This window comes from uncultured Tateyamaria sp., from assembly GCF_947497045.1.
Classification (GTDB): Bacteria; Pseudomonadota; Alphaproteobacteria; order Rhodobacterales; family Rhodobacteraceae; genus Tateyamaria.
Genome location: NZ_CANMEU010000016.1, coordinates 1 through 53,899, shown reverse-complemented (window position 1 = coordinate 53,899; position 53,899 = coordinate 1). Strand labels below are relative to the sequence as shown.

The window sequence follows — 53,899 nt, the reverse complement described above, 5'->3', positions numbered from 1 at the left end:
TCCAAGGGTTACGATGAGCGAAAGACACTCCCTTAGCAAAACAATGCTGTCTGTCTCAAAGGCCGTGACGGGTTACACTGCAAGCCTATGGCGTGACCGGTGAGCTGGACGCCGTTCTGATCGGAGTATTCCGCGACATGGAAGAGTATCAGTCGCTCTGTGACCGACTGCCTTCAGCGCAAATACTGGGGCAAACCTGGCCTCGAAATCGCTTTGAGTCATTAAATTCCTCCTCAAGAGCTTGCGCTGAATACTGGATTATATGTTTACCAGTTTTCGCTGTTTTTGGTTCTTGACGCGGCCGCAGACGAGCCTTTGTCAGACCTCCAACAGAGAAGGTAGCTAGGCAAACAATTCCCACGATTCATAGTATACTTCATAGACGGAATCGTAAAGACCCGAGAAGCCGTTTGCATGGAAGAGCAATCGGATAAGTTACTCAGTTCATTTGCATTTGTGGTACGTAGACGCCGGACCCAGCTTGGGCTAACTCAAGAAGAACTGGCCCATAGGGCTGGTGTTTCGATGCGTTACATCTCTCTGCTGGAAACGCAAAAGCATCAACCGACACTTGATAAGATAAACGGGCTCAGCATAGGACTTGAGACGACGATGACAGCGCTTGTCTCAGAAATCGAAGAACTGCTTCGAGAAACCTAGCCCATTGAATTAATGTTATTTTTTTGACTCGCCTCGACCCATAGGTTTTTAGGGAGTGGCCGTTTCGTGACCCAAAAGGTCATGTCGGGTGACGCGTTTCAACAACACCAACGATCAGCACTGCTATCCACATTTGGAAAACCCGCAGGATGCGCAGGTCATGCATCCCTCAACCATCCGTAACTCATAGCTGCCACAAGACGAACACGCCTTGCCGCGCGGTGCATCAAGGCCGACGACCTCGGCCTTTGGGTCGGATTTCAACCCCATGCCCTCGCCCGCGATAAACCCGGTCGCGATCATGTGCTGTTCGATCACGCGCCCGATCGCGGCCAGGATCGAAGGGATATACTTGCCCTGCATCCAGGCCCCGCCGCGCGGATCAAACACGGCTTTCAATTCCTCGACCACGAAACTGACGTCGCCACCGCGCCGGAACACTGCGGAAATCATGCGAGTCAGCGCCACAGTCCAGGCAAAATGCTCCATGTTCTTGGAGTTGATGAACACCTCGAACGGGCGACGATGCCCGCCGATCACCAGATCGTTGATGGTGATGTAAAGCGCGTGTTCGCTGTCGGGCCACTTGACCTTGTAGGTGCTGCCCTCAAGCGCGTTGGGGCGATCCAGCGGTTCAGCCATATAGATCACGTCGCCATGGGGTTGCATCGGCTCGTCGTCGCCATCGGCCATGACAGGCGTTTGGGCGGGCTTTTCTTCGGCCACGCTCAGCACCGAGCCCGTCACCGCATTGGGCCTATAGGTCGTGCAGCCTTTGCACCCTGTGTCCCAGGCCTGCATGTAGACGTCTTTGAACGCATCAAAGTCGATGTCTTCGGGGCAGTTGATGGTTTTCGAGATGCTCGAGTCGACCCATTTCTGCGCCGCCGCCTGCATCTTGACATGATCGGCGGGCGACAGGGTCTGGGCATTGACAAAATAGTCGGGCAGTTCCGCGTCACCCTTGAGGTCGCGCCACATCTGTACGGCGTAGTCCACGACCTCTTCCTCGGTGCGCGAGCCGTCCTTTTGCAGCACTTTGCGGGTGTAGGCATAGGCAAAGACCGGCTCGATCCCGCTGGACACATTACCAGCATATAGCGAAATGGTCCCCGTTGGCGCGATCGAGGTCAGCAGCGCATTGCGGATGCCGTGTTCGGCAATGGCGTCACGCACATCATCGTCCATGGCCTGCATGGTGCCGCTCGCCAGATATCCTGCGGCGTCAAACAAGGGAAACGCGCCCTTTTCCCGTGCCAAATCAACCGACGCCAGATATGCGGCGCGAGCAATCGCTTTCAGCCAACGTTCGGTCTGACGCGCCGCCTCGTCGGATCCATAGCGCAAACCGACCATCAACAGCGCATCGGCCAACCCCGTGACACCAAGGCCGATCCGGCGTTTGGCGGCCGCCTCGCGGGCCTGCGCCTCAAGCGGGAATTTCGACGCATCCACCACATTGTCCATCATGCGCACAGCCGTCTGGACCAGTCCCGCAAGGCCATCCGCATCCAGCGCGGCACCTGTCTCAAACGGGTTGCTCACCAACCGCGCCAGGTTGATCGAGCCAAGCAGGCAAGCCCCGTAAGGCGGCAAAGGTTGTTCGCCGCAAGGGTTCGTCGCCGCAATCGTTTCGCAATAGTTCAGGTTATTGGCCGCGTTGATCCGGTCGATGAAGATCACACCCGGCTCAGCGTAATCATAGGTCGACTGCATGATCCCGTCCCACAGATCGCGAGCCTGCACGGTTTTGTAGACCACACCGTCAAACAGCAGATCCCACGACCCGTTCGCCTTCACCGCCTCCATGAACGCATCGGTGATCAGGACCGAAACGTTGAACATGCGCAGCCGGGCCGCGTCAGACTTGGCGGTAATGAAATCCTCAATATCGGGGTGATCGCAGCGCATTGTGGCCATCATCGCGCCGCGACGCGACCCTGCGGACATGATGGTGCGGCACATCGCATCCCACACATCCATGAACGACAAGGGTCCGGACGCATCCGCCGCCACGCCTTTGACCCCTGCCCCTTTGGGCCGAATGGTCGAGAAATCATAGCCGATGCCACCACCCTGCTGCATGGTCAGTGCGGCCTCTTTCAACATCTCGAAGATGCCACCCATACTGTCGGGGATCGTGCCCATGACAAAGCAGTTGAACAAGGTGACGGACCGGGCCGTGCCCGCACCTGCGGTGATCCGACCCGCAGGCAGAAATTTGAAATCTTCCAGCGCGGCGTAAAACGTGTCTTCCCACGCCGCCGGGTCGCTTTCGACCTGCGCGAGATCACGGGCAACGCGCCGCCAGCTGTCTTCGACTGTCGTGTCAATCGGGGTACCGTCCGCCTCCTTAAAGCGATACTTCATGTCCCAAATCTGTTCGGCGATCGGTGCGGCAAAGCGTGTCATGGAAGCATCCCCGTTGGTCACAGCCGAATCTTTCGGCTGCCTTGGCAGGCAGCCAGCCTATCGCGGTGGGCGGGAAAATGCCACGGTAAATCCCTGCGACAAACACTACTCATTGCAGAAACGACACAGGACACTACAATATGAAGTGTGGCTTGGGGACGACTCTGTGGATAACTTTATCAACCTGATCAAACTGTCCGTCGGCAGCGAAACCTATGAGGACATCCTTGCGTGGCAGTCCTCAAAACGGGCGCAGACCAAGGATGGGTTGCCTCGACACGTAACGCGCATGTGGCCAAAACGCGAGGCTGAAATCCTGAATGGCGGTTCGATCTATTGGGTGATCAAGGGCGTACTGACCTGTCGTCAGCGCATCCTGCGCCTGGACGAAGTGATCGGCAGCGACGGCATTCGACGCTGCGCCATCGTGTCCGACCCTGACCTGATCCGCGTACAAACCGCCCTCAAGCGCCCCTTCCAAGGCTGGCGTTACCTCAAACCTGCGGATACGCCCCCCGACTTGCCAAAGGGGCGCAGCGCCGAAGACCCCCTGCCCACCGAGTTGAACCGTGCCCTTGCTGAAATCGGGGTGTTGTAGAACTCCGCACCCCTCGCAGCGCCTTGACAGCCTCACGAGCAAAACCCACTCATGGTCATCTATCTTGTCATAAGGACCTTTGCAGTGACCTATTCCGCCCCCCCTTCACCCTTTTTTCGCGCGGCTATCGTGTCCGCCGCTCTTTCAATTCCGACGTTTGCCGCGTCCGGCCCATTGCTTAGCAATGGCGACGTCGTTGTTGCAAAGTTCAGTAGCGGGACGCTGAAGGGCAAGACCTTTCGCCTCAAATACAACGAAAGCAAAAACGTCCTGAAGGACCGCCCAGTTACAGATCACTCGGCCAGCCTGCTATCAATCAAAACACCCGGAGGCTGGTGTAATTTTGAGGCCACAGGGCGGGCCGAGTGCCACAACGGTGTTGGCACTTGGAAGAAACGCTGAGCCGGCATTTTCAAGCTTCAGTGCAGACGTTCAATAAGGTCAAAAAGCGTTGAGCGATCCGCATCCGCAAGCGGGGCCACTCGACTGCGCCAGAGCGTCGCCTGACTGGCCAGGATCAACCCATCTGACAGCACCTTGAGGTGGTTGGCGCTCAGCGTCTCTCCGCTGGACGTGATATCGGCAATCGCCTCGGCAGTTTCGTTTGCGACCGTGCCTTCGGTTGCGCCCTGGCTGTCGACAAGCGCGTAGTCCGCGACCCCTGCATCGCGCAGGAACTCGCGGACAAGCCTGTGATATTTCGTGGCAATGCGTAGTCGAAACCCGTGCCGCGCCCTGAACATCGCCGCAACCGCATCCAGATCATCGGTCAAGTCCACATCAACCCACGCGGTCGGCACCGCCAGCACCAGATCGGCGTGACCAAAGCCCATTTCGACAACCGGTTCGACCTGTTGTTCCCACAGCGGCAACTTGTCCTGAACAAGGTCCGTGCCCGTGACACCCAGATGGATACGCCCCGCCGCCAGCTCCCGGGGGATTTCACCAGCGGACAACAGCACCAGCGCCACACCGTCGATCCCGGCCACGGCCCCCGCGTATTCGCGATCCGAGCCCGTGCGCGTCAGGGTCACGCCGCGTCTGGCAAACCAGTCAAAGGTTTTGTCCATCAGCCGCCCCTTGGACGGCACACCCAGTTTGATCGTCATGGGGCACCCTCCAACTCGACCATCAGACCGGGGCGCAAAACAGCGCCGACCGCGGGGATTTCATCGCCGCCCCCAAGGCGCCGTGTCAGGGCGTCATAGCGACCACCGCTCGCAATCGGGGGCAGATCAGGGCGGCCATCCGCATAAAACGCAAAGACAAAGCCGTCATAATATTCCATCAGCGTGCGCCCATGGCTGGCCTCGAAGGCCAACGCATCCACATCAATGCCCCGCGCGCGCAACGCCTCTGCGCGGGCCGAAAAGCGGCGTACCGCAGGCTTGATCGCGGGCAGGTCAACGCTCAGGTCATTCAACTGTTGCAAGGCAAAGGGGACCGTTTCGCGCACGGCCAGCAACGCCTCAAGGCCTTCGAGCTCCTGCGCGCCAATGGGCGGCTCAACTGCATCCGCGCGCAACGCGGCAACGCGCGCATCGATTTCGGACTGCGTGCGCAATCCGGTGAGGGGTGCGGTGCTTGTGACGTCACCCGCGATCAATGCGGCACGGCTTTCAGGGACAGGAACGCGCCCGCCAAACCGATCCAGCAGCGCACGAAATCGGCGAGGTCGCCAAATGTGGCGGCGCAGGGCCGCCTTGCGACGGTCCGAGGTTTGCAAGCCATCCACAGCCGCCATCAATATCCCGATGTCCCCGGTCACCGGGTGCAACGGCAGATGGGTCAAAGCACTGGCAATCAACGTAAAAACCTCAGCATCCGCGGCTGGAGGATCCGCTCGGTCAAAGACCTCATAGCCGACCTGCCAATACTCATTGGCCCGCTCTGCGTCATCTTCCTGACGGCGAAACACCTCGCCCGCATAGGTGTAGCGGGCCGGCTCCGCGCCATCCGCCATGTGCATCTGCACGACCGGAACCGTAAAGTCAGGGCGCAGCATCTGTTCGCCGCGCAAGGCATCAGAGGTCACATAGGCACGGGCGCGGATATCCTCGCCGTAAAGGTCCAAGAGCAGCTCTGCGGGTTGCAAAACGGGCGGCTCGACCACGCGCGCGCCCGCCGCTTCGAACTCAGCACGCAAAGCCAATGCACGGGCGCGGGGCGTGCTCATCCCTCAAGGATCTCACGTACTTTGGCGAGCATTTGCGCGCGAGGCACTTCGAACTGGCTGGGCCGATCCTTCCACTCGTCATGGGTGGCGGTTTCGGCAATCTTTGCGCCCAGAACGAGGTCCTTGATCTGGACGACCCCGCGCTCTTTCTCGTCGCCGCCTTCGATGATGGCGACGGGCGACCCACGTTTGTCGGCGTATTTCAACTGGTTGCCGAAGTTCTTGGGGTTGCCCAGATAGACTTCGCCCCGGATGCCAGCCTCGCGCAGTTCAGCCACCATCGCCTGATAGTCGGCCATGCGGTCGCGATCCATGACGGTCACGACGACCGGTCCCGGCGCTGCGGTGCCAATGCGATTTGTCGCCCGCAAGGCCGCCAACAGGCGGTCCACACCGATGGAGACACCCGTGGCGGGCACCTCCTGACCGGTGAAGCGTTTGACGAGGTCGTCATAGCGACCGCCCCCCGCCACCGATCCGAAATTGCGCGGGCGGCCCTTGTCGTCGGTGACCTCAAAGGTCAGTTCGGCCTCGTAAACGGGACCGGTGTAGTAGCCGAGGCCGCGGACGACCGAGGGGTCGATCTCGACCCGATCCGATCCATACCCCGCCGCGTCCAACAATCCAGCAATCTCTTCAAGTTCATCAACGCCTGTGGCCCCAATGTCCGAGCCTTGAACCAAGTCTCGCAGACGCGCGATGGTTTCGACGCCCGTCTCTCTTTTGGCCTGCATAAAGCCCATGACGACTTCGGCCTGGGGATCGCCAAGACCGGCCCCTTCCGTGAAATCCCCGCTCTCGTCCTTGCGGCCCGCACCCAACAGCGCCCGCACGCCATCCGGACCAAGCCGGTCCAGCTTGTCGATCGCACGCAGTACGATGCCGCGCTCGGCCTCTTTGTCGTCGCCGGAAAGGCCCGCAACCTCCATGACGCCGTTCAACACTTTGCGGTTGTTGATGCGGATCACGTAGTCGCCGCGTGGAATGCCGACGGCCTCAAGCGTATCGGACAGCATCGCGCAAATCTCGGCATCCGCGGCCATGCTGGCCGTGCCCACCGTATCCGCATCGCACTGATAAAACTGGCGAAACCGACCCGGCCCCGGCTTTTCGTTGCGCCACACTGGACCCATGGTGAAACGACGATAGGGTGTAGGCAAATCATTGCGGTGCTGGGCATATACGCGCGCCAAAGGGGCGGTCATGTCATAGCGCAGGGCCAGCCAATCGCCGTCCTCTTCCTGCCATGCAAAGACACCCTCGTTCGGGCGATCCACGTCGGGCAGGAACTTGCCCAGTGCCTCGACCGTCTCGACTGCGCTGCTTTCGAAGGCGTCAAAGCCATAGCGATGATAGACATCGGCGATGGCGCGCAGCATTTCGTTGCGGTCGCGCACATCCGTGCCAAAGTAGTCTGCAAACCCCTTGGGCGTCTGCGCCTTGGGGCGGGGGGTCTTTTTGGGCTTGGCCATGATGCCACTCCGATAGGGATCGCGCGGGCCATATCGCAGGTGGCCAAAGGGGGCAAGGCGTGCTTGGGTTGCGCACGCGCCCAGATTGGCGCAAATGAGGGGGTATGGACACACGGATCGAACGACTTGAAGAGCAGATTGCGCACCTGACACGGACCGTGGAGGACCTGTCAGATGTGGTTGCACGGCAGGAAACGGAACTCGCCATTCTGACACGGCGCGCGCAAATGTTGATGGCACGCGAGGCCGAGCGCGAGGCGCAGGGCGGTGGCGGCATCGTGGTCGGGGATGAGAGACCACCGCATTACTGAGATGGCTGCTGCGGGCATCAGGCCGCTCAGGGCCGTTTGAGCGATTTTGCCAATATCGCGCCATCGTGCAGCAGCATATCCGCCCAACGCGCATTCTCTCCGAAATTCTCGTAGGCGCTTACGAACACCGTGGTCCGGTCCAGCCGTGAAATACGCGCACCACAAGGTTTGCTGCGCCCGACATTGCACACTTTGCCCTTCACTTTTTCATAAGCCTGATCCGTCGTCGAATAGGGGTACTCCTTGGCGGGCAGTCCATAGCGGAGTTGCTCGTGAAATTCCGGCGCACCAAACAGTGCAAGCGACGCTGTAAACTGACGTGGGCAGTTGTCGGCGAACCCTGTGACGTAGAACGTGCGCGGCCTCGCACCATCCGGAACCGTATCGAATAGTTTGTATCCTCGCCCCTTGCGCGCCCCCTGGTCCACAAGTGTGCCGAGTTGGGCGGGCTTTGCCTCGCAGACCCGCGCAATGTCGCCGAAGGCAAGCACCGTGCCAAGCGGCACATCGCGCGCATCCGGGCCGGAGCGGGGTGCATTTTTGCCCCCTCCAAGCAGGGTCCGCATGGGTTGATTGGCGTCGGTTGACGATGCCGATTGATCCAGTTCAAGCGCGACAACCTGCTCGGGTGCGTCGTCGATTTGCGGTTCCGCTATAGCCACCGCAGTCTCCTCGTCGCTATCGCTTTGCACGGCCGCTTCGGCGGTTGCGGCGCGGCGCAACCAGCCCACGATCCTGCCCTGTCGCGGTGCGGGCTCGGGCGAGACAACTACGGCCACTGTTGCGTTAATATCCGTTTGCAGATCAACCGCTTGCCCGTCAGCGTCAGCCGGGGTCACAGGATCCGCCTCAACCGCGGTCTCACCGGTTACATCATCCTTGGGCACGGGTTCATCCGCGCGAAACAGGCCGGCCAACACGCTTTCTTCGCGCGCAAGCTCCGCCTCACTTGGCAGGGCCGCGCTTGCGTCGAACGGGGTCAACGGCGCATCTTGAGGAACTGTCTCGATCCGCGACATGGGGTCATTGCACGCACCCAACGCACAGACGATCCCGGATGTCAGCCACACCTTGCGCATTGGTTTCTCCCCCCACCTCTGCTGCACTTAGACTTAGCGCCAAGGGGGCTTGTCGTCCAGTCAGCGACGCGCGCGCCTACATTTCCTGAACTTCGATCACGCCGGAAAGGGATTTGATGGCCCCTTTGATCTGGGGCGTGACCGGAAAGTCTGCGCCCAGATCCATCTCGACCTCGCCGGGCAGGCTGTCGTCGCGCAGGCACAGCGTGATCGGCCCGCGCCCCGCAGTTTTGGCCCCTTGCGCGGCCCCCTCAAGAACGGTCGCAACCGAAGCCAGCGCAGCGGGGACTTCGACAAAGATGCGCAGGCCCATGCCGCCCGCATCCGCCACGACCGTGTCCACGGGCACAACCGAGCGACCCAGCAATTTCAGCTGTTCACTTTCCATCGTCGCCTCGACGGTGACAATCACCTTGGCCCCGGTTTCCAGAGTATCCTGTGCCTTTTCAAGGCTTTCGGAGAACAACGTCACCTCGTAAGCGCCCGTCGTGTCTGACATCTGACAAAACGCGAACCGGTTGCCGCGCGCGGATTTACGGATTTGCAGACCCGACACAACACCCGCCAACTTTGCAACCAACGGCTGGCGTTCGGCCTTGGCAATCACCTCGTCGAGGGTGATGACCCCCTTGCGTTTCAACTGCCCCATATAGTCATCCAGGGGGTGTCCCGAGAGGTAAAAGCCGACGGCTTTGTGTTCCTCGCCCAACCGTTCAGCGGGCAACCAGTCATCGACGGGCATCATGCGGGGTTCAGGCAGATCATCTCCCGCCTCACCAAACAACGACACCTGGTTTGACGATTTCTGATCATGCACCGCTGCGGAATAGGCCGACAACGCATCCAGCGCGTCAAACACGCGACGCCGGTTCGGATCAAGCTGATCAAACGCGCCCGACCGCGCAAGCATCTCAAGCGGGCGTTTGCCCACCCGTTTCAGATCGACCCTGCGGGCCATGTCAAACAGGGTCGCAAAGGGTTTGTCGCCCCGCCCATCGACCACGAGGCGCATCGCCTCGACCCCGACGTTTTTCAATGCCCCAAGCGCATAGACCAGCGCGCCATCCACTACTTTGAACGTCGCATCCGACCGGTTCACGCAAGGTGGCACCCAAGGCAGGTCCAGCGATTTGCGCACTTCTTCGAAATAGACGCCCAGCTTGTCCGTCAGGTGAATATCACAGTTCATCACCCCGGCCATGAACTCGACCGGGTGGTTCGCCTTGAGCCATGCGGTCTGGTAGCTGACCACAGCATACGCTGCCGCATGTGACTTGTTGAAACCGTAGTTGGCGAACTTGTCGAGCAGGTTCCAGACCTCAACCGCCTTGGGTTCGTCAACGCCGTTTTCAGCCGCACCTTTCAGGAATTTTGGTCGCTCGGCGTCCATCGCCTCCTGGATCTTTTTGCCCATCGCGCGGCGCAGCAGATCCGCCCCGCCAAGGCTATAACCCGCCATCTCCTGCGCGATCTGCATCACCTGTTCCTGATAGACGATGATGCCTTGGGTCTCGTCCAGGATATGATCGATGGTGGGGTGCAACAACTCGCGTTCTGACAGCTGGTTTTTCACCTCGCAGAACTTTGGAATGTTCTCCATGGGCCCCGGACGATAGAGCGCGACCAAAGCGATGATATCCTCGATACAGTCCGGTTTCATTCGCTTGAGGGCATCCATCATGCCCGAGCTTTCCACCTGAAACACCGCAACCGTTTTGGCAGACGCATAGAGTTTGTAAGACGCATCATCATCAAGAGGGATGCCGCCAATATCGTTCTCCATACCCTCGGCGGGCACGTATAATTCAGTTCCGTCCGCTGCCGTATGCAGTGTACGGCCCGAAGCCAAAATCTGATCCACGGCATTCTGGATCACGGTCAGGGTCTTGAGCCCCAGAAAGTCGAATTTGACCAGCCCCGCCTGCTCCACCCATTTCATGTTGAACTGGGTCGCGGGCATATCGGATCGCGGGTCCTGATACAGCGGCACCAGCGCATCCAGCGGGCGGTCACCAATCACCACCCCGGCAGCGTGGGTCGACGCATTGCGCAACAACCCCTCAACCTGTTGGCCGTATTCGAGCAGCCGCGCGACGACCTCTTCATTGCGGGCCTCTTCGCGCAGACGCGGCTCATCCGTCAACGCCTTTTCGATGCTGACAGGTTTGACCCCCTCGACCGGGATCAGCTTGCTGAGGCGATCTACTTGCCCATAAGGCATTTGCAGCACGCGACCGATATCGCGCACCGCTGCCTTGGATAATAGCGCGCCAAAGGTGATGATCTGCCCCACCTTGTCGCGCCCATATTTCCGCTGGACATAGCGGATGACTTCCTCGCGCCGATCCATGCAAAAGTCGATGTCAAAGTCGGGCATGCTGACCCGTTCGGGGTTCAGGAACCGCTCAAACAGCAAGGCATAACGCAAGGGATCAAGATCGGTGACCGTCAGCGCATAGGCCACGAGCGATCCCGCACCCGAGCCACGTCCGGGACCAACGGGGATATTCTCATCCTTGGCCCATTTGATGAAGTCGGCAACGATCAGGAAATAGCCGGGAAAGCCCATACCCTCGATGATATCCAACTCGAAATCGAGCCGTTTTTGGTATTCCTCGACGCTGGCCGCATGTGGAATGACCTTCAGCCGCTCGACCAACCCGGCATTGGCCTGACGGCGCAATTCCTCGACCTCGTCATCGGCGAACTTGGGCAAGATCGGGTCGCGCCGATAAGCCATAAACGCACAGCGGCGCGCTATTTCTACCGTATTTTCAATGGCCTCTGGCAGATCGGCAAACAGTGTCACCATCTCTGCCTGGCTCTTGAAATAGTGCTGCGCAGTCAGGCGGCGACGCGGTTCTTGCTGGTCGACATAGGCACCTTCGGCAATGCAGATCAGCGCATCATGGCTCTCATACATCTCCGGTTTCGGGAAATAGACATCGTTGGTCGCCACCAGTGGCAGGTCCATCGCATAGGCCATCTCGACAAGGCCACGCTCGCTCAGCCGCTCCGCTTCGGGCTGGCCATCCTCGCCGGGATGCCGCTGCAATTCGACATACAGGCGATCGCCAAACGTCTCGGCCAGTTGTGTCATCACCGCCTCAGCCGCCGGACGTTGCCCGGCTTGCAGCAACATGCCCACAGGCCCATTCGGCCCACCGCTCAGACAAATCAGGCCCGCTGAATGGCCCGCCAACTCAGCGAGTGTCACATGTGGCAATTCGGACCCCACGCGCAGATACAGGCACGAGTTCAGCTTCATCAGGTTCTCATAGCCTGCCTCACTCTGGGCGAGGAGCACGACAGGCGCAGGATCGCGGGGCCGCTCGCCGGGGCGCGGCGTTACATATTGGACGTCAACCTGACAGCCGATGATGGGTTGCACGCCTGCGCCCGCCATCCCCACCGAAAACTCAAGGGCGGCGAACATGTTGTTCGTGTCAGTCAGCGCAATGGCTGGCATGCCTGCACCACGCACCAGATCAGGCAGCTTCTTGAGGCGCATGGCCCCTTCCAGCAGCGAATATTCGGAATGGGTGCGCAGGTGAATGAATCGGGGCGTGTCTGTCATGGGGCCAGCCTAGAACACCAACAGCTCCCATATCCAGTGGTGCCGCAAAGTTATGCACACCAAATCAAGGGCGCCGCCAAATCCGCAATCGCCCTTGCCACCCCCCTCGCCCCCGCATAGCCTGTCATCCGATCCGCCCGAGCCCCGCCTCTACGCCGCATCGAGGCTGCGCCACAGATATGGGCTTTGGTAGAGCGGCAGGTCCTGTTCACATGCGCACGCGTTTCCACCTCAACGGAACACCCGTCACCGCCGATACGTCCCCCACCACGACCCTGCTGGATTGGTTGCGTGAGGATCGAAACCTCACCGGCACCAAGGAAGGCTGCAACGAAGGGGACTGCGGGGCTTGCTCCGTCATGGTGACAGATGAGACCGGAGCCCGCGCGCTCAATGCCTGCATCCTGTTCATGCCCCAGATCGAGGGCAAGGCGATCCGCACCGTCGAAGGGATCGCCGCGCCGGACGGCACCCTGCACCCCGTGCAAGAGGCGATGATCAAACACCACGGCAGCCAATGCGGCTTCTGCACGCCGGGGTTCGTAACAACAATGGCCACCGCGCACCTGAACGGGGCCACCGATCACGACACGCAACTGGCCGGAAACCTGTGCCGGTGCACCGGCTATGCCCCCATCATCCGCGCCGCCCAGGAGGCCGAACATGCGCCCGTCCCTGATCACATGCACGACACCCCCCTTCTTTTGACCAAAAATACCGCGGGGGAGCCGCAGGCGGGGGCAGAGCCCCCAATCACGCCCGCAGCCCTCGCCACGTGGATGGATCAGACCCCCCAAGGCACCTTGATCGCAGGCGCGACGGATGTCGGGCTGTGGGTCAACAAGGGTTTCCGCGACCTCGGGCCAGTCGCCTTTCTCAACCGCATTCCGGAACTGGCGGGGGTCGACGTCAGCGACGATACGATCCGCATTGGCGCGGCCACAACGCTCAGCGATCTGCAACGCGCAATTGCGCCGCACTACCCCGCCTTTGCCGAACTGATCCGGCGCTACGGGTCGGTGCAGGTGCGCAACGCAGCGACCATCGGGGGCAATGTCGCCAACGGGTCACCCATCGGGGATGGCTCCCCTGCGTTGATCGCGCTCGATGCAACGCTGCATCTGCGCAGCGTCAACGGGACGCGCACCTTGCCGCTGGAGGATTTTTTCGTCGCTTATGGCAAGCAGGATCGCGCAGATAATGAGTTCATCGAGGCCATCAGCATTCCGCGCCGCACAGATCATCTGCGCTGCTACAAACTGTCCAAACGATTTGATCAGGACATCTCGGCCGTATGCGGCTGTTTCTGGATCGAAGTCACCGAGGGCATCGTGACCCAAGCGCGTCTTGCCTTTGGCGGGATGGCCGGCACACCGTGCCGCGCTGGCTGGGCCGAGGCCGCGCTCAATGGCAACTCATGGAACGAGGCCACAATCGCCGCGGCAATGACCGCCCTGTCCCAAGATTTTACGCCACTCTCGGACATGCGTGCCTCGGCCAGCTATCGGATGGAGGCCGCGCAAAACATGCTGTTGCGCGCTTGGCTCGAAGATCAGGGACAGACGGCAAATGTGCTGGAGGTCACCCCATGAGCATCGCAACCCCCCTGCCCCATGACGCCGCCCATCTGCATGTGACCGGAGCCGCGCGCTATGTCGATGACACGCCCACGCCAAGCGGCACATTGCACCTCGCCTTTGGGCTCAGCACGTCGGCAAGTGGCAGGATCACGGCGCTTGACCTTGAGGCTGCGCGCTCAGCTCCGGGTGTTGTGGATGTCGTGGTGGCGGATGATCTGCCGTTCGATAATGACGTCTCGCCCTCCGCCCATGACGAACCACTACTCGCCAAGGAAACCGTGCATTATGTCGGACAGCCCCTCTTTTTGGTGATCGCCACGTCGCACCTCGCCGCGCGGTTTGCAGCGCGTCAGGCCAAGGTCGAGATTGCGGAAAGCACGCCGACTTTCAGCATCGAAGACGCGCTTGCCGCCGACGCGCGGTTTGAGGACGGCCCGCGCATCTATGAACGCGGGGATGCCGCGCGCGCCCTCGCCCAGGCCGAAAATAGCCTGTCGGGCCAGTTCCATATCGGCGGACAAGAGCACTTTTATCTCGAGGGGCAAGCCGCCCTCGCCCTGCCCGGCGAAGACGGGGATATGCACGTCATCTCATCGACCCAACACCCCACAGAGATCCAGCACAAAGTGGCCGAAGCCATTGGCAAACCCATGCACGCCGTGCGGGTTGAAACCCGGCGGATGGGGGGCGGATTTGGGGGCAAGGAAAGCCAGGGCAATGCCTTGGCCGTCGCCTGCGCGGTTGCCGCGCTGCGCACCGGCAAGCCGTGCAAGATGCGCTATGATCGTGATGACGACATGATCGTGACGGGCAAGCGGCACGATTTCCGCATCGACTACGACGTCGGCTTTGATGCTAAGGGGCGGATCACCGCGCTGGATGTGCGCCACTTTACCCGCTGCGGGTGGGCGATGGATCTGTCCCTGCCCGTCGCTGACCGGGCCATGCTGCATGCGGACAACGCCTATTGGTTGCCGGATATGCGCATCGAAAGCCATCGTTTGCGCACCAATACGCAATCCGCCACCGCCTTTCGCGGCTTTGGCGGGCCGCAAGGGATGCTGGGGATGGAACGGATCGTGGATCACATCGCCGCCTACCTTGGCCTTGATCCGCTGCTGGTGCGCCAAAGGAACTTTTATACCTCCGGTGGCGGTATTTCTGGTCAAAAGAAGGCGCAGACTACGCCTTATGGCCAGGTTGTGGACGACTTTATTCTGGATGATTTGGTTGAACAGTTGCGTGCCTCATCTGACTACGACGCGCGACGCGCCGCCATTGCGCAGTGGAACGCTGCCAATCCTGTGCTCAAAAAGGGCATCGCCCTCAGCCCCGTCAAGTTCGGCATCTCATTCACGCTGACCCACCTCAACCAGGCGGGCGCGCTGGTGCATGTCTATGCGGACGGATCAATCCACCTGAACCATGGCGGCACGGAAATGGGTCAGGGTCTGTTCCAGAAGGTGGCGCAGGTCGCGGCCAGTCGCTTTGGGATCGATATGGCCGCCATCAAGATTACAGCAACCGACACCGCCAAGGTGCCCAACACCTCCGCCACCGCCGCCTCGTCCGGCAGCGATCTCAACGGGATGGCCGTCAAGGCCGCCTGCGATACAATCCGTGACCGTATGGCCACGCATCTGGCACAGCTGCATCAATGCGCACCCGACACGGTACGGTTCACGGACGGACAGGTGATTGCCGGTGAGGCGACCTACAGCTTTGCCGAAGTGGCGGCCCTCACCCATCAGGCCCGCATCAGCCTGTCCTCGACCGGGTTTTACAAGACACCCGACATCAAATGGGACCGTATCAAGGGGCATGGCCGCCCGTTTTTCTACTTTGCCTATGGGGCAGCCGTCACCGAAGTCGTCATCGACACGCTGACGGGCGAAAACCGCATTTTGCGCGCGGATGTGTTGCACGATGCGGGCGCTTCGCTGAACCCTGCCCTGGACATCGGACAGGTCGAGGGCGGATATGTGCAAGGGGCAGGCTGGCTAACAACCGAAGAACTGGTCTGGGACGATGCAGGGCGGCTGTGTACACACGCGCCCTCCACATACAAGATCCCGGCCTGCGGTGATCGACCCGACGTGTTCAATGTCGCCCTTTGGGACGGCGAAAACCGGGCCGACACCATCTATAAATCCAAGGCTGTGGGCGAACCGCCCCTGATGCTTGGCATCTCGGCCTTTCTTGCGCTCAGCGATGCCGCGTCGGCCTGCGGGCCGCACTATCCTGACCTGCAGGCCCCCGCCACCGGCGAGGCTGTGATGCACGCCATCCACAAGGCACGCGGCGATGTTTGACCGCGCCCGTCTGATCGCGGAATGCACAGCGCATGGCCGCGTGGTACGGGTGGTTGTGGCCGATGTGCGCGGCTCGGCCCCACGCGAGGTGGGTGCCGCGATGCATGTCTGGGCAGACGGGCAGTCCGGCACGATCGGTGGCGGCGCACTGGAATTTGAACTGGCCGCACAGACGCGCGGCATGCTGCACGACACGCACAGCCGTCACGCGCTTGGGCCGGACCTTGGCCAATGCTGCGGCGGCGCGGTCGATATCCTGAGCGAGGTGTTTGACGGAGCGCGTGCCCGCGCTGTACCCGAGGATGTTTTCGCGCGCGGCACGGGGCCCATGCCGCTGGCCGTCAAACGGGCGCTTAGCACTGCGCGCAATCAAGGGGTGCAGCCTCCGGAAGCTTTGCATGATGGCTGGATGATCGAGCCTGTGCAGGCCCCCGACCGGCCTCTCTGGATTTGGGGGGCGGGGCATGTGGGGCGCGCGCTGGTGGATGTACTGCATCCGGTTCCAGGCCTTGCGATCACGTGGGTCGACACGGCACCCGACCGGTTTCCGCGCACTGTGCCCGAACATATTACCATCGTGCCCGCCGCTGATCCCACGACGCTCGTACCCTTTGCGCCCAAAGATGCAGAGCATCTGGTTCTGACCTACTCCCACGAGATTGACCTCGCGTTGTGCCACGCCCTGCTGCGCCATTCCTTTGCGTCCTGTGGGCTGATCGGATCCACCACCAAATGGGCGCGCTTTCGCAAACGGCTGACCGATCTGGGCCACACGAGCGACAAAATCGCACGCATTCAATGCCCCATCGGCGATCCAGGCCTTGGCAAACAACCACATTTGATTGCGATTGGGGTCGCCTATCGGCTAGCAATGGCGTCGCAAACCATACACCGGCCACTGGAGACCTTTGCGTGACCCCATTGCTTGCCCTGCGCGGCCTGACCAAAGCCTATCCCGGGGTCATTGCCAATGATGCGGTGACGCTCGAGATCGCTCCGGGTGAAATCCACGCTTTGCTTGGCGAAAACGGGGCTGGGAAATCGACGTTGGTCAAGATGATCTACGGGTTGGTGAAACCCGATAGCGGCACGATGCAGATGCGCGGGACCGACTATGTGCCGACCGATCCGCGGGCCGCACGCAGCGCCGGGGTCGGCATGGTGTTCCAGCACTTTTCCCTGTTTGATGCGCTCAGCGTGGCTGAAAACATCGCCCTTGGCATGGAGACGCCCCCCCCGATGCGGGCGCTCGCGACGCAAATTCGCGATGTGTCCGAAACCTATGGCCTGCCACTATCACCCGACCGCACGGTGGGCGATCTGTCCGCCGGAGAGCGGCAGCGCGTCGAAATCATCCGCTGTCTGCTTCAGGACCCCAAGCTGTTGATCATGGACGAGCCGACCTCAGTGCTGACCCCGCAAGAGGTTGATATCCTTTTCGAAACCCTGCGCAAGCTGAGCGCAGAGGGCACCGCGATCCTCTATATCTCGCACAAGCTCGAAGAAATTCGCGCCCTGTGTGATGCGGCCACGATCCTGCGGGGGGGCAAGGTGGTCGGCACCTGTATTCCGCGCGATACATCAGCCCGCGACATGGCGGAACTGATGGTGGGCAGCACGCTGGCAACCCCCAAAGCCGCCGCACACAACACCGGCAACGTGGTGCTGGATGTGACGGGGCTTTCTGCCCCCGCACCGTCGGCTTTTGGCATGGCCCTGAAGGACGTGACGTTTCAGGTGCGCGCGGGCGACGTCCTTGGCATCGGGGGCGTTGCGGGCAACGGGCAGGACGAGTTGTTGGCGGCGCTGTCAGGCGAAACCCCCTGCGTACCCGGCATGGTTTCGTTCCTGGGCCGGGATTTGTCGAACGTCGCGCCCGAGATGCGTCGCGGGCTTGGCGTGCTGTCCGCCCCCGAAGAACGTTTGGGCCATGCCGCCGCCCCCAACATGTCGCTCACCGAAAATGCGATGCTGACCGGGGCGGCACGCGAAGGCCTGTCTGTGCGCGGGCTGCTGAACTGGCCCAAAACCCGCACTTTTGCGGAACGGATCATTGCGGAATTTGACGTGCGCACGCCGGGGCCAGACAATGCCGCCCGGTCCCTGTCCGGCGGAAATTTGCAGAAGTTCGTAATCGGACGCGAAGTGTTGCAGCGCCCCGAGGTGCTGGTCGTCAACCAGCCGACATGGGGCGTGGATGCTGCCGCTGCCGCAGCCATTCGCCAATCCCTTCTGGATCTGGCGGCAGGGGGGGCAGCGGTGGTCGTGATCAGTCAGGATTTGGATGAGTTGATGGAAATCTCGGACCGGTTTGCGGCTCTGAACGAAGGACGGCTGAGCGCGCCGCGCCCCACATCGGAACTGGATGTGGAGCAGATTGGCCTGATGTTGGGCGGAGCCCATGGGATCGAGGTTGCGCATGTTTGATACTGACCCATTACAAACGATGCCAGTGAAACACAGAAACAAGGGACCCCGCCCATGATCCGGCTTGAGGCGCGTCCACAGCCAAGCGCCGTCATGGCCTATGCAACGCCCGTTCTGGCCGTTTTGCTCACCATGATCTTTGGCGGGGTGTTGTTCGCAGTCTTGGGCAAGGACCCGCTTCAGGCGATCACCACGATCTTTTGGGAACCTGTCTTTGGCGAGTTCGCATTTTTCTACCGACCGCAACTGCTGATCAAGGGGGCACCGCTGGTCCTGATAGCGATCGGTCTCGCCTTGGGGTTCAAAGCGGGCATCTGGAACATCGGGGCCGAGGGGCAGTACATCGTCGGCGCAATCTGTGGCGCAGCCGCGGGCCTTGCCTTTTACCCAACCGAAAGCGTCTTCATCTTTCCGCTGATGGTACTGGCAGGTGCATTCGGGGGGTGGGCCTGGGCGATGATCCCGGGCGTGCTCAAGGTGAAGTTCGGCACCAACGAGATTTTGGTGTCCCTGATGCTGGTCTATGTGGCTGAACAGCTTTTGGCCTCTATGTCTTTGGGACTGCTGAAAAACCCCGAAGGGTTCGGCTTTCCCGGATCGCGCAACCTGCAACAATACGCATCCGCCCACAACGCCGAGTTGATCGCAGGTACAGGCATGCATTGGGGCGTGGTGGCGGCCTTGGTTGCGGTCATTCTCGCTTACGCCTTGCTGGCACGACACCGTCTGGGGTTCGCCATCCGGGTCACCGGCGAAGCGCCGCGCGCCGCCAAATTCGGGGGCGTCAATCCGGGCCGTCTGATCCTGTTTTGCCTTGGCACATCGGGTCTGCTGGCAGGTCTGGCGGGGATGTTCGAGGTGTCGGGCCCCGCTGGACAGATCAGCATCGACTTCAATGTCGGCTACGGATTCACCGCGATCATCGTCGCCTTTCTGGGGCGGCTGAACCCGCTTGGGATCGTGGCGGCAGGGCTATTGATGGCGCTCACGTATATCGGCGGCGACATCGCGCAAAGTCAGCTGGGCCTGCCCGCAGCGGCCATTCAGGTGTTTCAGGGGATGCTCTTGTTTTTCCTGCTCGCGCTGGATGTGTTGACGAACTACCGCGTGCGGCTCGGAACCGGAGAGGTCACAACATGATCGGTATGGCAGCGATTTTGGTAGCCTCGCAATGGGACTGTACCAGCCCGCTTGCAGTCGGGACCGGGGCAGATGTTCACGCGCCTGTGCGGATGTCACTGACTTTTGCCGCAGACGGGGTGGCAATGGCAGAGGGATTTGCACAGACGGACAGCACCCTGACCGCCTTTGACTGGAAGGGCCACTGGGTGCCGCACGAGGACCAAATCGCCATGATCGGCACCAAAACCGTTCTGGCTGAACGCCGCGCAGGAACAGAAATCCGCCTCTTGTCGCAGCGTATCCAAAGCGACGTCATCATCCTGAACATGATCCACAACACCAACGACGTCTCACTTCTGCGTTGCTTGCCGGAGCGTTATTGAATGGACCTTTCAGCCATCAACCCTGTCCTTCTGATCGCGGCCATGATCGCAGCGGCCACCCCCATTTTGCTGGCCGCCATTGGCGAGTTGGTGGTCGAGCGCGCAGGGGTGCTGAACCTTGGGGTCGAGGGGATGATGATCACCGGCGCGGTCTGCGGGTTCATCATCACGGTCAATATCGGCTCGCCCACGGTCGGGTTCATCGCAGCGGCCATAGGCGGGGCGGTGTTGTCCCTGTTGTTCGCATTTCTCACCCAGATTGCGCTGGCCAATCAGGTGGCCTCGGGCCTCGCGCTGACCTTGTTCGGGCTCGGGCTGTCCGCGCTGATGGGCCAAAGCTATGTGGGCATCAAACCGCCCCGGGTAGAGGCGACTCCGCTTGGACCACTTGCAGACATACCCGTCATCGGACCAATCGTTTTCGGACATGATATGGTTGTCTACATCGGGCTGGCCATCGTGGCTGCGACATGGGCCACGCTGAAATTCACCCGGACAGGGCTGGTTCTGCGTGCGGTCGGCGAAAATCACGATGCGGCCCACGCGCTTGGGTACAAGGTCAAACGCATCCGCACCCTTGCGATCCTGTTCGGCGGGGCCTGCGCGGGCTTGGGCGGGGCCTATATCAGCCTTGTCCGTGTACCACAGTGGACCGAGGGCATGACGGCGGGCGTGGGCTGGATCGCACTCGCTCTGGTCGTATTTGCATCATGGAAACCATGGCGCGTGTTGCTGGGTGCCTATCTTTTTGGCGGGATCACCCAATTACAGTTGAACCTGCAAGGCGCAGGCGTTGCCATTCCGGTCGAGTATTTGGCAATGTCCCCCTACATCGTAACGATCATCGTGCTGGTGATTCTTTCGGCGGACAAATCGCGCGCGCCCGGATCACTGGGACGTACCTTTCACGCTTCGGGTTAAGAGGCACATAACAAGCGCGCAACGCCGCGCGAGACATAACTGGGGAGTTATAACTCACATGAAATTCACCACACTCATGGCAAGCGCTGCGCTTGCCCTTGGTCTGGCCGGTGCCGCAGTTGCGGACGGGCACGAAAAAACCAAAGTCGGCTTTGTCTATGTCGGCCCCGTCGGCGATGGCGGCTGGACATACGAACATGATCAGGGCCGCCTCGCGGTCGAAGCGGAGTTTGGTGATGCGGTCGAAACCGTCTTTGTCGAGAACGTCGCCGAAGGACCCGACAGCGAGCGGGTGATGACGCAGATGGCGCTTGATGGGGCCGATCTTATCTTTACCACCTCGTTTGGCTATATGGATCCGACCAACAACGTCGCCGCGAAGTTCCCGGATGTGAAATTCGAGCACGCGACAGGCTACAAACGTCTGCACCCGAACGTGTCGACCTATTCGGCCCGTTTTTATGAAGGGCGCGCCATTCAGGGTCACATCGCGGGCAAGATGACGAAAAGCAACATCATCGGCTACATCGCCTCCTTCCCGATCCCTGAAGTGATCCGGGGCATCAACTCGGCCTATATCCACGCCAAGAAGGTGAACCCGGATGTCGAGTTCAAGATTATCTGGGCCTACACATGGTTCGACCCCTCCAAAGAGGCGGACGCAGCCAAGGTGTTGATCGAACAGGGCGCGGATGTCGTGCTGCAACACACCGATTCCACCGCACCACAGGCGGCGGCCCAGGAAGCGGGCAACGTGATCACGTTCGGCCAAGCCTCGGACATGGGCCAGTACGCGCCCCTGCCCCGCGTGTCCTCGATCATCGATGACTGGGCCCCTTATTACATTGCGCGCACCCGCGCCGTGATGGAAGGCACATGGGAGCAGAAAGACACATGGGATGGCATTGGCGCTGGCATGGTCGGCATTGGTGAAATCTCGGATGCGGTGCCTGCGGATATCAAAGCCGAAGCGCTGGAGATGAAAGCCGCCCTGGCGGACGGGTCTTATCACGCCTTCACCGGCCCACTGAACAAGCAGGACGGCTCGCCTTTCCTCGCAGAGGGTGAAACGGCTGATGATGGCACGTTGGCTGGCATGAACTTCTTCGTCGAAGGGATCGAAGGCGACATCCCCAACTGATCCGACAGACATAATCCCAAAAGGCCCCGTATCACACGGGGCTTTTTTTGTGCGTGATGGTGCGGACTCTCTCAGGTCACATCACCCGGAAAAGATCGCCTCCATCCGGGCATCGAAATAGGCCCATGTGATGCTGGCCTTGTTGCCCGCATAGCCATGATAGTGTGACTTGCCAGAGTCATTGGGCAAACCCGCCCAGATCTTTGCCAGATTGTTCATAAAGGCGTGCCGCTCAAGCTCGCCCGACACGAAGCGGTCCAACCCAGCATCACTCAACAGGATATCAGCCAACTGATCCTGCACCTGTGGTGTGAACCGTACTGCTGGATCGATGCCAGCCCGTTCGACCAACCGACGCAGAGTCGGCGGAATAAACTGATAACGACCAATTGCATGGGGCTGACCGGGGGTCGCGTCGATCCAATCATAGATCTGTTGCAAGGTAAGCGTTGTTGGCGCGCCGTCAGGTCGGATCGTGGCCCCGTATTGAACCGCGTCATAATCCTTGGGCCCGGCCTCGGCCTTGGCGATCAGGGCGCGCAGCTGATCAATTGGCCCATCAGTGGGTCCGCGCAACGCGGCACGCGGTTGCGCAAGTGTCCGTGGCGCAAACAGGCTTTTGCCGGAAACCCCCGCAAACAGGCTCGGAGAGGCACGTGTGTTTGCTTGGGGGGCGTCAATCAGCGGCGCACGGGCCATCATCAAACTGGCACGCGACACCATCGGCATCGCCTCAGCCCAAGCCATCGCGGCCTGAATACATAACCCAACGCAGGCCAAAGGGCCCCACATCTTGCGCATAGCAACCTCATTCTGAAATCATCGCGTGGGGTCTGGATGACGCAAAGCCGTTGACAGAAGGTTGCCCGCGCACGCCGCCTGGGCGGGAAATTACTTCAAATCCGATCTAAACCATCGCGCGGACGCTCAGCCGTTGAGGGCAGCGCGCCGGGCTTGCAGAAAGCGGACAAGTGGTACGTCCTGCGTCAGACTGATTGCCTGATCATAGGCAGCGCGCGCCTGCGCGACCTCCCCTGCCTCGGCTAACAAATCCGCACGCGCGGCCCACATCGCCTGAACCTCCGCACCGATTGATCCTGCCGCTGCGTCCAATGCCGCGAGCCCCGCAGCGGACCCATGCACCTTGCCCGTCACCACGGCCTGCGCAACCAACGCCCCGGCAGATGGCGCGACTTGAAGCAATGCGAAATAGAGCTTGTTCAGCGCCGTCCAATCCGTCGCCCCGGTCGCGGCGCGGGCCATGTGGACCTGTTGGATCGCTGCCTCGATCTGGAAACGACCGGGGGCCGCATGAGCCAAGGCAGCCGTCAAATGCTGGTCCCCATAGCGCCACAAATCCGCATCCCACAGCGCCACATCCTGCTGATCGGTTGGCACCAACACATCATCGACGACGCGGGCGGCACGGCGCGCGTGACCATAGGCGATCAACGCCGCCAATCCCCGCGCTTCGGGCAGGTCCGGCAGAAGCCTCGCAAGCAGCTCAGCCAAATAGAGCGCCTCGCCGCCCATCATGTCCAACGGGGCAAGCCAATCGACGGTGTGGGCAGCATAGACCGCCTCCATCACCGCCTCGGCCCGCTCGGGCAGGGCATCGGGGCCGGGAATGACAAAGGGGATACGGGCGTCGCGGACCTTGGACTTGGCGCGCACCAACCGCTTGGCCAGGGCCGGGGCAGAGACCATGAACACATCCGCGATCGTGGCGGCATCAAGCCCCAGAACGGTCTGCAACATCAACGGGGTGTGCAGATCGCGCGCAATCGCGGGATGGGCACAGACCAACAGCAAGGCCAAGCGATCATCGGGCAGGGCGTCAGCCTCTGTGTTATCCGGTGCAGCCATCTCCGGGGGCTCCTCGGGGCTATGAAAGCGGGCGATATGGCGTTGCCGGTCCGTCATGGAATTGCGCGCCACCCGCAGCAGCCACGCATCGGGAGTGTCGGGCACACCGCGCGTCGGCCAATGGGTCAGCGCGGCGGCGAAAGCCTCGGCCAGCGCGTCCTCGGCCAGCGCGATGTCGCCCGTGCGCGCAGCAAGAAACGCAAGCAGCCGCCCATAACTGTCCCGCGCCGCCCGTTCAGCGGCACGGGCGGTTTGGCTCACCCCTCGCCCATGGCCGAGGGACGGATTTCAACGCGCCCATGCCGCGCAGCAGGGCATTTTTCGGCCCAGGCCAGCGCCGCATCCAGATCAGGCACATCCACGGCGAAGTAACCCCCCAAACGCTCTTTGGTTTCGGCGAATGGGCCGTCCTGCACCTGTCGGGTGCCGCCCTTGGTGGTCAGGGTCGTGGCGGTGCTGACAGGCTGCAACCAGTCCGTATCCAGAAAGGCACCCGCCTCGTTTAGGGCCGCAATATAGGCCCCATAAAGCTGTTTCTCAGCCTCCCAATCCTCGGCTGTCATGTCAGCAAAATCTGCCGGATCCGAGTACAATAAAAACGTATAACGCATGGTTAAATCCTTCTTTTCAAATTGCGGCGGCCAGGTTGCCAAGGCCCCGCTCGAAAGTTTTGCCGATCATGGCGTCCATGAACAGACCCATGACGCGCCCAACCGGGTTAAACCCCATATCGGCGTCCATGCTCCACGTCACAACGACCCCGTCGGCAACAGCTTGGGCGGCTATCATCTGCCTGGGCTGGCCCATCGCACCAAGGTCGATATCATAGTGCACCGCATCCGGTGACACAGCCGAGACAACCTGCGTCCCGGTTCCGTCCTTGCCATCAAAAGCAAACCCGGAGCCTATACCGGTCTCAGGCCCGAACGGGTCGATCTTCAGATCGGGATCGGCGCTGAGGTACGGGTTGAACCGCTGATAGCCGGTGTTCGAGGCCGCCAGCGCAAGCACCGTATCCGCGTCGCCCGCAAGCGTCGCCTGCCGCTCAACATGCACATGGCGGGGCAACAGCAAACTGCCTGCCGCAAGCAGGGCAACCGCACATGCGCCGCCCCCAAGAAGTGTCCAAATCGTCATTATATCCGTCCTTCAATCGACGAAAGCACCAGCGCTTTCACCAATATGACGAACGGGAACGGGGCAAATGGACATCTGCGCGAAAAAAATCACAAATGTTTGTCAAACATCTCCCAGACGGGCAGCAATCCCTTGATCGTGGTGACGCTTGCCTTGAGCACACCTTGAATGCGCCAATCCGCAGGCATCGGTGCCGACACGGCCAGCGCCTTGCGTTTCAACAGTGCACCATGGGGATGCCCGGGGCTGTAGGGTTTGGGCACCCGCTTGAGCGGGGAAGGCCCCCAATCGCTGATCTGCGCGTTGATTGACTGTTCGGCCCCGTCAAGCACACCTTGCAGCCTATCCCCCCACGTGTCGACAAAAGCGCGGTAGCGGGTCAGGCTGTCACCCTGCAAACCCATCACGCCCATGCCAACGATGAAATAATCCGGCGACAGGCCCCAGAACCATGACGGGGCCAGCGCATCCTTGTCCGCCGGGCTCCACATCACATGCAGGTGCGTGTTGAGCGGGGTTTTGTCCTTGGAAAACCGCACATCGCGGTAGATGCGGAACACCTTGGGGCTGTGGGGTTTCCCGGTCAGGCGGGCGATGTCTTCGGCCACAAGATTCGCGAGAAACCCGGCGGGGGCTGCGATGGCGTCTTTGTAGTGGGCCTTGTGTGGCTCGAACCAATCCTTTGAGTTGTTCTTGTCCAGTTTGGCAAAAAAGGTCAGCGCCTCGTCCACCATCTGCTCAAATCCATCCGCCATCGGGGGTCTCTCCCTCTCGTCATGTCGGGCGGCAAGGTAGCACTGAGGGTCACCCGAAGAACAGGATTTCCGCAGGTGCCCCGAATTTCACATTGCGTGCGAGCCATCCTCATGGCACGAATTTCGGTATGATCAGCGCACCCGACGGAACCCCGCTTTCGCCTTTGACCTTTGGCACCATGCAATTCGGCGGCAACGCGGATACCCATGCCAGCCAAGCCATGTTCGACGCCGCCCGTGCCGCAGGAATCACACATTTCGATACCGCGTTCGTCTATACTGGCGGGCAGTCCGAAACCCTGCTTGGGCAAATGATCAAAGACGACCGGGACGGCCTGGTTATCGCAACCAAGGCCGCTTATGAGGGCGGATCGAGCCGCGCCAATATCCTGTCAGGCTTTGTGATCTCGCAACAGCGGCTTGATCTGGACTGCGTCGATATCCTGTATCTGCATCGATTTGACGATGACACACCCTTGCAGGAAACCTTTGACGCGCTCGCGACTCTCAAACACGAGGGCCGGATCAAACATATCGGTGTCTCCAACTTCGCGGCGTGGCAGGTGGTCAAGGCACAGGGGGTGGCGGCGCAATTTGATGTGCGCATCGACATCGTGCAACCCATGCACAGCCTTGTGAAACGACAGGCCGAGGTCGAAATTTTTCCGATGTGCGTCGATCTTGGGATCGAGATTGCGCCCTATTCCCCGCTCGGGGGTGGTCTGTTGACGGGCAAATATGTCGATGGCGGCACCGGACGACTGACCCAGGATGCACGGTATACCGCGCGCTATGATGTGGACTGGATGCGCACAGCGGCCCGGCAACTGACCGTGCTCGCAGGCGATCTGGGGACCAGCCCCGCAACCCTCGCCGTTGCGTGGGCCATTGCGCACCCTGCCCGCCCACGCCCTATCATTTCAGCGCGCAATGCCGATCAGTTGGCCCCCTCGCTGGCCGCGCTGAGCTTTGACATGACACGCGACCTTTATGATCGGATCACGGCGCTGAGCGTCACGCCCCCCCCAGCCACAGACCGTATCGAAGAGACGTGAGAGACGTTATCGTCATCGGCGGCGGGATCGCCGGTGTTTCTGCCGCTGCGCGCCTGTCCGAGCACGCCACCGTTACCTTGATCGAGGCCGAAAGCACACTTGGGTATCACGCCTCTGGCCGCTCGGCGGCACTGTTTGAAGAGAACTACGGTTGCCCGTCCGTTGTGGCCCTCAACCGCGCCAGCGCGGCCTATCACCAACCCTATCTCAGCGCGCGCGGGTTTCTTCTGCTCGGACGCACGGGTGAGGATGCGGGTTTTGACGCCGACTTGAAGGCGCTGAAAACGCAGGAGATTTCGGTCGATACCGCGCGGGCGCGCGTGCCTATCCTGAACAACACCATCACCCGTGCCGCTTATCACAGCGGGGCGCAAGATATCGACACCGACCGGATAATGCAGGATTTCGCCAAAAATCTGCGCGCAAATGGGGGCAGGATCGTCTCCGGCCAGCCGGTCCATGCGATCAGCCATACCAAACACTGGACAGTGCAATACGGCACGGATCAGCTGACAGCGCGCACGCTGGTGAATGCGGCAGGCGCGTGGGCGGACAGGATTGCAGAAATGGCCGGGATCAGACCCATCGGGATTACCCCGCTGCGCCGTTCAATGGCGCGGATACCCGCACCGGATGGGCACGACGTGTCGGGCTGGCCGATCTTTTTCGGTGTGGGCGAGACATGGTATGCCAAACCGGATGCGGGCAAATTGCTTGTCTCACCCGCGGACGAAGACCCGTACGCCCCCGCTGACGCATGGGCTGACGACATGGTCGTCGCCGAAGGGCTTGATCGTTATGGCCAGCACGTCAGCGTATCCGTCACACGGGTCGAAACCACCTGGGCCGGTTTGCGCAGCTTTGCGCCGGATCGCGCGCTGGTGTTGGGGCCGGACCCGGCCAACCGGTCATTCATTTGGTGCGCAGGTCAGGGCGGGTATGGGTTTTCCACAGCCCCTGCCGCCAGCCAGCTTGTTGCGGACCTCACTCTGGGACACAGTGTCCAGATCGACGCCTCCTTTGTTGCCGCCCTGTCGCCCGACCGTTTCTGAATCCGAAGGGAATCCCATGTTCAAACGCGCCCTCGCCTTGTGTTTTTTGCTCGCCGCATGCGCCCCTGCACCCACACCGTTCTCTGGACCCATGGTGATTGGCGACAGCGACCCGGTACGGTTTTCAGGGCGTCAGCCCACCACCTTCCCCGTGCGTGGCATGGATGCCGCGCGGTTCCAGACATCCGTGGACTGGGCGCGTGCCAAGGCCGTTGGCATCGAGTTTGCGTTTCTGAAAGCAACCGAAGGCGGCGATCTGCTGGACATCAAGTTCAAGGATCACTGGGCCGGGGCTGCACGGGCTGACATCAAACGGGGGGCCTATCATTTCTATTATTTCTGCACATCACCCGAGGTGCAGGCGCAGTTTTTTATCGACACCGTGCCCCGCACGCGCGGCACATTGCCCCCGGTGCTGGACATGGAATGGAACCCGTTTTCACCCACCTGTCAGCGGCGACCCGATGCGGCCACTGTGCGGAACGAAATGCAGCGCTGGATGGACATCGTCACGGCCCATTACGGTCAGGCCCCCATCATCTACACCACACCAAGGTTCTACGAGGAAAACAGATTGGTAGCCTTCCGCAACACGGAATTCTGGCTGCGTACCACCGCCAAAACGCCCGCCGAGGCCTTCCCGGGCCAAAAGTGGACGTTCTGGCAGTATACCTCGACCGGCACATTGCCCAACACACCGGGGGCCATTGATATCAACGCCTTCAACGGATCGGCGGCGGCATGGGATGCCTGGCTGGAACGGCGCACCCTTCGCTAGGGTCGGTGGGCGGGCGCATTTGCCAATCGGCAAACAGAGCCGCCCTACCGGCACTTATCCATCCTTGCGGATCGTCTCGTTCTTGGGGTCATAGGGGCTGTCGACGACAACCTCGGCATCCCACAACTGGTCCAGCATCTTGACCTTCAGCTTGGTGCCCGGCACCGCCAGATCGGGGCTGACATAGCCCATCCCGATGGACTTGCCGAAGGCCACGGAATAGCCGCCCGAGGTCAAACGCCCGACACGTGTGTCGCCATGATAGAGCACCTCGCGCCCCCAAGGGTCGGCATCGTCCGGCCCGTCGATCAGCACGGTCACGCATTTCGAGCGCACGCCAATGGCCTCCATGGCCGCCTTTCCGTGGAAACCCTTGGACAGATCCACAAAGCGGGGCAAATCCGCCTCCAAGGGCGTCGCATCCCGGCCCAGCTCGGTCCCGAAGGCGCGATAGGATTTCTCCTGCCGCAACCAGTTCTGCGCGCGCGCACCCACCAGTTTCATGCCATGCGGTTCACCAACGGCAAGCAGTTGATCCCACAGGTAATTCTGCATCTCGATCGGATGGTGGAGTTCCCACCCCAACTCGCCCGTATAGGCCACGCGGATCGCGCGCACCGGGCACATGTCAAGTTCGATATTGCGCATGGTGAGCCAGGGAAACCGCTTGTTCGACAGAACGGTCGACGGATCGCCATCCTTGACCAGCGCGTTCAAAACATCGCGCGACTTTGGCCCGGCAATCGCAAACACACCCCACTGGGTCGTCACATCATGGCACTCGATATAGCCGAATTCTGGTGCTTTATCCTCGATGGCCTTGCGCAGGTAATCACTGTCATAGGCCGTCCAGGCCCCCGCGCTCACCAGATAATATTCGTCCTGCGCGATCCGTACGATGGTGTATTCGGTCCGCGTCGTCCCCGCCCCGGTCAGCGCATAGGTCAGATTGATGCGCCCCACTGACGGCAGCTTGTTACACGTAAACCAATCCAGAAACGCGGTCGCACCGGGGCCCTTGAGCACGTGTTTGGTAAAGGCCGTCGCATCAATCAGGCCCACGCCCTCACGAATGGCCTTGGCCTCCTCAACCGCATATTGCCACCAGCCCCCGCGGCGGAAGGACCGCGCATCGTGGTCGAAATTCTCGGGCGCGTCGAGGGGGCCAAAGTAATTGGGCCGCTCCCACCCGTTCACAAACCCGAACTGCGCGCCCTTGGCCGCCTGGCGGTCATAGGCGGGCGAGGTGCGCAAGGGGCGGCACGCGGGTCGTTCCTCATCCGGGTGGTGCAAGATATAGACATGATCGTAACATTCCTCGTTCTTGCGCGCGGCAAACTCGGTGGTCATCCAGTCGCCATAGCGTTTGGGATCAAGCGAGGCCATGTCGATCTCGGCCTCTCCCTCGACCATCAATTGCGCAAGATAATAGCCCGTGCCACCCGCCGCCGTGATCCCGAACGAGAACCCTTCGGCAAGCCACATGTTGCGCAAACCTGGCGCAGGACCGACCAGCGGATTGCCATCGGGCGTGTAACAAATCGGCCCGTTGAAATCATCCTTGAGGCCGGACTCTTCACAAGACGGGATCCGGTGGATCATCGCCATATACTGCTCTTCGATCCGTTCCAGATCCAGTTGGAACAGGTCCGCGCGAAAGCTGTCCGGAACCCCGTATTCGAACCGCGCGGGGGCGTTCTTTTCGTAGACACCCAAAATCCAGCCGCCCCGCTCCTCGCGGACATAGGACTGCGCATCGGCGTCGCGAATGACGGGATGTTCCACATTCCCTTCGGCGCGGAATTTCACCAGTTCGGGGTCTTGCTCCATCACGATGAACTGATGCTCGACCGGAATGGCGGGCATCTTGATGCCCAGCATCTTGGCGGTGCGCTGTGCGTGGTTGCCGCTGGCGGTCACGACGTGCTCGGCGGTGATGACGATCTGCTCATCCGAAGGCACGAGGTTGCCACCCTTTTCGACCATCTTGGTCACGGTGACCTCCCACGCCTCACCGGTCCAGTGAAACGCATCGGCCTGCCACTTGCGCTCGATCACCACGCCGCGCTGGCGCGCCCCCTTGGCCATAGCCATCGTCACATCAGCAGGGTTAATATAGCCATCGGTCTGGTGATAAAGCGCGCCCTTCAGATCCTCGGTACGGATCAGGGGCCATTTCGCCTTGATTTCGTCGGGGGTCATAAATTCATAAGGCACACCGCAGGTTTCGGCGGTCGAGGCATAGAGCATGTATTCATCCATGCGATCGTCCGTCTGGGCCATGCGCAGGTTGCCGACGACAGCAAAACCGGCATTGAGCCCGGTCTCTTCCTCAAGGGTCTTGTAGAACTTGATGGAATAGTCGTGGATGTGGGTGGTGGCATAGGACATGTTGAAATAGGGCAGCAAACCCGCCGCATGCCAGGTCGAGCCCGAGGTCAACTCGTCCCGCTCCAGCAGCATCACATCGTCCCACCCCGCGCGCGCCAGATGATAGGCAATCGACGTGCCCACCGCGCCACCGCCAACCACAAGCGCCTTAACATGCGTTTTCATGTCCCCGAATCCCTCAAAAACCTGTTGAGACCTTACTAGAAAATGCGCAGCGGACCCGCGCCAGCAAGCCGACCGCTCAGCAGACAAAAACGACTCCGCGTCACCTGTGTCCCTGTTCGAAATAGAACCCGGTGCAGTCAGCAAAGGGGCACAGAACCCTCTACGCCTCCGTGCCGCGCAGCACTCTTCGGATCAGCCCCCGCTGCGGGGTGCAAAAATCTTGCCAGGATTCATAATGTTATGTGGATCAAGCGCACCCTTGATGGCTGCCATATATTCGGTCGCAGCCCCCAGTTCCTTGACCAGGTACGGCATCTTGCCCTGCCCGATCCCATGTTCGCCCGTACAGGTCCCATCCATGCGGATCGCCTCATCCGCGAGAAAGGCGGTGAACTCTTCGGCGCGCGCAACCTCGCCTTCATCTGCCATGTCGATCAACACAAGCGAATGGAAATTCCCATCACCCACATGGCCCACGACAGGCGCAAGCAGCCCCAACTCTTCGGCCTTGGCCTGCGCGCCAGTCACGGCTTCGGCAAGGCGCGAAATCGGCACGCACACATCCGTCGAAATACCCTGCGCGCCAGGGCGCAATTGCAGCGTCGCCCAATAAAGATCATGGCGTGCCTTCCACAGCTTGTTGCGCTCTTCAGCCGTCGCCGTGGTGGCAAAATCCGTCCCGCCTGCATCTTCAGCGATGGAGCCGAACATCTCTGCCTGTTCCTTCACCCCGTTGTCTGAGCCGTGGAATTCCAGCAATAACAGCGGCGTTTCAGGCAATTCCAGCCCCGCATAGGCGTTGGCCGCGCGCACATTCAGCGCGTCCATCAATTCGATCCGGGCCACCGGGATGCCATATTGAATGGTGGTCATCACCGCCTGACAGGCCGCATCAATCGACGGAAAAGACATGCGCGCTGCCGAGATCGCCTCCGGGATGCCCTGCAATTTCAAGGTGATTTCGGTGATCAGGCCCAATGTGCCCTCAGCCCCGATCAGCAGCCGGGTCAGATCATAGCCCGCGGACGTCTTCTTGGCCCGCTGCGCCGTACGGATCACGCGACCATCCGCCATCACTGCCTCAAGGCTCAGCACGTTATCCTTCATCGTGCCATAGCGCACCGCATTGGTCCCGGACGCGCGGGTCGAGGCCATGCCCCCAAGCGAGGCATTGGCCCCGGGATCAATCGGAAAGAACAGGCCGCGATCGCGCAGATAGGTGTTGAGCTGTTCACGCGTCACGCCGGGTTGTACCACACAATCCAGATCCTCGTTATTGACGCACACGATCTGATCCATCTGGGTCAGATCGACCGATATCCCGCCCGCAGGCGCGTTCACATGCCCCTCAAGCGAGGTGCCGGTGCCGTAAGGAATGACCGGCACGCGGTGGGTCGCGCAGACCTTTACGATGTCGGACACCTCTTGCGTCGAGGTCGGAAAGACCACCGCATCCGGGGCCTGTGCCCTAATGTAGGTGGTGGTATGCGCATGCTGATCACGAACCGCCTGTCCGGTCTGGAACCGATCCCCGAATTGCTGTTTCAGCACTCCGAGGGCCGTCGCAATCCCGTCCTCATTTCGTGGCAGATCAATCGCTTGCACCATATCCGTCTTCTCCTCCTGGCACCCGGCTCAATCGCCCAGTGCGATCCCTTCACGGCGCGGATCGGCCCCACCAACCAGCCCATCTGCCCCAATCGCAATTGCGTGCAGGCCCGAATTCAGCTCACGCACATTGACCTCGAACCCCATCGCCTCGAGGGCGGGGGCCAGATCGGCAGCGGATGTGCCTTCCTCAAAATCATAGGTCCCGAAGCGGTTGACGGCATGGGGCAAATCAATCGCCTGCTGCACGTCCATCCCCCAATCGAGATGGGCAATAATGGCCTTGGCGGTGTAGCCGATGATCCGGCTGCCCCCCGGACTGCCGATGGCCAGAACAGGCGCGTCATCCTTCATCACGATGGTCGGCGACATGGAGGAGCGTGGCCGCTTGCCCGGCGCAATCGCATTGGCAATAGGCACCCCTTCGGCATGGGTGCGAAAGCTGAAGTCGGTCAACTCGTTGTTGAGCAGGAAGCCGTGCACCATCAGCCGCGACCCGAACGCGTTTTCGATGGTTGTGGTCATCGAGGCCACATTGCCAAAGCTGTCCACGATGGAAATATGCGAGGTCGAGGGGAGTTCGATGCTTTCATCATCCGCCCAGTTCGAGGCGTGATCAAAGCCCGGATTGCCCGCAGGTGTTTCGCCAAGCGCCCTGTCGCCCCCCAAAAGAACAGCCCGCGCCGCGAGGTAGTCGGGATCCACCAGACCCGCTGTCGGCATCGGCACATAGTCACTGTCCGCCATAAACCGCCCACGATCTGCAAAGGCCAGCCGCGAGGCATCGCCAATCAACCGCCAGCTTTCGGGGTTTTCAGCCCCGAGGGCGGCCAGATCGTAAGCATCCAGCATGCCCAGAATTTGCCCGACCGTCAGCGCCCCGGACGAGGGCGGACCCATGCCGCACACCTCATGCGCGCGGTAGCTGGCACAGACGGGCGCGCGTTCCTTCACCTGATAAATCGACAGATCAAGCGTGGAAAGAACGCCCGGATTGCTGGCGTGGCCTTTGACAGTGGCCACGATGTCATCCGCAATCTGGCCCGTATAAAATGCATCCGCACCGCTGGCGGCCATGGCACGCAATGTCTTGGCATAGGCTTCGTTTTGCAAAACGTCGCCTGCCTTCACAGCAACACCTTCAGGATAGAAATAGGCGGCGGTAACGTCAGATGCTGCGGTCAAACGCTCCGCATCCCCCTCGACCAATCCGGCCAGTCGGGGCGAGACGACAAAGCCACCCTCTGCATGATCAATGGCCGCATCAAACAGACCCGCCCAAGGCTGATTGCCCCATTTGTCATGCACCATCTGCAACAGTGCAGGCGTACCGGGCGTCCCGACGGACCGCCCCCCGACAACCGCATCAAAAAAGCCCATCGGCTCGCCATCATCCGTCAGAAACAGTTGTGGTGTCACAGCCAAGGGCGCGGTTTCGCGGGCATCAAGCGTGGTCAACTCACCCGCTTCGGCATCATACCAGACCAGAAACGCACCCCCGCCCAGACCTGAGGATTGTGGTTCGACCAACCCCAAAACAGTCTGCACCGCCACCAGCGCATCCGCCGCCGTACCCCCCTCTGCCAGCACATCCACGCCCGCCTGCACAGCCAGCGGGTTGGCCGCCGACACCATGTAAGTCGCGGCAGAAACCGGCGTGCCCGCCTCCTTTGCGACTTGCGACGCGGCCGCCTGTTCGGACAAGACAACACCTGCGCCCTCGGTTGCGGATTCAGGTTGCACCGCATCGGCGGTCTGCTGGGCCAGCGCGGTGCCCGCGGTCAGAGAAAAAGCAACAGTCAGACAAAAGCGCATCGGTCTCTCCTTTGGTCAAATTCCACGACAAGGCGGGGTGCCTTGCGGTGATTACAGCATGGACGGTACAACCTGATCGGGCGGGCGGTGACCATCATCGAACGTCTTGATGTTGATGATGACTTTCTCGCCCATCTCGACCCGGCTTTCGCGGGTGGCAGAGCCCATATGGGGCAACAGTACCACGTTTTTCAATTCGCGCAGACGGGGGTTTACCTGAGTGCCCTGTTCATAGACATCCAAGCCCGCTCCGGCAATTTCACCTGCCCGCAGCATCCGGGTCAGCGCATTTTCGTCGATCACCTCACCGCGCGAGGTGTTCACGATCACCGCATCCTCTTTCATCAGCTTGAGGCGGCGGGCATTCATCAGATGGAAGGTCGAGGGGGTGTGCGGGCAGTTGATGGACAGCACATCCATCCGCGCAACCATCTGGTCAAGGCTTTCCCACCATGTCGCATCCAGATCCTGTTCAATCTCGGTGCGCAGACGGCGGCGGTTGTGATAGTGGACCTGCATGCCAAAGGCAGCGGCCCGACGGGCCACAGCCTGCCCGATCCGGCCCATACCCAGAATACCCAGACGACGGCCCGCAACACGCCCCCCAAGGAATGCGGTTGGTGCCCATCCGTCCCACGTGCCCGATTGCATGGTCGCCAGCCCTTCGGGCAGGCGCCGGGTGACAGCGAGGATCAAACCCATGGTCATGTCAGCGGTGTCATCCGTCAGCACGCCCGGTGTGTTGGACACGAGAATGCCGCGCTGGCGGGCGGTGGCGACATCAATATTGTCCACGCCCGCCCCATAGTTCGCGATCAGTTTCAGCCGATCCCCGGCCTGCCCGATCATCGCACCATCGATCGTGTCGGTGATCGTGGGCACCAGCACATCAGCGGATTTCATCGCCTCCACAACCTGCGTTCGGGTCATGGGCACGTCACTGTCGCGCAGTGTCACGTCGAACAATTCGCTTAACCGGGTCTCGACCTCGGCGGGCAACCGTCGCGTAACAACAACACTCAGACGATCCTTTGGCATGTGGGGCCTCCCTGACCTTGGCGCGCGCGCCATTTCCATGGCATGGTGGCGGATGTGAGCACGAGGCACAAGAACCTCGGCCATATTCAAGAGGCGCGTGATGAGCAGAACTTCTGTGATGGCATTGGCTTGGCGACTTGGAGTCGCGAAATTGCTTGTGGTGTGCATGATTGCGCCGCTTGCAGCCAAGGATGTGGGCCCGGTGACAAACCTGCCCCTGCCTCGCTTTGTGTCGCTCAAGGCCGCCGAAGGCAATGTGCGCCGCGGCCCATCACTGACGCACCGGATCGACTGGGTGTTTCAACGCCGCGACATGCCCTTGCGCATCACCGCCGAACACGGCCACTGGCGCCGGGTCGAAGACCGTGACGGCCTTGGCGGGTGGATCCATTATTCGCTGCTCTCTGGCACCCGCACCGTCATCATCGAACAGGACATGATGACCCTGCGCAGCCGCCCCGAACCACAGGCCCCTGTCACCGCGGCCCTTGAGGCGGGCGTGATTGCGCGCCTTGGCAAGTGCGACCTGGAATGGTGCCGCGTGTCCTCGGCAGGATACAAAGGCTGGGTGCCCAAGGCACGGCTTTGGGGTGTGGCTATGGACGAAGTGCGCGACTAGTCCAGCGCCGCAATCACCCGGATTTCGACAACAGCCCCTTCGCGGCGCAACCCTGCGACCTCAACAGCCGTCCACGCCGGGTACGGCGCCTCGAGGAAGGTCTTGCGCACCGCGTCAAACGCATCAAAATGCGCCCGCAACCCCACGTGATAGCTGGTCATTTCGACGATGTGCGTCAGCGCCATATCGGCCTCGGCCAGCACGGCCGCGATCTTTTCAAAGCAGGCGTGAAACTGCGCCTTCTCCGTGGCCGGCATCACGCCATCTGCGCCTGCGCCCGTGACGCCTGTCATAAACACGTGCCCACCGGACAGGATACCGGGCGACATACCGGCCCTCGCGCAAGCATCGCGCAAGGCAGGTGGGACGAGGGCGCGTCTGGACATGGGCACTCCTGCGGTTGCTGGCCTGCGTTTCACGGCTGGCCTTTTCGGCTGTCACGGCTAGGCTACACGCACCGACATTGAATTGACGAGACTATTGATGAAAGCCATCTCCTATTCCGCCTTCGGCCCGGCATCTCAAGTGCTGCATCTGGTGGATATGCGCAAACCTGAACCGGCGGCCGGCGAGGTGCGGGTCGCGCTGCATTTTTCCGGTGTGAACCCGTCGGACGTCAAGGCCCGCAGCGGCAGCCGTCCGGGTGTGACCAAGCCTGCGTTTGACCAGATTGTCCCACACAGTGACGGGTCTGGCGTGATCGAGGCAGTGGGTGCGGGCGTGTCCGATACCCGCATCGGTGAGCGGGTCTGGATCTGGAATGGGCAATGGCAGCGCCCCCTTGGAACCGCGGCGACGCATATCACACTGCCCGCAGAACAGGCCGTGCCCTTGCCCGAAGATGTATCAATGGAAACGGGCGCTGTGCTGGGCATTCCGGGCCTGACTGCCGCCCATGCAGTGTTTGGTACAGGCGAAGTGCGTGGAAAAACCCTGTTGATCCATGGCGGGGCGGGGACTGTCGGGCTTCTTGCCGTGCAACTGGCCAAGTGGGGTGGCGCCCGCGTGATCACAACCGCACGGGGCAAAGGGATGGCCCGTGCCGCGCAGGTGGGGGCCGATACGGTGCTCGACTACACTGACCCCGACCTTGGCGCAGCGATTTTGGCCGCAAATGACGGCGCGCTGATCGACCGGATCATCGACACGGAATTTGGCGTGAATGCCGCGCTCGATGCCGAGGTGATTACGCCCAACGGGGTCATCGCAGCATATGGCTCGGCCAGGGACATGTCACCCACCCTGCCGTTCGGCCCGTTATTGTTCAAAGCCGCCACAATCGACATCCTGCTGATCTACCTGCTGCCGCCACCCCAACGGGACGCGGCGATCAAACGCCTGCATGCGGCACTGGGGGACGGCGCGTTGGTGTGCCCGGTCCACGAAACCTTTGCCTTGGCAGACTGCGCCGCCGCCCATGAGGCGGTTGAAGCGGGCGCGCGGGCGGGCGCAATCCTTGTGGATACCCGTCCATGATCCGCGCACTGATCCTGACGCTGTGCCTGATGGGCTCAGCCGCATTCGCCCAGACCGCGGACCAGCCCCAAGGCACAATCACCGTCGCCGACAGCGCCAGCCAGGACGCCGCCATCGCCGTGCGGATCCGCGATATTCTGGGCGAGTTGGACAGGTATGACGGGGTAACGGTCGCGGTATCCTCGGGCATCGTGACGTTGCGCGGCACCACCGTCGACACCGCCACCGCCACCCGCCTCAACGATCTGGTCGCCCGGGTCGAAGGAGTCGTGGCCATCGAAAACGAGGTCACCGAAACGACAGATGTGGCCGCGCGGCTGAACCCGGCGGTCAACCGTTTTCGCACGCGGATCGAACAGGTAGTCGCCCTGTTGCCGCTGATCGGGGTCGCCATCGTGGCCTTTGGCATGGTCTTGCTGGCGGGTATTTTGATCGCTCGGATGAAGTATCCTTGGGACCGGATCGCACCAAACGCCTTCATCGCCAATATCTACCGACAAGTGGTGCGAATGGTCTTTTTTATCAGCGGGTTAATCATCGCACTTGATATTCTGGGGGCGACGGCACTGCTTGGTACGATCATGGGGGCCGCCGGGATTGTCGGCCTTGCCATCGGCTTTGCGGTGCGCGACACGGTCGAGAATTTCATCGCCTCGATCATGCTGTCGATCCGCCAGCCCTTTCGGCCCAATGACACGGTAGAAATCGAGGGCGACATCGGCAAGGTGATCCGGCTGACCAGCCGTGCGACGATCCTGCTCAGCTTTGACGGCAATCACATTCGCATCCCCAATGCGACCGTGTTCAAAAGCCGGATCGTGAACTTTTCCACAAATGTCGAACGCCGGTTCGCCTTCGAGATCGGGATCGCCTCGGACGCGGATCTGGCCAGCATCCGCGATCTGGCGAAACAGACGGTCGCTGACCTGCCCTTTGTGCTGCGCATCCCCGAACCCATCGTGTGGATTGAACGCATCGGGGATGGTGCGATTTTTATGACGGTCACAGGTTGGATTGATCAACACGAAACATCGCTTGTGCGTGCCAAAGGCGAGGCTTTGCGCCTTGTCAAATCCGCCGTCGAAGCGGCAGGGGTCGAAGTGCCAGACACAACCTATCGCATTCAGCTGATGGGTAGCAGTCAAGCGGTCGCAACCGAAGCCAAACAACCGATTGCCCCCGAAAAACCGGCACCGATCAAGCCGGCAACGGTGGACGATGTTCAGGAATTTTCCGACACCGCGCTGGATCGACTGGTCGATGCGGAACGCAACGACCCACAAGCTCCCGATCTGTTAACCGAAGACGCACCCAAGGAATGACTTTTTTGGGACCAAGGGGCTTGCACGCGCGCCACGAGCAGACTAATTAGCGCGTCACGTTGGGATGTAGCCAAGTGGTAAGGCAACTGTTTTTGGTACAGTGTACCGTAGGTTCGAATCCTACCATCCCAGCCAAACACTTCCTTGTTTCCAGACACTGATTAGTTGCCACGTGAATGTCGCGTGTTTTCGGGTGGTTGGCAGACAGGGATTTCAGCAGAGACGCAGACAAGAGCACGAACCAGACGGAATTCTGGTCGCAGTCTCTGTTTGCGATTCCGGCGGTACTAGTTTGCAGATTTCAGGGGGTTTTGTTTCAGAGCGCAGCGAACTGTTGGCGCTGTTCTGACCAGACAGCAGAGAAGCGGGTCTTGATCAGGTAGTCCGTGGTGAGGCCATCGGGCTGTTCACCCGTAGCGATACCGTCAAGAAACTCAGGCGCGAGCAATGCCAGATTGGTCACGTCCTGCACACGACGCTTCGAGACGCCTTCGGAGACAGCAATTTCGGAGAAGGTTTTCCCTGTAACAACCATCGCCAGCCAGCTGCGCCCCTTTATTATGTTCGGCACCAGCGTTCTATCGATCTCCGCAGGTGCCTCGCCAAGATGCAGTTTTAGTTCTACGCCGCGCCGGCGCATCTGGAATGGAACTATGATTGTCAATTCAGCCGGATTGATCCTCTCAGGCAGGCAACCGAGACGGTTCGCGAGTTTTTCCGTGCTCAGCCTTACTGCCAGAGATCCTGGTCGCAGATCGGCTCGTTCAAGCAAAGCCATGTGATCCGTCAAATTGCCTTGTTCCTTAAGCCTTTTCGATACGTCTGAAAGTTCGGTGGCCGTCAAGCCTTCAGTCATTGCCACCGCGGCACCGGGTCTGCTCAGATGCTGCCCGATCAGTTCAGCCAGCAAGCCCTCCACCTGATCTGCTGGCAGCCGCCAGGCGTACGGATGCTTCCGGCTGCGATCTTTGACCAGTCTACGGGATAAATAGTAGCGAAGTCGTTTGCCGTTCTTTCTGCTGTGACTGGGCGTCAGACGATCGCCCGTTTCATCAAAGAGCTTGCCCGCAAGCAGTGATCTGGTGGCCTTTTGTCTGGAGCCGCGAGCAACCGCCGCCCCGCTCTGAAGCATGATCTGCACCTTGTCCCAAACCACCGGATCAATGATGGCCGGATGCTGTCCCTCATAGACCTGTTTCTTGTGCCGGATTCTCCCGGCATAAACCGGGTTGCTGAGAATATGCTGGAGATGGCCACGATCGAAGTGAGTACCACCTGAGATCCGGACACCGGTAAGTTCGCGGCGCCGGGATCTGAGATCAAGTTCCTCTGCCCGTTCCTTTACATCACGCAGGGTGCCAAGTTTCAGATAGAGGTCATAAAGCGTCCTGATCGTTTCAGATTCGGTCTCGTCTATCTTCAGTGTTCGGCCATTTGGCTGATAGCCTGTCCGTCATCAAATGGTTTGAGCGCACAGCGCGAACTCCTTGAGCAGGCCTTTGCCACCGGAGACGACAGCATCGTTGAGAAAGCACTGGTTCACGTCACCATGGTTCGCCGCATGAAGAAAAACGGGACACTGGAATGGCAACGTCTGGACCCAGACGAATAACCGCATAGCCTAAGATGATCGGTTCAGCAGACTATTCACGCTAGAACCCGCTAACCGACAGATGCATTGCGATGCCCATCGCGATCGCTTTGGAATTGTGACCTGCCGTGATTCCTCGCAATAACCTCACATGAAATTTGATCATCCAACCCTGGTTCTCGCACCGCCTTTGGCGGTCTTTTTGTGCGTGCCATTGGCCAAGTTGCGTTCTTGGGCGGACGAAGTTGCGGTTCTAAATGGACTCTTCTGAAAATGTGATTCAGTTTCAGTGGCTTGAAAATTCGGCAGACTCCGATTTAGACCGGACGCCACAATCATTTGTGTGTCGTCCGGCATGAATCGCAGCGTATGTCGGGCGAAAGGACAGCTTTCGACATTCCAGACGGTTTCAGTCAGCTTCGCCTGTCGGTCAGTCCCCAAGAAGTGCCTGGAAAACTGAACCCGCAAGCTTGCGGCGCAGCCACGTCGCACGGCAAGACCCCCTCGGCCACATTCCGCACCAATGCCAGCACAGTTCACAATGACGTCCACGGGTCTTTGAAGTGCCACAGGCCTGTACTAGTTTGCCCAAGACATCCCCCGCTTGAGGCGGGATGCTCCGGTTGGTGGCGCGACCGGCATTGACACGTCAGGAGCCCTTGGATGCTTTTTCGCTACTCCGCTGCTTGTGTTTTACTCGCAGCAGCACTCCCGGCCCTTGTGCAGGCCGAAACCGATGCGCAATCCCAACCCACCGTCGATCTTGAATTGAACACGATAACCGACACCGACGCTGCGTGTCGTCTGAGCTTTGTGGCGCACAATCAGACCACCTCCGCGATCGACAAGGTGGTTTTCGAAACCGTCATCTTTGACAGCGCGGGCGGCGTGGCCACCCTGTCGCTTTTTGATTTCAGGGATTTGCCACAGGGCAGGCCCCGGGTGCGCCAGTTCGATGTGCCCGGCATCCCCTGTGCCTCTATCGCGCGCGTCTTGATCAACGGCGCAAACACCTGCACCGCCGCCGGAGCGGAGAGCGACATCTGTGACCGGGCCCTGTCGACCCGCAGCCGGATCGACGTGGAATTGCTCGGATGACTGTCTTTGACGCCCTTAGCGGTTTTTTCGCACTTGGCGGGCCGGTCGTCTTGGTCCTGTTCGCGATGTCCGTGCTGACACTGACCGTCACCCTTTACAAGATATGGCAATTTTCAGTGTCAGGTGTGGGGCGTCACCGGGTCTTGTCGGACGCCCTGCGCCTCTGGGACACGGGCGAGCAAAGTGCGGCGCTGACCAGATTGGGTGCGAGCCGAAGCTATCTGGCCCCTCTTCTGGGCAGTGCCATGGCCGGATCGCAGCGGCCTGGGATCGAGGCGCGGCTTGACGCAGAGGCGGGGGTCGCACTTGCAAGCCTTGAGCGCGGGTTTCGCGTGCTCGACACCATCGCCCAGATTGCGCCCTTGCTTGGGCTGTTTGGCACGGTCATCGGCATGATCGACGCCTTCAGAAGCCTTCAGGAGGCCGGGTCGTCGGTTGATCCTTCGTTACTGGCGGGCGGCATTTGGGTTGCGTTGCTGACGACTGCCGTAGGTCTGGCGGTGGCAATCCCCACCTCGATGGTGCTGACCTGGCTGGAAAGCCGGACGGCACGCGAACGGGTCTTTGCCGACAAGGCGCTGCGGACCGTACTTGTGCCTGAAAGGGCCGCGCAAGAGGCAGCCGATCCGACCTATAGCGCACGCGTCAATGCGTAACCCCGCACCCTTCAAAAGACGCGCGGTGTCGATGACCCCTTTGATCGACGTCGTCTTTCTGCTGCTTTTGTTCTTTATGCTGACATCGACCTTTTCGACCTTCGGAGAGATTGAACTCAGTCAGGCCGCGGGCGGACGTTCTGCTCAAGGTCCAACGCCAAACCGCGCCTTCGTGCAGTTGGGCGAAGATCGCCTGACGCTCAATGGATCGGAGGTGACGCTGGATGAGCTGGCCGAAACGGTGGAAGAGGGGCAGGTTCTGGTCAGCCTTGACGACGACGCCACGGCCCAAAGAGTTGTGGACCTGTTGGTCCGGTTGCGTGGTCGCGAAGCGTTGAGTGTTCTGGTGCTGGAATGACGCGATGATCAGAGCCACACCCCAGACACGCAAACGCGACCCCTCCATCGCCTTGATCAACATCGTATTCCTGATGCTGGTGTTCTTTCTGATCGCCGGGACCATTGCTGCGCCTTTGGACCCAGACCTGAAACTTGTAGAAACAGCCGAGCTTGAAGGCCGCGAACCACCCGATGCGCTGGTGTTGCGCGCCGATGGAACGTTGAGTTTCCGGGGCGATGAAACGAATGTGGAGGCGTATATGCAAATCCACGCGGATGGCCCTGTGCGTATCGTGCCAGACCGAAACGCCAATGGTTTGCGGATGATGGAGATCTCGCGCGCGCTGCGCACCTCTGGCGCGTCCTCGGTCATCCTCGTTACCGAGCGATCCTTGGAATGATCCGCAGATCGACCGCCATTGGCGTTGTCGCGCTGATCCTGTCCTTGATCATCCACGTTCTGGGCCTTGCCCTGACGGGGGCGGACATGTCGTCGCCCGAAACGGCGGACCAGGGTGTCGAAAGCGTCGAGGTGGGCAATGATTTTGCGGACCTTGCCGAAACCAGCATAACACCGGTTGAACCCGAACCGGCTGAGCCTCCCGAACCGCCCGCCGAAACCCCGTCAGAACCAGTCGAGGCCGAAGCGCCCACCAGCCAAGCCCTCGTTGCGTCCTCCAGTCCGCAAGCGACGGCGGCACCGGATAGCGGCCCTGCCGATGCGGTACAGCCGACCGTCAGCGAGCCGGTGTCGCCCGAGACGGCAGATACGCAAGATGCAGATGCGTCTGCGGCCGAGCCGCAAAACACCGCTCCGCCTGTTGCACCCACGCCTCCGGTCGAAACAGACGCTGAAGACACCGCGGCAGGCAGCCCAGACGGGGCCTCACCACCCATCGCCTCCCCCCTTGCACCATCTGTGGTGTCGGAACCTGTCGTGACACCGCCCGCCGCGCCGCTGGCCGCAGCACCCCTACCTGACGTCATCGCCGCCCTTCCACCCGAGCCCGTGCCCCCGGAAGACCCGCCCGCAGAAATCGAGACCGACGAACAAGCCCCCGAGAGTGATACATCCGAGGCAGGCACAACAACCTCCCTGCGTCCGCAACTTCGCCCATCGCCCCCGTCCGCGCAGCCGTTCGGCGCGGCGGATGGAACGGCAAGTCAAACAAGCCCCCCCGCGCCCCCGAGCAATCTGATCGAGTCCCCCCTGACGGCCTTCAAACGAGACGGCACAAACCTGTTTGCGGGGAGGCGCGCAGGGTCGCAATCCAGCGGGTCGCGCTCTGGTGGTTCCCTCGGTCCGGGCAACTCAAACGTGACCAACTATGCGGGCAGGGTTCTGATGCAATTGAACCGCGTGCCGCCCGTGCCCGTTTCCGCGCGCGGTTGGGCGCGCGTGTTGTTCAGGATCAATCCTGACGGGACTCTGGCAACCGTCGACATCATTGATGGCAGCGGATCATCAGAAATCGGGCGGGCCGCCAGAGAGCATGTGCGCAGAGGCGCGCCCTTCCCGCCACCGCCCGGGGGACAAAGTAGGGCGCTCAATTTCGTGTATCGGATCCAGCGCTAGACCATGGGGTTTTGGACGACCAGCCAGGGCTCTGTTGCACAAATGAGCTAGTGGGGTTCACCGTATGAATCCAGCGTGATAGCTGAGGGTATGAGCAATTGAGCCCCTGCGAAGTACAAGACGACGAATTGGCCGTCTTACAATGACAGCTTGAAGCGGCGCGGATCATTGTCAATCTGGTTTGATCCCGAGATGGTTTGGGCGCCTCCGCGTAGCCGCAAAGACGGTCGGCAACAGCAATTCAGTGATGTCGCCTTCCAAACATGTCTGACCTTAAAGGTCTTGTTCGGGATGACGTTGAGGCAGACAACTGGTTTCGTCCAGAGCCTGTTGCGGTTGGCCGGGTTCGCGGCCAAGGTTCACTAGGGTCAGGACCCATTGTTTTCCGCTTGTCTGCGTGATCCTCAGCCCGAAAAACGAGCGGTGAATATGTCTGATTTAATCTGGTTATCCGACCCGCAGATAGCGCGTCTTGAGCCCTACTTTTCCAAACCCCACGGCAAGCCTCGCGTAGATGAAAGGCGTGTTTTTGAGCAGGGTTATTTTCATTATTCGCAACGGTTTACGGTGGCGTGATGCGCCAAAAGAATACGCTCCGCGCAAGATTCTCTATAACCGATGGAAGCGATGGAGCGATAAGGGTATTGTTGTACAGATGATGGCCGGTCTGGCCGCTGATCACGGCGAAAAGACGACGGTTATGATCGACACAACTTACCTCGAAGTCCATCGAACGGCGTCCAGTCTGGGCGTCAAAAAAGGGGACGTAGACGTGTGATTGGGCGCACGAAGGGCGGCATGAATACGAAACTGCACGCCATCTGCGATAGCCAAGGCCGTCCGCTCAATCTCTTCGTCACAGCCGGTCAGGTCAGTTCAGCGATTACATTGGCGCGCATGCCCTATTGCGTGGCATGCCGGATGTCGATTGGCTCCTTGGGGACCGTGGCTACGACGCGGATTGGTTCAGAGAAGCGTTGAAAGACAAAGGGATACGCCCCTGCATCCTCGGTCGTAAGCAACGCAAGACTGCCATCAGATACGACAAACGGCGTTACAGGCACCGCAACCAGATCAAGATCATGTTCGGTAGGTTTAAGGACTGGCGGCGCGTAGTAACTCGATATGACAGATGTCCAATGGTCCTCCTCTCCATAATCGCCCTCGCGGAAATCGTTATTTACTGGTTATGAGTCCTGAGCCTAAGAGCGCGTGACGCACAGAGTTACAGGAAGTTCTTGAGCTTGAAAGCAAGTTTATTTTTGAGGCCGAGGTATCGGCAGAACTTGTTTGGTGGGCAGATTCCGTTGGCCTTGACGTCAGAAGGCCAGCCCCGTGGAAAATGTCAGTTGAAACAAAAAGTAAAATAGATCAGCTTCGCGTTGTTGACCAACTTCTAGAGGGAAAGAATGGCATGAACATTCATTATGTAGCGCGTAGCGCTGCTGGCGTGGTGGCGCTGTGTGCGGCCCCTGCTATTGTCCACGCGCAGACCGTTGTGCCTTACTGTTCGGACCTTCACCCGCAGCTTAATGTAGGCACCGACTGTCAATTTCCTTTTGGCGATCATGAAGCGCGCAATGTGTTTTTTGATTACAACGAAGACGTCACGCAACTAATCATTAAACACCGATACGATTCCGGGGAGGTTTACCTGACCTCTGACCCGATCGACATCGAAGACCCCGTCGCTGTGCCCGTGATGCGTGATTTCACGGCGGATGGTCAGGATGAATTGCTCATTGGGATGGGCGTTCACGCCGACCATAATTTCTATGAGATCTGGGGGTTTGCTTATGATGAGGCCCTAGAGAACCTTGTGTTCAAGCGGGTCAGTTCGTTGTCCACAGTTGCTCTACCGCATGAGATCGTGTTGAACGGCCCGTTTGTCGAAACAGTGGTCGATCGGAATGATATTTCTATCAGCATCATTGGCGACATGGTTCAGGGCAATGACATGTTCACGGCCTATTCCATGGATATCGATTTGTATGATGAATCGTGTTCAGTCGAACTGGGCGAGCTTGGGCGCGATATGGAGCTGGTAGAGGCGGAACTGGTGGCGCGCTGCGAGTCGATGCGTTGGAACGCGCTGTTTCCGCTGGAAGATGACAGCCATCGCGCCCTCGAAGGTCCGCCTTTGTGCAGCGACCTAGAACCTGGAGATGGGCCGAAGGAGTGCATTCTTGTATCAAGCGCAACCGAACTTTGGTTCCGTTTTGGAGAAGACAAAGTGGAGTTGTCGCAGACCTTTTTTGATGGGCGTTTTGGGCTTCAGGATGAATTGAAGATGTGGGGCACATCTCTGAACCCGGGCCTGCGCGATCTGGACGGTGACGATGTCGAAGAGCTGTTGATTCCGCTGGGGTCGGACAACGTAAACACCGAATTTGCGGTTTGGCAGGTGATCGACGGTGCTTTTGCGCCGGCAGGGGTGCTTTTGGCATTTGGGATTGATGCCATTGAGATTCAGGATGGTATGATCATTTCATCCGAGCGCGGGAGTGCTGCAACTTACACTGAAACTGGGCGCAAGTTGACGTCGCATGGGTTTACCGAGGTCTATACGCTCGATGTCGATTATTCGCGCGCGGCGGGCGAGCGCTGTGCGCTGACAACGTCTAATAGCTTGAGTGCCTTCGGTGTCGATGCAGATGCTTTGCTGGCGCGTTGCGAGGCGAGCGCAAATTAGTAGCGCAACAGGTGCGACAGACGCAGCATCAATCAGTTAGGGTCAGGACACATAACCAATAAATGACGGTCGCTGCGAGAGCGATTGCAGAGAGCAAAGACCTTTGGACATCGGTCGTATCTGGTTGCCACGCGCCGCCAATCCTTCAGGCGGCCAAACATGATCTTGATCCGGTTGCGGCGTTTGTAGCGATGCTTGTCGTACTTTATCGGTTTCTTCCGCCGCTTCCGGCCAGGGATGCAGGCGCGTATTCGATGAGCGGGTCCGTCCATTGATCGAGGCAGACCCGGTTTTGTCTCATGCACTTTTGCCACTGCTAGATGCGCGGGCTGTGCTTTACAAAACCTATCGCGAGTTGGACCGCCGTGTGAAGCAAGCGGCCAGCCATGATGAGACCTGTCTGCGCTTCATGGCGATCCTCGGTGTCGGCCCTATTGCGGCCCTGACGTGCCGTGCGGCTGTCGATGATCCAGCGCGGTTTACCAGCTCTCGCACCGTTGCCGCTCACTTCGGCTAAACCCCGCAACGATATCAATCCAGGGAGATGGATACCTGAGGCCCATCGAACGACGTCCAGTCTGGGCGTCAAAAAGGGGGGCGTGGCCGTCTGATTGGCCGCACCAAAGGCGGCATGAACACCAAGTTGCATGCTATTTGCGACAGTCGCGGACGTCCAATCGACCTGTTCGTCACCGCCGGTCAGGTCAGCGACTACATTGGCGCACGAGCGCTGCTGAGCAGCCTACCGGATGTCGATTGGCTGCTCGGGGATCGTGGCTATGACGCCGACTGGTTCCGGGAAGCGTTGAAAGACAAAGGGATATGCGCCTGCATCCCTGGCCGGAAGCAGCGGAAGAAACCGGTAAATTACGACAAGCGCCGCTACAAGAGGCGCAACCGGATCGAGATCACGTTCGGCAGGTTGAAGGATTGGCAGCGTGTCGCAACGCGATACGACAGATGCCCGAGGGCTTTCCTGTCAGCCATCGCCCTCGCGGCTCTCGTCATTTACTGGCTATGAGTCCTGACCCTAGCCTGATTGACCGCTACCGGATCGTTCGGGAAACCCGCGACGGTCGCGTGCTCGATCTTGAGGTCACCCTTTCCGATTGGGTTTTCAATGCCATTGCCGGTGACGATGTGCTGACACTCAATCGCCGTTATTTTCAGCTTCGCAGGCCTCTGGGGCGCCGTTTGTATGAGCTGGCCCGCAAGCAATGCGGTACGCAGCCGGAGTGGAAATGCGGTCTGGACAAGCTGAAGGCCCGAACCGACTCTACGCCTCGGATAAGGAATTTCGCAGACTTGTTCGGGCGATCTGCAAGACTGATGAGGAACACAACCACATGCTGGATTATGCTTTCCGACTGGACGCGGACATTCTCATGGTAACGCCCAAACCGAAGTTTCTGGATAACTACACAGCAAAGCCAGAACAGGACGGACTGACAGGCGGCTATGTCCTGCCCCTCTTGCCAGACACCTTGGAACGCGCAAGGGAGCTGGCCCCGACATGGGATATAAGGGTTCTGGCTGGAGAATGGCGGACCTACGCAGCCAAACAAAAAGAGCCACCTAAGAACCCCGACGCCGCGTTTCTCGGGTTTTGTAAGAGCTGGTTCAAGAAACGCGGGCGCAACGGCTGGTAGAGTATTTACTCAAACACTTATTTGCTCAAATACTCAGACCATAGATCACGGGTGATATCGGAGATTGAACGGCCCTCCTCGACCGCTCGCATCTTGATTTTCCGATAGAGCGTCTCTTCAATCTCGGCGTTCAGGCGTTTCTTCTTCTCGGTTGTTTCGGTGATTTCGTGCAGGATGCGCTTGCGGACATCATCGCCACGGCTCGGACGTTTTGCGGACAATGCCATTACGCCACCTCCCTTATCGCCGGTGCCAGCATCGCCAATATCTCGTCGCTTAACGCCGTAGTCTCCGCCCTCGCTTTGGCGTTGTCAGCATCGAACACGGTCAGCCCCTCGGATGCGGTCTGGGGATACACCTGCCGTTGTGTGATCATTGTTTCGCAGACCGGCAAAACGTAGTCATCCAAGGCCGTCCGCACATCGCTGCCAAGCCGGGTTCCCTCCACGACACGGGAAACCACAAAGCCGGCACGCGGCGATCCGTCCGTCACGTCCTGCCGAGCCTTGATGAAATCCACTAGGTCCGACGCAGCCCAGATGTCATACGGTGAAGGCTGCACGGGGATCAGAACAAAATCACTGACCTTTATGCAGGCCGCGATCATGTCTCCAGCTTTGCAGCGCCATCGATCACTACGTAATCGTAGTTTGCGGCCATGCTGGCCAGCGTCTTGACGTTGTTGGGACGGTCCAGCGCGACCAGTTCGATGGGATTATCTTCACTGGCAGCGTGCCAGTCACGGGCGCTGCCTTGTGGATCACTGTCCACGATCAGGACCGAATGTCCCAGTTCGTGTAGCGATCTGGCAAGATTGGTACTTATTGTGGTTTTACCGCTACCACCTTTGGGATTCAGGACGGAAATAATACTCATGCTCTACCTCATTTGTGTTTTTACTCAAAAGAGTAACTGAGTGTTTGAGTTGAGACGAGCCCGACTACAGATGACGGCCCACATCCATACTCTGGTGTAGGATGCGGATCACTTCGATCCCAGCCTTGGTTGTCCGAAAAAACACGAAGTGCTTTCCAACAGCATGCTTCAGGTAGCCTGCACGCACGTCCACGTCGCGCCCACGTTTCTCGCCGCGCGCAAGGCTGCTACAGGTGTTCTGAATATCATCTGTATAGCGGTCAGCCTGGTCGCCCCCCCATTCTTCGACGGTGTAGTCCCAAATGTTATCGAGGTCCGCCGCTGCGGCAGGCGAGAAGGTGACAAGGCTCATCCGTTGGCCTGGTTAAGCTCTGCTCGTTTGCGCGCCTTGAACTCATCGAAGTCGAAGGGCTGCGGCTCTCCAGACCGCTCGCCCTCAATTAGAGCGTCTTGAAGGGCTTTTACTTTGCCTTCATGCTCTTCAAGCAAGCGCAGACCGGCGCGCACAACATCGCTGGCCGAACCATAACGACCTGCCTGAACCTGGGTGTCGATAAAGCTGGCAAAGTGATCGCCAAGGGACATAGATGTGTTTTTGGGCATGATGGGCCTCCTATGAGGAGTTTATACCAATAATTGGTATTGATCAAGGCCACCCATTTACTCAAATACTCATTTGAGGCTTACAGATGACGTTTGAATTAGTAAGGCAGGGGGGCTGCAATGCGGACTTTTCTGCCGTTCAGACTTTGCACATGAATGGCCACTCGAGTTACATAGCGACTTGAAACTCAAAGCCATGACGGGCCGTAGGAAACAGATTTGATTGCGACTGGCTAAAGCTGTTTCGATCTCGCCTTGTTCTCAAGTGCTGCAATTGATGCACCGATGAGAACAAGCGGTAACGCAAACAGAAAACTGGTTGCGAGCGGCAATCTGAAGATGAGCAAATCCGCCAGAACCGGCCAAAGAAGGGCGACGTATTCGAACGGCGCAAGCCTGGACGCTTCAGTATAGCTAGGCCAGTCTCTTCTCCTAGCTCGCGTAGTGCTGTCTCGTGTGGCTGTTCGCCCCATTCCATTCCACCGCCCGGTAAGGTCCAAGCCCCCGATTTCGGATGTCCGGTCTTGCTGAATTGCGTCAATAGAATCTGCTGTTGTGCATCAACAGCTACGACATAAGCTGCTGCCCTTTGCCAATCGATATTCATGTCAGGGCCTTTTCAGTTTCCAAAAGGAGACTTTGGCGGCAACGCAGCATTCCTGCAAGGTGGGCTCTCAACCGTCGTTCTCTGCGCGCTGCCCGAACGTCTGGTCTCGAGAAGAGCGATCACACCAGCCCATTCTCAACAACATAACAAAATACAAATTTTCCGCGCCTGTACCCTACCAACTTCAGACCCTTGGCAGTCAGAAACCAAACACTGATTTTCCTCAAAAAACCTTCACGTGAATAATGATTTTCCTGCGCCAAGGCGTCAGAGTCTAGGCAAGCCAAGAGGCTGTTTTAATGAGGAAGATTACAATGGAAACATATTTTAGAGCTTTCAGGTACGACACTTCGGAACAACGAGTGATTTACGAAGCCGAATACAACACAGACATCACTGTCGAACCGATGTACCGGTTTTTGATCAACATGAGCCACGGCTCGGAGTTACCCTTCGGCTTCGGTTTTATAAAGGGTGTGTCCCTCTCGATGAAACTTCAAGAACCCTTCCCTGTAGAATATCACCCACTTCTGATCCATGGATTGAGGCCGAGCACCACGCTTGAGGAGTTCCCATTCGTGTTCGGTGACTTCGACATCCAAAGGCTGTTCTACAAACTTCGGGCGCACTGAGCTTAACTCTGTCCTCTGAAAGCTTCAGGTCAACAAAGGCAAGCCTCTGTTTTTGTGGTGCTTAAAGCTACCATTCGCGGACAGGAAATCAACGGCAGCTTCGCCCGCACCGTTCGCGTTGGCTAGCCAACCTGCGAATGGTCGCGGTTGCCTTGCTCCGCTCAGATCCCAGCGACGCTCAACTCCATGTCGATTTCCTGAAACGCCTCGTTCGTCGGGTAGCCTGTCGTTCGGATCCCCTCGTCAAGCGCTACCATGTCAGCATCAATGTGCCCCAATGCGCGCGACAGAAAGATAATCTCAACTGGTATGAGGTCGGCACCAAAGTGGGCCAGAAGTGCGCCGTATGGGTCCCCCGCGTCACAGTATGTGGGCCGAGCCAGCATGGCCTGCTTCAAGGAAAGCTCATTGGTCGAGTGAAACAGTTTCGGCACAGCGTTAGCTTCAAGTATTGCGCGAAATACAAAGGCAATTGCCCCCCAGTCACGCGTTTTGTCTTTCCTTGAAGACATTTTTGCCAAGACAGGCTCAATGCCTTGCGCAAGCTTATGAAGAATAGGCGATGCCAGAGTTTGTCTTCCGGTGAGCGCAAGACTGATTGCCAAATGCAAAGTCGTTGACACACTGGTAGGCGACCATCGACTTTTCACAAGCGGCGTGCTGGCATCAATACGCCAGTGCAGCAAACGCAATTCTGTAGCAAGACGCCACCGGCCAAAATTGATCGCCTCAATATCACCCACATTCAAGCAGTCTTTGTGGCTTCCAATCTCGCATACATTGGCAAGAAACGAGAATGATGGCTGCTTGCCACCCTCGGAGAGAAACCGTTTGATCGCGATGACTGCCTCAGCCAATTTGCGGTCGAAGTCAACCTCCGAATGTGCTGACTTAGTACGCTGGAGCGCGTGTTGAGTCCGACTGCCAGTATAGCCGCCCATTTTCAGCCTCCGAGATCAAACAATTTTATTGCCCGTAAGAGGCAGGTCTTGATGGCACGCGCCCCATAGCAGCCATTCGCGCAGAGGCAGCGAATGTCAACTTCGTCCCGCACCTTACCGCTGAGAATGAAATCACGGGTCCTTCCTGGGGGTCACAACGTGGGTATATTCGCGCCCCGTTATTTTGGACGGTTTCGAGTTTACGAAAAGTGGGTTTTTGGGTTGTGGTTGTTGTCGTCAAACCCCTCCGTCAGCACCCTGTTGCGCAAGCACAGGTCACGGGTGACTGGTCCGAGGCTGGTTTCGAGCGGGAAGTGTCCCAAGAGTTGCAAGGCCAGATCGGCCGTAGCGCATCGGGGACCTACGTTCCAACGGCCGCCTTGGCGGGACGCGCCTTGGTTACGACCGGAACCGCGCCGTCGCTGATCGGCACGCAACAAATGCACGACGCTTTTATCGAGGTCCTGAAACTGCATCCGCATCGGTCGGCCAAGGAAAGACACAATTTTATCGCCGCCTGAATTTGCAATGTCGATAGACGACATACGTGTTCAGGTTTTCTCGGCTGTGCGGATCAACCGACAAGTTCAGACGAACCAGGGACACCCAGCAAAACGCATCAAGCGCATTTGGCATGCTCTGTCCAATGCACTTGCTGATTTTGACGGTGGGGTCATCCCTAAATTAGATGAGCCAACGTCGGCGATCATCCAAATTTGCCACCAGAGCGTCTTCGTGGACCTGGAGGTTTGTTGCGGGTTCGAGGATGAATCAAGCAGCAAGCCAACGCCATCATTGCTTATGTTGACAATGAGCAAGCAGGGTGGAACCAAAGAGCCCGTCAAAATCTGGAAAGACGCCCAAGAAGCCGCCTTGGAGATTAAGTTACAAGAGATCATCACCGAAATTGTTGTTCTGGCAGAGATTAAAGAGCGGGATGCTCAAACGGCCAGATATGCATGGCAAGTTGCTCAGCTAAAACAGGAGTGGACCAACCAACTTGAATGTGATGCACAGCGCCAAAACGCATCCGTGGCACGCTGGGATCGCCTCTTCGAAACTGATCGTTCAGTTGGGCTATCCGTTGGATTGTGGGTGACGCCATTGGGGATCTCCTCCAGTGGGGTCCAGCTGCGTTATGGCGATATGGTGCTAATAGCGACTGAAGAGTGATTCCGAACAAAGGCGCAGAGCGTTCGTTTGGTTAACAGAAAATTAGCTGCTCCGAACGAGTCTGGGCGATAATGCTTGGAAAAGGGTGGCACCACGATGTTCGTCGATCAGAACTTATACAAAAAGGCGTTTGAGGCATACGTGTCCGTCATCAAATGGTTTGAGACAGATGGCGGTTTGACTTTGAGGAGTCGTCGCTCATCTGGGCTTAGTTAAGC

General features: G+C 59.6%; 55 protein-coding genes, 1 tRNA gene and 5 pseudogenes. 35 read left to right on the top strand and 26 right to left on the bottom strand.

What is annotated here, in order from left to right:
• Positions 1-92 precede the first annotated feature (92 nt).
• Entirely contained in the window at positions 93-296 is a 204-nt protein-coding gene (locus tag Q0859_RS21575; protein WP_366523236.1) for a hypothetical protein, read from the top strand.
• A gap of 118 nt (positions 297-414) precedes the next feature.
• A complete protein-coding gene (locus Q0859_RS20120) occupies positions 415-660 on the top strand; it encodes a helix-turn-helix domain-containing protein (RefSeq protein WP_299154688.1) in 246 nt (81 codons plus the stop codon).
• Between the two features lie 123 nt (positions 661-783).
• Here Q0859_RS20120 and Q0859_RS20115 read toward each other — a convergent pair whose 3' ends face one another.
• Positions 784-3,072 (bottom strand): adenosylcobalamin-dependent ribonucleoside-diphosphate reductase, encoded by a 2,289-nt coding sequence (locus Q0859_RS20115; protein WP_299154685.1) that lies wholly within the window; start codon positions 3,070-3,072, stop codon positions 784-786.
• A gap of 166 nt (positions 3,073-3,238) precedes the next feature.
• Here Q0859_RS20115 and Q0859_RS20110 point away from each other — a divergent pair, with 166 nt between their 5' ends.
• Together Q0859_RS20110 and Q0859_RS20105 are read left to right on the top strand one after the other, a co-directional pair.
• The gene (locus tag Q0859_RS20110) at positions 3,239-3,670 is read left to right on the top strand and encodes a DUF1489 domain-containing protein (protein WP_299154682.1); all 432 of its coding nucleotides are present in this window, start codon (positions 3,239-3,241) and stop codon (positions 3,668-3,670) included.
• A 51-nt stretch (positions 3,671-3,721) separates the two neighbouring features.
• On the top strand, positions 3,722-4,072 hold the full coding sequence (locus tag Q0859_RS20105; protein WP_299154680.1) for a hypothetical protein: 351 nt from the start codon (positions 3,722-3,724) through the stop codon (positions 4,070-4,072).
• Between the two features lie 17 nt (positions 4,073-4,089).
• Here the strand turns inward: Q0859_RS20105 and hisG are convergent, their stop codons facing one another.
• Genes hisG through hisS form a run of 3 tightly spaced genes read right to left on the bottom strand, consistent with a single transcriptional unit; the run spans position 4,090 to position 7,318 of the window.
• Positions 4,090-4,779, bottom strand: a complete 690-nt coding sequence (gene hisG / locus Q0859_RS20100) for an ATP phosphoribosyltransferase (RefSeq protein WP_299154677.1) — start codon at positions 4,777-4,779, stop codon at positions 4,090-4,092.
• Entirely contained in the window at positions 4,776-5,846 is a 1,071-nt protein-coding gene (locus Q0859_RS20095; RefSeq protein ID WP_299154675.1) for an ATP phosphoribosyltransferase regulatory subunit, read from the bottom strand. Before Q0859_RS20095 ends, hisG begins: the two co-directional genes overlap by 4 nt.
• Positions 5,843-7,318: a histidine--tRNA ligase gene (gene hisS / locus Q0859_RS20090; RefSeq protein WP_299154672.1), complete on the bottom strand. Its 1,476-nt coding sequence runs from the start codon at positions 7,316-7,318 to the stop codon at positions 5,843-5,845. The genes Q0859_RS20095 and hisS overlap by 4 nt, the downstream gene beginning before the upstream one ends.
• A 116-nt stretch (positions 7,319-7,434) precedes the next feature.
• Between hisS and Q0859_RS20085 the strand changes: the two genes are divergently transcribed.
• A complete protein-coding gene (locus Q0859_RS20085) occupies positions 7,435-7,629 on the top strand; it encodes a SlyX family protein (RefSeq protein ID WP_299154692.1) in 195 nt (64 codons plus the stop codon).
• A 26-nt stretch (positions 7,630-7,655) separates the two neighbouring features.
• On the opposite strand, the gene Q0859_RS20080 is transcribed toward Q0859_RS20085, so the two are convergent.
• The gene (locus Q0859_RS20080) at positions 7,656-8,708 is read right to left on the bottom strand and encodes a hypothetical protein (protein ID WP_299154671.1); all 1,053 of its coding nucleotides are present in this window, start codon (positions 8,706-8,708) and stop codon (positions 7,656-7,658) included.
• Positions 8,709-8,784: 76 nt separating this feature from the next.
• On the bottom strand, positions 8,785-12,285 hold the full coding sequence (gene dnaE, locus Q0859_RS20075) for a DNA polymerase III subunit alpha (RefSeq protein WP_299154669.1): 3,501 nt from the start codon (positions 12,283-12,285) through the stop codon (positions 8,785-8,787).
• Between the two features lie 212 nt (positions 12,286-12,497).
• On the opposite strand from dnaE, the gene xdhA reads away from it, so the two are divergent.
• Genes xdhA through Q0859_RS20035 form a run of 8 tightly spaced genes read left to right on the top strand, consistent with a single transcriptional unit; the run spans position 12,498 to position 22,171 of the window.
• Complete coding sequence (gene xdhA, locus Q0859_RS20070; RefSeq protein WP_299154667.1) at positions 12,498-13,877, top strand: xanthine dehydrogenase small subunit; 1,380 nt, start codon at positions 12,498-12,500, stop codon at positions 13,875-13,877.
• Complete coding sequence (gene xdhB, locus Q0859_RS20065) at positions 13,874-16,177, top strand: xanthine dehydrogenase molybdopterin binding subunit (RefSeq protein WP_299154665.1); 2,304 nt, start codon at positions 13,874-13,876, stop codon at positions 16,175-16,177. The genes xdhA and xdhB overlap by 4 nt, the downstream gene beginning before the upstream one ends.
• Positions 16,170-17,093, top strand: coding sequence for a xanthine dehydrogenase accessory protein XdhC (xdhC, locus tag Q0859_RS20060; protein WP_299154662.1), 924 nt, complete (start codon positions 16,170-16,172; stop codon positions 17,091-17,093). Before xdhB ends, xdhC begins: the two co-directional genes overlap by 8 nt.
• Positions 17,090-18,604: an ABC transporter ATP-binding protein gene (locus Q0859_RS20055; RefSeq protein WP_299154660.1), complete on the top strand. Its 1,515-nt coding sequence runs from the start codon at positions 17,090-17,092 to the stop codon at positions 18,602-18,604. The genes xdhC and Q0859_RS20055 overlap by 4 nt, the downstream gene beginning before the upstream one ends.
• A 54-nt stretch (positions 18,605-18,658) precedes the next feature.
• Positions 18,659-19,744, top strand: coding sequence for an ABC transporter permease (locus Q0859_RS20050; RefSeq protein ID WP_299154657.1), 1,086 nt, complete (start codon positions 18,659-18,661; stop codon positions 19,742-19,744).
• Positions 19,741-20,109: a hypothetical protein gene (locus tag Q0859_RS20045; RefSeq protein WP_299154654.1), complete on the top strand. Its 369-nt coding sequence runs from the start codon at positions 19,741-19,743 to the stop codon at positions 20,107-20,109. Before Q0859_RS20050 ends, Q0859_RS20045 begins: the two co-directional genes overlap by 4 nt.
• The gene (locus tag Q0859_RS20040; protein WP_299154651.1) at positions 20,110-21,030 is read left to right on the top strand and encodes an ABC transporter permease; all 921 of its coding nucleotides are present in this window, start codon (positions 20,110-20,112) and stop codon (positions 21,028-21,030) included.
• 58 nt (positions 21,031-21,088) lie between these two features.
• Positions 21,089-22,171 carry a BMP family ABC transporter substrate-binding protein gene (locus Q0859_RS20035; RefSeq protein ID WP_299154648.1) on the top strand — a complete coding sequence of 361 codons (1,083 nt, stop codon included), beginning with the start codon at positions 21,089-21,091 and terminating at the stop codon, positions 22,169-22,171.
• A gap of 81 nt (positions 22,172-22,252) precedes the next feature.
• On the opposite strand, the gene Q0859_RS20030 is transcribed toward Q0859_RS20035, so the two are convergent.
• From Q0859_RS20030 to Q0859_RS20010, 5 genes are all read right to left on the bottom strand, one after another.
• Entirely contained in the window at positions 22,253-22,972 is a 720-nt protein-coding gene (locus Q0859_RS20030; protein ID WP_299154647.1) for a hypothetical protein, read from the bottom strand.
• A gap of 126 nt (positions 22,973-23,098) precedes the next feature.
• Positions 23,099-24,298: a DUF6596 domain-containing protein gene (locus Q0859_RS20025; protein WP_299154644.1), complete on the bottom strand. Its 1,200-nt coding sequence runs from the start codon at positions 24,296-24,298 to the stop codon at positions 23,099-23,101.
• The gene (locus Q0859_RS20020; RefSeq protein ID WP_299154641.1) at positions 24,295-24,648 is read right to left on the bottom strand and encodes a YciI family protein; all 354 of its coding nucleotides are present in this window, start codon (positions 24,646-24,648) and stop codon (positions 24,295-24,297) included. Before Q0859_RS20020 ends, Q0859_RS20025 begins: the two co-directional genes overlap by 4 nt.
• A 16-nt stretch (positions 24,649-24,664) precedes the next feature.
• Positions 24,665-25,174: an SRPBCC family protein gene (locus Q0859_RS20015; protein ID WP_299154638.1), complete on the bottom strand. Its 510-nt coding sequence runs from the start codon at positions 25,172-25,174 to the stop codon at positions 24,665-24,667.
• 89 nt (positions 25,175-25,263) lie between these two features.
• Positions 25,264-25,929: a DUF2461 domain-containing protein gene (locus Q0859_RS20010; RefSeq protein WP_299154636.1), complete on the bottom strand. Its 666-nt coding sequence runs from the start codon at positions 25,927-25,929 to the stop codon at positions 25,264-25,266.
• Positions 25,930-26,057: 128 nt separating this feature from the next.
• Between Q0859_RS20010 and Q0859_RS20005 the strand changes: the two genes are divergently transcribed.
• From Q0859_RS20005 to Q0859_RS19995, 3 genes are read left to right on the top strand one after another with little or no spacing between them, the layout of a single operon-like run.
• Complete coding sequence (locus tag Q0859_RS20005) at positions 26,058-26,984, top strand: aldo/keto reductase (protein WP_299154633.1); 927 nt, start codon at positions 26,058-26,060, stop codon at positions 26,982-26,984.
• Positions 26,981-28,036, top strand: coding sequence for an FAD-dependent oxidoreductase (locus tag Q0859_RS20000; RefSeq protein WP_299154631.1), 1,056 nt, complete (start codon positions 26,981-26,983; stop codon positions 28,034-28,036). Before Q0859_RS20005 ends, Q0859_RS20000 begins: the two co-directional genes overlap by 4 nt.
• Before the next feature lie 16 nt (positions 28,037-28,052).
• Positions 28,053-28,814, top strand: coding sequence for a GH25 family lysozyme (locus Q0859_RS19995; RefSeq protein ID WP_299154629.1), 762 nt, complete (start codon positions 28,053-28,055; stop codon positions 28,812-28,814).
• 54 nt (positions 28,815-28,868) lie between these two features.
• Here the strand turns inward: Q0859_RS19995 and Q0859_RS19990 are convergent, their stop codons facing one another.
• The 4 genes from Q0859_RS19990 to Q0859_RS19975 all read right to left on the bottom strand — a co-directional run bounded on the left by Q0859_RS19990 (position 28,869) and on the right by Q0859_RS19975 (position 35,831).
• Positions 28,869-31,370 (bottom strand): FAD-dependent oxidoreductase, encoded by a 2,502-nt coding sequence (locus tag Q0859_RS19990; RefSeq protein WP_299154627.1) that lies wholly within the window; start codon positions 31,368-31,370, stop codon positions 28,869-28,871.
• Between the two features lie 192 nt (positions 31,371-31,562).
• Positions 31,563-32,978, bottom strand: coding sequence for an FAD-linked oxidase C-terminal domain-containing protein (locus Q0859_RS19985; protein WP_299154625.1), 1,416 nt, complete (start codon positions 32,976-32,978; stop codon positions 31,563-31,565).
• A 27-nt stretch (positions 32,979-33,005) separates the two neighbouring features.
• The gene (gene ggt / locus Q0859_RS19980) at positions 33,006-34,793 is read right to left on the bottom strand and encodes a gamma-glutamyltransferase (RefSeq protein WP_299154623.1); all 1,788 of its coding nucleotides are present in this window, start codon (positions 34,791-34,793) and stop codon (positions 33,006-33,008) included.
• A gap of 51 nt (positions 34,794-34,844) precedes the next feature.
• A complete protein-coding gene (locus Q0859_RS19975) occupies positions 34,845-35,831 on the bottom strand; it encodes a D-glycerate dehydrogenase (RefSeq protein ID WP_299154620.1) in 987 nt (328 codons plus the stop codon).
• 166 nt (positions 35,832-35,997) lie between these two features.
• On the opposite strand from Q0859_RS19975, the gene Q0859_RS19970 reads away from it, so the two are divergent.
• Positions 35,998-36,450, top strand: coding sequence for an SH3 domain-containing protein (locus tag Q0859_RS19970; protein ID WP_299154689.1), 453 nt, complete (start codon positions 35,998-36,000; stop codon positions 36,448-36,450).
• On the opposite strand, the gene Q0859_RS19965 is transcribed toward Q0859_RS19970, so the two are convergent.
• Positions 36,447-36,836 (bottom strand): RidA family protein, encoded by a 390-nt coding sequence (locus Q0859_RS19965; RefSeq protein ID WP_299154617.1) that lies wholly within the window; start codon positions 36,834-36,836, stop codon positions 36,447-36,449. The genes Q0859_RS19970 and Q0859_RS19965 overlap by 4 nt on opposite strands.
• A 97-nt stretch (positions 36,837-36,933) precedes the next feature.
• On the opposite strand from Q0859_RS19965, the gene Q0859_RS19960 reads away from it, so the two are divergent.
• From Q0859_RS19960 to Q0859_RS19950, 3 genes are all read left to right on the top strand, one after another.
• Positions 36,934-37,926 (top strand): NADPH:quinone reductase, encoded by a 993-nt coding sequence (locus tag Q0859_RS19960; protein WP_299154614.1) that lies wholly within the window; start codon positions 36,934-36,936, stop codon positions 37,924-37,926.
• Positions 37,923-39,248: a mechanosensitive ion channel domain-containing protein gene (locus Q0859_RS19955; RefSeq protein ID WP_299154612.1), complete on the top strand. Its 1,326-nt coding sequence runs from the start codon at positions 37,923-37,925 to the stop codon at positions 39,246-39,248. Before Q0859_RS19960 ends, Q0859_RS19955 begins: the two co-directional genes overlap by 4 nt.
• 60 nt (positions 39,249-39,308) lie before the next feature.
• Positions 39,309-39,383, top strand: a tRNA-Gln gene (locus Q0859_RS19950).
• Between the two features lie 181 nt (positions 39,384-39,564).
• Here Q0859_RS19950 and Q0859_RS19945 read toward each other — a convergent pair.
• Entirely contained in the window at positions 39,565-40,380 is an 816-nt protein-coding gene (locus Q0859_RS19945) for a hypothetical protein (protein WP_299154609.1), read from the bottom strand.
• A 3-nt stretch (positions 40,381-40,383) separates the two neighbouring features.
• Positions 40,384-40,665 (bottom strand): annotated as a pseudogene (locus tag Q0859_RS21570) (recombinase family protein); the annotation flags it as partial.
• 837 nt (positions 40,666-41,502) lie between these two features.
• On the opposite strand from Q0859_RS21570, the gene Q0859_RS19940 reads away from it, so the two are divergent.
• The 8 genes and pseudogenes from Q0859_RS19940 (at position 41,503) to Q0859_RS19905 (ending at position 47,200) form a co-directional block, all read left to right on the top strand.
• A complete protein-coding gene (locus Q0859_RS19940) occupies positions 41,503-41,937 on the top strand; it encodes a hypothetical protein (RefSeq protein ID WP_299154607.1) in 435 nt (144 codons plus the stop codon).
• On the top strand, positions 41,934-42,593 hold the full coding sequence (locus Q0859_RS19935) for a MotA/TolQ/ExbB proton channel family protein (RefSeq protein WP_299154605.1): 660 nt from the start codon (positions 41,934-41,936) through the stop codon (positions 42,591-42,593). The genes Q0859_RS19940 and Q0859_RS19935 overlap by 4 nt, the downstream gene beginning before the upstream one ends.
• Before the next feature lie 31 nt (positions 42,594-42,624).
• Entirely contained in the window at positions 42,625-42,951 is a 327-nt protein-coding gene (locus tag Q0859_RS19930; protein ID WP_299154603.1) for a biopolymer transporter ExbD, read from the top strand.
• 4 nt (positions 42,952-42,955) lie between these two features.
• Complete coding sequence (locus tag Q0859_RS19925; protein ID WP_299154601.1) at positions 42,956-43,333, top strand: biopolymer transporter ExbD; 378 nt, start codon at positions 42,956-42,958, stop codon at positions 43,331-43,333.
• Positions 43,330-44,508, top strand: coding sequence for a TonB family protein (locus Q0859_RS19920; RefSeq protein ID WP_299154599.1), 1,179 nt, complete (start codon positions 43,330-43,332; stop codon positions 44,506-44,508). Before Q0859_RS19925 ends, Q0859_RS19920 begins: the two co-directional genes overlap by 4 nt.
• A gap of 150 nt (positions 44,509-44,658) precedes the next feature.
• Positions 44,659-44,853, top strand: a pseudogene (locus Q0859_RS19915) (transposase); the annotation flags it as partial.
• An 84-nt stretch (positions 44,854-44,937) separates the two neighbouring features.
• Positions 44,938-45,701: pseudogene (locus tag Q0859_RS19910) on the top strand (IS5 family transposase).
• A gap of 149 nt (positions 45,702-45,850) precedes the next feature.
• Positions 45,851-47,200, top strand: coding sequence for a hypothetical protein (locus tag Q0859_RS19905; protein ID WP_299154595.1), 1,350 nt, complete (start codon positions 45,851-45,853; stop codon positions 47,198-47,200).
• A gap of 28 nt (positions 47,201-47,228) precedes the next feature.
• On the opposite strand, the pseudogene Q0859_RS19900 reads toward Q0859_RS19905, so the two are convergent.
• Positions 47,229-47,451 (bottom strand): annotated as a pseudogene (locus Q0859_RS19900) (transposase); the annotation flags it as partial.
• Between the two features lie 56 nt (positions 47,452-47,507).
• On the opposite strand from Q0859_RS19900, the gene Q0859_RS19895 reads away from it, so the two are divergent.
• The 4 genes and pseudogenes from Q0859_RS19895 to Q0859_RS19885 all read left to right on the top strand — a co-directional run bounded on the left by Q0859_RS19895 (position 47,508) and on the right by Q0859_RS19885 (position 48,849).
• Complete coding sequence (locus Q0859_RS19895; protein ID WP_299154592.1) at positions 47,508-47,717, top strand: transposase; 210 nt, start codon at positions 47,508-47,510, stop codon at positions 47,715-47,717.
• A gap of 28 nt (positions 47,718-47,745) precedes the next feature.
• Positions 47,746-48,221: pseudogene (locus Q0859_RS19890) on the top strand (IS5 family transposase); the annotation flags it as partial.
• Positions 48,161-48,592, top strand: coding sequence for a replication initiator protein A (locus Q0859_RS21565; RefSeq protein WP_366523235.1), 432 nt, complete (start codon positions 48,161-48,163; stop codon positions 48,590-48,592). The pseudogene Q0859_RS19890 and the gene Q0859_RS21565, both read left to right, overlap by 61 nt.
• Positions 48,547-48,849: a hypothetical protein gene (locus Q0859_RS19885; RefSeq protein WP_299154589.1), complete on the top strand. Its 303-nt coding sequence runs from the start codon at positions 48,547-48,549 to the stop codon at positions 48,847-48,849. Before Q0859_RS21565 ends, Q0859_RS19885 begins: the two co-directional genes overlap by 46 nt.
• 17 nt (positions 48,850-48,866) lie before the next feature.
• Here Q0859_RS19885 and Q0859_RS19880 read toward each other — a convergent pair whose 3' ends face one another.
• The 6 genes from Q0859_RS19880 to Q0859_RS19855 all read right to left on the bottom strand — a co-directional run bounded on the left by Q0859_RS19880 (position 48,867) and on the right by Q0859_RS19855 (position 50,935).
• Positions 48,867-49,076, bottom strand: coding sequence for a plasmid partition protein ParG (locus tag Q0859_RS19880; protein WP_299154587.1), 210 nt, complete (start codon positions 49,074-49,076; stop codon positions 48,867-48,869).
• Positions 49,076-49,456 carry a hypothetical protein gene (locus Q0859_RS19875; protein WP_299154585.1) on the bottom strand — a complete coding sequence of 127 codons (381 nt, stop codon included), beginning with the start codon at positions 49,454-49,456 and terminating at the stop codon, positions 49,076-49,078. Before Q0859_RS19875 ends, Q0859_RS19880 begins: the two co-directional genes overlap by 1 nt.
• The gene (locus Q0859_RS19870) at positions 49,453-49,725 is read right to left on the bottom strand and encodes an AAA family ATPase (RefSeq protein WP_299154582.1); all 273 of its coding nucleotides are present in this window, start codon (positions 49,723-49,725) and stop codon (positions 49,453-49,455) included. The genes Q0859_RS19875 and Q0859_RS19870 overlap by 4 nt, the downstream gene beginning before the upstream one ends.
• A 64-nt stretch (positions 49,726-49,789) precedes the next feature.
• Positions 49,790-50,077, bottom strand: coding sequence for a type II toxin-antitoxin system RelE/ParE family toxin (locus tag Q0859_RS19865; RefSeq protein ID WP_299154579.1), 288 nt, complete (start codon positions 50,075-50,077; stop codon positions 49,790-49,792).
• Positions 50,074-50,328, bottom strand: coding sequence for a type II toxin-antitoxin system ParD family antitoxin (locus Q0859_RS19860; protein WP_299154576.1), 255 nt, complete (start codon positions 50,326-50,328; stop codon positions 50,074-50,076). The genes Q0859_RS19865 and Q0859_RS19860 overlap by 4 nt, the downstream gene beginning before the upstream one ends.
• Before the next feature lie 169 nt (positions 50,329-50,497).
• Positions 50,498-50,935, bottom strand: coding sequence for an NUDIX domain-containing protein (locus tag Q0859_RS19855; RefSeq protein ID WP_299154573.1), 438 nt, complete (start codon positions 50,933-50,935; stop codon positions 50,498-50,500).
• Positions 50,936-51,249: 314 nt separating this feature from the next.
• Between Q0859_RS19855 and Q0859_RS19850 the strand changes: the two genes are divergently transcribed.
• Entirely contained in the window at positions 51,250-51,567 is a 318-nt protein-coding gene (locus Q0859_RS19850) for a hypothetical protein (protein ID WP_299154571.1), read from the top strand.
• 161 nt (positions 51,568-51,728) lie between these two features.
• On the opposite strand, the gene Q0859_RS19845 is transcribed toward Q0859_RS19850, so the two are convergent.
• Positions 51,729-52,508 carry a hypothetical protein gene (locus Q0859_RS19845; RefSeq protein ID WP_299154568.1) on the bottom strand — a complete coding sequence of 260 codons (780 nt, stop codon included), beginning with the start codon at positions 52,506-52,508 and terminating at the stop codon, positions 51,729-51,731.
• Positions 52,509-52,717: 209 nt separating this feature from the next.
• On the opposite strand from Q0859_RS19845, the gene Q0859_RS19840 reads away from it, so the two are divergent.
• Both Q0859_RS19840 and Q0859_RS19835 read left to right on the top strand, forming a co-directional pair.
• Positions 52,718-53,029, top strand: coding sequence for a hypothetical protein (locus tag Q0859_RS19840; RefSeq protein WP_299154566.1), 312 nt, complete (start codon positions 52,718-52,720; stop codon positions 53,027-53,029).
• 7 nt (positions 53,030-53,036) lie between these two features.
• Entirely contained in the window at positions 53,037-53,681 is a 645-nt protein-coding gene (locus Q0859_RS19835; protein WP_299154564.1) for a hypothetical protein, read from the top strand.
• The last annotated feature ends 218 nt before the right edge of the window (positions 53,682-53,899 follow it).

Bases quoted from the DNA above. Each gene is read 5' to 3' on its own strand.
- Q0859_RS19940 (WP_299154607.1), top strand. From the start codon at position 41,503: ATGCTTTTTCGCTACTCCGCTGCTTGTGTTTTACTCGCAGCAGCACTC.
- Q0859_RS19905 (WP_299154595.1), top strand. From the start codon at position 45,851: ATGTCAGTTGAAACAAAAAGTAAAATAGATCAGCTTCGCGTTGTTGAC.
- Q0859_RS19975 (WP_299154620.1), bottom strand. From the start codon at position 35,831: ATGCCAAAGGATCGTCTGAGTGTTGTTGTTACGCGACGGTTGCCCGCC.
- Q0859_RS20080 (WP_299154671.1), bottom strand. From the start codon at position 8,708: ATGCGCAAGGTGTGGCTGACATCCGGGATCGTCTGTGCGTTGGGTGCG.
- Q0859_RS19850 (WP_299154571.1), top strand. From the start codon at position 51,250: ATGGAAACATATTTTAGAGCTTTCAGGTACGACACTTCGGAACAACGA.
- Q0859_RS19855 (WP_299154573.1), bottom strand. From the start codon at position 50,935: ATGAATATCGATTGGCAAAGGGCAGCAGCTTATGTCGTAGCTGTTGAT.
- Q0859_RS20120 (WP_299154688.1), top strand. From the start codon at position 415: ATGGAAGAGCAATCGGATAAGTTACTCAGTTCATTTGCATTTGTGGTA.
- hisG (WP_299154677.1), bottom strand. From the start codon at position 4,779: ATGACGATCAAACTGGGTGTGCCGTCCAAGGGGCGGCTGATGGACAAA.
- Q0859_RS19925 (WP_299154601.1), top strand. From the start codon at position 42,956: ATGATCAGAGCCACACCCCAGACACGCAAACGCGACCCCTCCATCGCC.
- hisS (WP_299154672.1), bottom strand. From the start codon at position 7,318: ATGGCCAAGCCCAAAAAGACCCCCCGCCCCAAGGCGCAGACGCCCAAG.
- Q0859_RS19965 (WP_299154617.1), bottom strand. From the start codon at position 36,836: ATGTCCAGACGCGCCCTCGTCCCACCTGCCTTGCGCGATGCTTGCGCG.
- Q0859_RS20005 (WP_299154633.1), top strand. From the start codon at position 26,058: ATGATCAGCGCACCCGACGGAACCCCGCTTTCGCCTTTGACCTTTGGC.
- Q0859_RS19845 (WP_299154568.1), bottom strand. From the start codon at position 52,508: ATGGGCGGCTATACTGGCAGTCGGACTCAACACGCGCTCCAGCGTACT.
- Q0859_RS21565 (WP_366523235.1), top strand. From the start codon at position 48,161: ATGCCCGAGGGCTTTCCTGTCAGCCATCGCCCTCGCGGCTCTCGTCAT.
- xdhA (WP_299154667.1), top strand. From the start codon at position 12,498: ATGCGCACGCGTTTCCACCTCAACGGAACACCCGTCACCGCCGATACG.
- Q0859_RS19990 (WP_299154627.1), bottom strand. From the start codon at position 31,370: ATGAAAACGCATGTTAAGGCGCTTGTGGTTGGCGGTGGCGCGGTGGGC.
- Q0859_RS19955 (WP_299154612.1), top strand. From the start codon at position 37,923: ATGATCCGCGCACTGATCCTGACGCTGTGCCTGATGGGCTCAGCCGCA.
- Q0859_RS19835 (WP_299154564.1), top strand. From the start codon at position 53,037: ATGTCGATAGACGACATACGTGTTCAGGTTTTCTCGGCTGTGCGGATC.
- Q0859_RS19870 (WP_299154582.1), bottom strand. From the start codon at position 49,725: ATGAGTATTATTTCCGTCCTGAATCCCAAAGGTGGTAGCGGTAAAACC.
- Q0859_RS20030 (WP_299154647.1), bottom strand. From the start codon at position 22,972: ATGCGCAAGATGTGGGGCCCTTTGGCCTGCGTTGGGTTATGTATTCAG.
- Q0859_RS20020 (WP_299154641.1), bottom strand. From the start codon at position 24,648: ATGCGTTATACGTTTTTATTGTACTCGGATCCGGCAGATTTTGCTGAC.
- Q0859_RS20045 (WP_299154654.1), top strand. From the start codon at position 19,741: ATGATCGGTATGGCAGCGATTTTGGTAGCCTCGCAATGGGACTGTACC.
- xdhC (WP_299154662.1), top strand. From the start codon at position 16,170: ATGTTTGACCGCGCCCGTCTGATCGCGGAATGCACAGCGCATGGCCGC.
- Q0859_RS19920 (WP_299154599.1), top strand. From the start codon at position 43,330: ATGATCCGCAGATCGACCGCCATTGGCGTTGTCGCGCTGATCCTGTCC.
- dnaE (WP_299154669.1), bottom strand. From the start codon at position 12,285: ATGACAGACACGCCCCGATTCATTCACCTGCGCACCCATTCCGAATAT.
- Q0859_RS19970 (WP_299154689.1), top strand. From the start codon at position 35,998: ATGATTGCGCCGCTTGCAGCCAAGGATGTGGGCCCGGTGACAAACCTG.
- ggt (WP_299154623.1), bottom strand. From the start codon at position 34,793: ATGCGCTTTTGTCTGACTGTTGCTTTTTCTCTGACCGCGGGCACCGCG.
- Q0859_RS19930 (WP_299154603.1), top strand. From the start codon at position 42,625: ATGACCCCTTTGATCGACGTCGTCTTTCTGCTGCTTTTGTTCTTTATG.
- Q0859_RS19865 (WP_299154579.1), bottom strand. From the start codon at position 50,077: ATGAGCCTTGTCACCTTCTCGCCTGCCGCAGCGGCGGACCTCGATAAC.
- Q0859_RS19985 (WP_299154625.1), bottom strand. From the start codon at position 32,978: ATGGTGCAAGCGATTGATCTGCCACGAAATGAGGACGGGATTGCGACG.
- Q0859_RS20115 (WP_299154685.1), bottom strand. From the start codon at position 3,072: ATGACACGCTTTGCCGCACCGATCGCCGAACAGATTTGGGACATGAAG.
- Q0859_RS20095 (WP_299154675.1), bottom strand. From the start codon at position 5,846: ATGAGCACGCCCCGCGCCCGTGCATTGGCTTTGCGTGCTGAGTTCGAA.
- Q0859_RS19960 (WP_299154614.1), top strand. From the start codon at position 36,934: ATGAAAGCCATCTCCTATTCCGCCTTCGGCCCGGCATCTCAAGTGCTG.
- Q0859_RS19860 (WP_299154576.1), bottom strand. From the start codon at position 50,328: ATGCCCAAAAACACATCTATGTCCCTTGGCGATCACTTTGCCAGCTTT.
- Q0859_RS20105 (WP_299154680.1), top strand. From the start codon at position 3,722: ATGGTCATCTATCTTGTCATAAGGACCTTTGCAGTGACCTATTCCGCC.
- xdhB (WP_299154665.1), top strand. From the start codon at position 13,874: ATGAGCATCGCAACCCCCCTGCCCCATGACGCCGCCCATCTGCATGTG.
- Q0859_RS20050 (WP_299154657.1), top strand. From the start codon at position 18,659: ATGATCCGGCTTGAGGCGCGTCCACAGCCAAGCGCCGTCATGGCCTAT.
- Q0859_RS19885 (WP_299154589.1), top strand. From the start codon at position 48,547: ATGCTGGATTATGCTTTCCGACTGGACGCGGACATTCTCATGGTAACG.
- Q0859_RS19875 (WP_299154585.1), bottom strand. From the start codon at position 49,456: ATGATCGCGGCCTGCATAAAGGTCAGTGATTTTGTTCTGATCCCCGTG.
- Q0859_RS19995 (WP_299154629.1), top strand. From the start codon at position 28,053: ATGTTCAAACGCGCCCTCGCCTTGTGTTTTTTGCTCGCCGCATGCGCC.
- Q0859_RS19880 (WP_299154587.1), bottom strand. From the start codon at position 49,076: ATGGCATTGTCCGCAAAACGTCCGAGCCGTGGCGATGATGTCCGCAAG.
- Q0859_RS19945 (WP_299154609.1), bottom strand. From the start codon at position 40,380: ATGCTTCAGAGCGGGGCGGCGGTTGCTCGCGGCTCCAGACAAAAGGCC.
- Q0859_RS20040 (WP_299154651.1), top strand. From the start codon at position 20,110: ATGGACCTTTCAGCCATCAACCCTGTCCTTCTGATCGCGGCCATGATC.
- Q0859_RS20015 (WP_299154638.1), bottom strand. From the start codon at position 25,174: ATGACGATTTGGACACTTCTTGGGGGCGGCGCATGTGCGGTTGCCCTG.
- Q0859_RS20010 (WP_299154636.1), bottom strand. From the start codon at position 25,929: ATGGCGGATGGATTTGAGCAGATGGTGGACGAGGCGCTGACCTTTTTT.
- Q0859_RS19935 (WP_299154605.1), top strand. From the start codon at position 41,934: ATGACTGTCTTTGACGCCCTTAGCGGTTTTTTCGCACTTGGCGGGCCG.
- Q0859_RS20035 (WP_299154648.1), top strand. From the start codon at position 21,089: ATGAAATTCACCACACTCATGGCAAGCGCTGCGCTTGCCCTTGGTCTG.